Annotated in this window: 31 protein-coding genes (2 of these 31 cut by a window edge); 24 read left to right on the forward strand and 7 right to left on the reverse strand. The window is 40.7% G+C overall.

The window, feature by feature from the left end; translation table 11 throughout:
• From QWY93_RS09150 to QWY93_RS09185, 8 genes are all read left to right on the forward strand, one after another.
• On the forward strand, positions 1–1,065 hold the 3' portion of the coding sequence (locus QWY93_RS09150) for a glycoside hydrolase family 2 TIM barrel-domain containing protein (protein WP_290247910.1). Its footprint begins 1,305 nt before the window's first position; 1,065 of the gene's 2,370 nt are visible here — the last part of the coding sequence; its start codon lies off the left edge, out of view; its stop codon occupies positions 1,063–1,065.
• A 217-nt stretch (positions 1,066–1,282) separates the two neighbouring features.
• Positions 1,283–1,681 (forward strand): hypothetical protein, encoded by a 399-nt coding sequence (locus QWY93_RS09155; protein WP_290247912.1) that lies wholly within the window; start codon positions 1,283–1,285, stop codon positions 1,679–1,681.
• An 844-nt stretch (positions 1,682–2,525) separates the two neighbouring features.
• Positions 2,526–3,941: a TolB-like translocation protein gene (locus tag QWY93_RS09160; protein ID WP_290247913.1), complete on the forward strand. Its 1,416-nt coding sequence runs from the start codon at positions 2,526–2,528 to the stop codon at positions 3,939–3,941.
• Positions 3,942–3,944: 3 nt separating this feature from the next.
• Positions 3,945–5,021 carry a PKD domain-containing protein gene (locus tag QWY93_RS09165; protein ID WP_290247915.1) on the forward strand — a complete coding sequence of 359 codons (1,077 nt, stop codon included), beginning with the start codon at positions 3,945–3,947 and terminating at the stop codon, positions 5,019–5,021.
• 36 nt (positions 5,022–5,057) lie between these two features.
• Positions 5,058–6,725: a GH35 family beta-galactosidase gene (locus tag QWY93_RS09170; protein WP_290247916.1), complete on the forward strand. Its 1,668-nt coding sequence runs from the start codon at positions 5,058–5,060 to the stop codon at positions 6,723–6,725.
• A 35-nt stretch (positions 6,726–6,760) separates the two neighbouring features.
• Positions 6,761–8,014: a glycoside hydrolase family 28 protein gene (locus tag QWY93_RS09175; RefSeq protein WP_290247919.1), complete on the forward strand. Its 1,254-nt coding sequence runs from the start codon at positions 6,761–6,763 to the stop codon at positions 8,012–8,014.
• 29 nt (positions 8,015–8,043) lie between these two features.
• Positions 8,044–10,281 (forward strand): glycosyl hydrolase, encoded by a 2,238-nt coding sequence (locus QWY93_RS09180; protein WP_290247920.1) that lies wholly within the window; start codon positions 8,044–8,046, stop codon positions 10,279–10,281.
• Positions 10,282–10,389: 108 nt separating this feature from the next.
• Positions 10,390–11,514, forward strand: coding sequence for a glycosyl hydrolase 53 family protein (locus QWY93_RS09185; protein WP_290247921.1), 1,125 nt, complete (start codon positions 10,390–10,392; stop codon positions 11,512–11,514).
• Between the two features lie 543 nt (positions 11,515–12,057).
• Here the strand turns inward: QWY93_RS09185 and QWY93_RS09190 are convergent.
• From QWY93_RS09190 to QWY93_RS09200, 3 genes are all read right to left on the reverse strand, one after another.
• Positions 12,058–12,969 carry a dienelactone hydrolase family protein gene (locus QWY93_RS09190; protein ID WP_290247922.1) on the reverse strand — a complete coding sequence of 304 codons (912 nt, stop codon included), beginning with the start codon at positions 12,967–12,969 and terminating at the stop codon, positions 12,058–12,060.
• A 212-nt stretch (positions 12,970–13,181) separates the two neighbouring features.
• A complete protein-coding gene (locus QWY93_RS09195; protein WP_290247923.1) occupies positions 13,182–13,967 on the reverse strand; it encodes a polysaccharide deacetylase family protein in 786 nt (261 codons plus the stop codon).
• 365 nt (positions 13,968–14,332) lie between these two features.
• Positions 14,333–15,631 carry an acetylxylan esterase gene (locus QWY93_RS09200; RefSeq protein WP_290247924.1) on the reverse strand — a complete coding sequence of 433 codons (1,299 nt, stop codon included), beginning with the start codon at positions 15,629–15,631 and terminating at the stop codon, positions 14,333–14,335.
• A 929-nt stretch (positions 15,632–16,560) separates the two neighbouring features.
• Here QWY93_RS09200 and QWY93_RS09205 point away from each other — a divergent pair.
• Both QWY93_RS09205 and QWY93_RS09210 read left to right on the forward strand, forming a co-directional pair.
• Complete coding sequence (locus QWY93_RS09205) at positions 16,561–19,524, forward strand: glycoside hydrolase family 2 protein (RefSeq protein WP_290247925.1); 2,964 nt, start codon at positions 16,561–16,563, stop codon at positions 19,522–19,524.
• A 68-nt stretch (positions 19,525–19,592) separates the two neighbouring features.
• Positions 19,593–19,787: a hypothetical protein gene (locus QWY93_RS09210; protein WP_290247926.1), complete on the forward strand. Its 195-nt coding sequence runs from the start codon at positions 19,593–19,595 to the stop codon at positions 19,785–19,787.
• 222 nt (positions 19,788–20,009) lie between these two features.
• On the opposite strand, the gene QWY93_RS09215 is transcribed toward QWY93_RS09210, so the two are convergent.
• From QWY93_RS09215 to QWY93_RS09225, 3 genes are all read right to left on the reverse strand, one after another.
• Entirely contained in the window at positions 20,010–21,140 is a 1,131-nt protein-coding gene (locus QWY93_RS09215) for a glycoside hydrolase family 88/105 protein (RefSeq protein WP_290247927.1), read from the reverse strand.
• Positions 21,141–21,220: 80 nt separating this feature from the next.
• A complete protein-coding gene (locus tag QWY93_RS09220; RefSeq protein WP_290247928.1) occupies positions 21,221–22,552 on the reverse strand; it encodes a rhamnogalacturonidase in 1,332 nt (443 codons plus the stop codon).
• Positions 22,553–23,321: 769 nt separating this feature from the next.
• On the reverse strand, positions 23,322–23,828 hold the full coding sequence (locus QWY93_RS09225) for a family 43 glycosylhydrolase (RefSeq protein ID WP_290247929.1): 507 nt from the start codon (positions 23,826–23,828) through the stop codon (positions 23,322–23,324).
• 1,942 nt (positions 23,829–25,770) lie between these two features.
• Here QWY93_RS09225 and QWY93_RS09230 point away from each other — a divergent pair.
• Together QWY93_RS09230 and QWY93_RS09235 are read left to right on the forward strand one after the other, a co-directional pair.
• Positions 25,771–27,255 carry a PKD domain-containing protein gene (locus QWY93_RS09230; protein WP_290247930.1) on the forward strand — a complete coding sequence of 495 codons (1,485 nt, stop codon included), beginning with the start codon at positions 25,771–25,773 and terminating at the stop codon, positions 27,253–27,255.
• 404 nt (positions 27,256–27,659) lie between these two features.
• Positions 27,660–28,831, forward strand: a protein-coding gene (locus QWY93_RS09235; protein ID WP_435380184.1) for an IS3 family transposase whose coding sequence is annotated in 2 segments (ribosomal slippage) — positions 27,660–27,921 and positions 27,921–28,831 — 1,173 coding nt in all. Because the reading frame shifts where the segments join, the coding sequence is not laid out codon by codon here.
• A gap of 967 nt (positions 28,832–29,798) precedes the next feature.
• Here the strand turns inward: QWY93_RS09235 and QWY93_RS09240 are convergent.
• Positions 29,799–33,452, reverse strand: coding sequence for a hybrid sensor histidine kinase/response regulator transcription factor (locus QWY93_RS09240; RefSeq protein ID WP_290247931.1), 3,654 nt, complete (start codon positions 33,450–33,452; stop codon positions 29,799–29,801).
• A 687-nt stretch (positions 33,453–34,139) separates the two neighbouring features.
• Between QWY93_RS09240 and QWY93_RS09245 the strand changes: the two genes are divergently transcribed.
• The 12 genes from QWY93_RS09245 to QWY93_RS09300 form a co-directional block, all read left to right on the forward strand.
• Positions 34,140–36,368 (forward strand): fasciclin domain-containing protein, encoded by a 2,229-nt coding sequence (locus QWY93_RS09245; protein WP_290247932.1) that lies wholly within the window; start codon positions 34,140–34,142, stop codon positions 36,366–36,368.
• A 45-nt stretch (positions 36,369–36,413) separates the two neighbouring features.
• A complete protein-coding gene (locus QWY93_RS09250; protein WP_290247933.1) occupies positions 36,414–39,689 on the forward strand; it encodes a SusC/RagA family TonB-linked outer membrane protein in 3,276 nt (1,091 codons plus the stop codon).
• A 24-nt stretch (positions 39,690–39,713) separates the two neighbouring features.
• Positions 39,714–41,201: a RagB/SusD family nutrient uptake outer membrane protein gene (locus QWY93_RS09255; protein WP_290247934.1), complete on the forward strand. Its 1,488-nt coding sequence runs from the start codon at positions 39,714–39,716 to the stop codon at positions 41,199–41,201.
• Positions 41,202–41,218: 17 nt separating this feature from the next.
• Positions 41,219–42,919, forward strand: a complete 1,701-nt coding sequence (locus tag QWY93_RS09260; RefSeq protein ID WP_290247935.1) for a fasciclin domain-containing protein — start codon at positions 41,219–41,221, stop codon at positions 42,917–42,919.
• 49 nt (positions 42,920–42,968) lie between these two features.
• The gene (locus tag QWY93_RS09265) at positions 42,969–44,333 is read left to right on the forward strand and encodes a fasciclin domain-containing protein (protein WP_290247936.1); all 1,365 of its coding nucleotides are present in this window, start codon (positions 42,969–42,971) and stop codon (positions 44,331–44,333) included.
• Positions 44,334–44,351: 18 nt separating this feature from the next.
• Positions 44,352–47,540, forward strand: a complete 3,189-nt coding sequence (locus QWY93_RS09270; RefSeq protein WP_290247937.1) for a SusC/RagA family TonB-linked outer membrane protein — start codon at positions 44,352–44,354, stop codon at positions 47,538–47,540.
• Positions 47,541–47,578: 38 nt separating this feature from the next.
• A complete protein-coding gene (locus tag QWY93_RS09275; RefSeq protein ID WP_290247938.1) occupies positions 47,579–49,360 on the forward strand; it encodes a RagB/SusD family nutrient uptake outer membrane protein in 1,782 nt (593 codons plus the stop codon).
• A 145-nt stretch (positions 49,361–49,505) separates the two neighbouring features.
• Positions 49,506–49,679, forward strand: coding sequence for a hypothetical protein (locus tag QWY93_RS09280; RefSeq protein ID WP_290247939.1), 174 nt, complete (start codon positions 49,506–49,508; stop codon positions 49,677–49,679).
• 368 nt (positions 49,680–50,047) lie between these two features.
• The gene (locus QWY93_RS09285) at positions 50,048–52,366 is read left to right on the forward strand and encodes a glycoside hydrolase family 2 TIM barrel-domain containing protein (RefSeq protein ID WP_290247940.1); all 2,319 of its coding nucleotides are present in this window, start codon (positions 50,048–50,050) and stop codon (positions 52,364–52,366) included.
• Between the two features lie 225 nt (positions 52,367–52,591).
• Positions 52,592–54,460, forward strand: a complete 1,869-nt coding sequence (locus QWY93_RS09290; protein ID WP_290247941.1) for a rhamnogalacturonan lyase — start codon at positions 52,592–52,594, stop codon at positions 54,458–54,460.
• Complete coding sequence (locus tag QWY93_RS09295; RefSeq protein ID WP_290247942.1) at positions 54,460–56,322, forward strand: rhamnogalacturonan lyase; 1,863 nt, start codon at positions 54,460–54,462, stop codon at positions 56,320–56,322. Before QWY93_RS09290 ends, QWY93_RS09295 begins: the two co-directional genes overlap by 1 nt.
• A 55-nt stretch (positions 56,323–56,377) precedes the next feature.
• Positions 56,378–57,671, forward strand: partial view of a rhamnogalacturonidase gene (locus tag QWY93_RS09300; RefSeq protein WP_290247943.1) — the 5' portion only. The gene runs 272 nt beyond the window's last position; 1,294 of the gene's 1,566 nt are visible here — the first part of the coding sequence; its start codon is at positions 56,378–56,380; its stop codon lies off the right edge, out of view.

The following is a 57,671-nucleotide window of genomic DNA, read 5'->3' on the forward strand; positions in this document are numbered from 1 at the left end:
GAATATGTAAAGAAACAGGAACCTACCCGTCCGGTCACAGCAGCTCTGAGACCCGTCATTGACCGTCCATATAACAAAAATGGCTTTGCCGAAGCCATGGATATAGTAGGTTACAATTACCAGGAACAATGGTTGGAAGAGGATAAAGCGCAATTCCCTGACAGGATAATGTATATTTCAGAGGCTTACCCCTATTTCAGGGGGAGAAGCAATACTTACAAAGATTTTTATCCTTCAAATCCTTGGTACGATGTTGCAGAAAACGACTATGTTTTTGGACAATTTATTTGGGCAGGTGTAGATTACCTTGGGGAGAGCAGTGGTTGGCCAAGTACAGGTTGGCCAACGGGATTTTTCGATATTTGTATGTTCGAAAAGCCCAGTGCTGCTTTTCATCGATCTGTGTGGAATGAAAAACCTATGGTTAGGATTGCTGTAGCAGACCAATCTCTTGATATAGATCCGGGAAAACCACATTGGAGCTGGCCGTTTTTGGCTTCACATTGGAATTTTCCCCAATATAAAGGACATATTGTTGAAGTACATACCACCACCAATTGTGATAAGGTGGAACTTTTGCTTAACGGAGAATCCCTGGGAAAGAGAAAAACCTCGGACTATAGCAACAACACCATTAAGTGGCATGTACCCTATGATGCAGGTAAGATAGAAGCAAAAGGGTATAATGGAGAAAAACAAGTGGCGGTTTATAGCCTCCAAACTTCAGATGAACCCGCTCAGGTTAAATTTAAATTGGATAGGGAAAGTATTACCGCTGATGGCCTTGATCTTGCCCATTTGGAAGTTAGCCTGCTAGATGAAAACGGTGTTTTAGTTCAAACTGATGAAAGGGAAATTACAATAGAGGTCTCAGGAAAAGGAAAATTGTTAGGCCTAGACACAGGTGATATTAGAAGGGATTCATTTTCAGGGAATTCGATTCAGTCCTATTTCGGTAAAGCCTTAGTTACCTTTCAATCTACTCGTGAAGAGGGAAATATCATTGTGAAAGTAAAAGTGGATGGGTTGCCCGAGGAAATTATATCTATCCCGACTTATAAATAATCTAAAATTATAAAAGGTTGAATTTCAAAATTTTCAATTAGGAGTTTGTTTTATAAGCTCCACCCCAGTGCTTTGCGCTGGGGTGGAGCTTCTTTTCTTAAATACAATATAGAATTATTATGATAATGAGAATTTGCATTTACGGCCTACTGGTTTTTTCTACTTTTATTTATTGCAATACTAAAAATCAAAACAGGTAACAATTGAAATAGAAGAGGTGGGGGTCGATGCAACCTTTGAAATCCCCGCAATCAAGGTTCCTGACCTTTCACAAGCTGAGTGCTACCTTATTACCGATTTTGGTGCAGACCAAAGTGACCAATTTGCAAACTCCAATGCAATCAAACTAGCTATTGATAAAGGCGTTTTGGGATTAGAAACGGACGTGCTTTACCAATGGGGGGATTTGGTGCCTACTTATGAACCTCGTTTGACCCCGATTAAAGATATTAATATGACCAATGTTAATTCAGGGGATGTAGAGTTTGTTTCCAGAATCATGGCGGAGGAAGAAAAGCCTGTAGAAAATGTTCAACTTAAAAATATCCAGGTGGATGAAATCAGAGGAGAAGAATTGATTTATAAAAATGTAATTAAGATGAATCTTATGGAGTAGAAAGGTTGCTTCAATCTTTTTACAAAATATTTAATGAATTTTAATTAGGAGTTCATTAATCCCACTAAGCCAGTTCTATATTTAGGAACGGCCTTTTTTAATTTCCATACCCCCTTTTCACTCCAAACCTCTTCTTCAAAAATCAATCGTTCTTTTCGAGGCCAGATTATCAGCCTCTTTGTCATATCTGATTGATATCTGAAGTGATTAAACCGACGTCAACTTTTACCCTACAATACAGAACAGTATTAAATAAAACAATCAATATATTGTTTTTTAAACTGGTCTGTTGACTTGTGAAACATACTTGAGTAATAAAGTTTAAACTTAAAATGGTGGGTTTATTCTTTATATAATGTTGACTGTTATTATTCCTCTTTCAAGATCAGCTTCATCATTTAATAAAACAAAAGACGGTGGTGCAGAGGACGATGGTGTAACTGTTGACATAGAATCAATCAAAAATGCTAGCTCCCAGACTTGTAACGGCAACAGAATATCACACATAGAAAAAATAGATATAGGTAGATTATAAATAGGATCGGTTTAACCTAATTAGAGAAGCTAAGGATTAAACCGGAAGCTGCGCCTGCCTGGAACCATTATTTCTAAGGGGTTTGATGAAGATATCTATGAGGAACGTTTTTATAAAAGTCCTATGGGGCAGGGCTAACCTTGCGCCCTCAATGCACCCGGTCACATCGTACTTTGAATTTTGTAATGAATGAAGGATACCGGAAGCACACTGGAACCTGGCAGGAATGCGCACATAAAAAATGATTCAGCTTTTGCAAAGCTGCGAATACCGACAACACAATAAGATGAAAAAATGCAAAATCTAACCATGAAAGTTACAAAATCAATAAGTACACAAAAGGTAGGTAGGCGACAGGGAAAGGTGTTTATGCATCCCTTTTTCATGAGATGCAGCATCCTTATTTTTTTGTTAATGTTCACCCTTGATTCCTTTGCACAAATCGGAACCCGTTTCCCTTCAGAAAGAAAGGTGGTAACGGATCCGGAAACGGGTATTGAACTGGTTTTTTTAACTAGTAAACCAGCAGGAGACAGTAAAATTTATCCAACCCATAACCAATGGACCTCTGATGGCAAATGGATCATTTTCCGCTCCCACCGAGTGGAGGGAGAGGCCATGGCAGTCAACGAAAAAACTGGTGATATCGTGCAGGTTACGGAAGGTGGTTATTCAGGAATGCTGAATATTGCGAGAAATTCAATGAAACTCTATTTCATGAGAAAACCGAAGAATGAGCCTCTTGAAAAGGGAGCTGTTCAGGTAGTTGAAGTTGATTTGAAAAAACTATTTGCCGATAGTGAATCTGGTAATCTGAAATCAAAAGATGCTTATGAACGAATTTGTGGAGTTACTCCACCAGAAATAGAAGCCGGAGGAGATATGGTCCTTGATGGAAGTGAGGAATGGGTATGGTTTCGTGTTGGGAGGGATGAAGCTATGAAGCACCTGCCTAAAGGAGTGGAAATGAAAGGGGATTTTGGCCCCAGAAATATGGGGGCAGGTCCGGGGGGAATAGCCGGGATGAATATTAAAACAGGTGAGACAAAACATGTGATATCAGTTCCTTTTCAGGTGGGTCACATTCAAAACAACCCATGGGTGCCAGGTCAGATTGTTTTTTGCTGGGAAACCGGTGGAAAATCACCTCAACGCACATGGATAGTAAATTCCGATGGGACAGGACTAAGGCCTCTTTATCCTGAATCTGAGTATGAATGGGTTACCCATGAGGCTGTTATTAGTCCTGATGAAGTAGCCTTTGCAATAATGGGACATAGGGAAATACCAAATACCAACAAGGAGGATAGTGAGGAAGGTACTGGGGTATACGGTGCCAACCCAGGGCAGGAATCAGAATGGGGACCCTCGGGTACCCGTGAAAAACCCACCGGCTTGGGAATAGTAAATATTTATTCAAGGGAAATGACCATTGCAGGACAGATCCCTTATGGAAGCGGTTTTTGGCATGTGAGTGGCTCACCGGATAAACGCTTTGTAGTTGGAGATAATTTTGCACGCGAAATTTACCTTATCAACCGTGAAACCAGTGAAATGATGCTTCTTTCGGCAGGCCATAAACAAACTGCAAGAGACCATTGTCATCCTACATTCAGCCCGGATGGAACAAAAATCCAAATACAATCGGCTATGCTTTCTGAAAATGGAAGGGAGATGAATATCTGTATTATTCCAGTTCCGGATAAATGGCTGAAAAAGCACTAAATTATGCGTGTAAAATTCAATATCATTCTTTTTCTGGGAATGCTAATGGTTATGAATTTGCAGGCCCAGGAAGATCGTGGGTACAAAATTTACCAGTTTCCTCCAGACATGATCCCAAGGATAGATGGTAAGACCGAGGATTGGGACGAATTTCCGGACGAATACGTGGTTGGTACTGATCAATTATGGGATGATTCCCAAACCTATACTGAAATCGATCCTCAAAATTTGGATGTAAAAGTGAAAGTAGCTTGGGTGAAAGGATTAAACCGTCTTTATTTTCTATATGAAGCTTACGATAATTACTGGGATTTCTCCCTGCCTGGTTTGCATAACGACACTTTTGAAATCGTAGTAGATGGCGATCTTTCCGGAGGCCCTTTGATAGACGAACAACATCCCAATCAGGATTTGGATTGGGGTGCCAGGTACTTTGAATTTCATGGCGTCCATGCACAAAATTACCACATATTCACTCCTGCCGAAGGAAAAGACTGGGCACTGGCATGGGGGAGCCAACCCTGGATAAAAGAACTTCCCTATTCAAATATTACGTACTCTTATGATTTTGAACCGGGTGAACCGGGTGAACTAATTGCCGAGTTTTGGATAACCCCCTTTGATTATGCTGGACATGAAGGACCTGAACGGGCGGTTAAATCTATATTAAAAGACCATAAAAAAATAGGTTTGACATGGGCAGTAATTGATTATGATGATGTGAACGATACGAGTAAAAAGGGTTTTTGGAATTTATCCAAGCACCATAAGATGTATGGGAATTCAAGTTTGGGCACAATTTTCACCCTAATGCCTTTAGATGAAAAATACTTGAAGAGCTTAGTGGCAGATTGGTCCTTTGTTATTGTCGACAAATCTGAAAGACTGGTCGCATTCCGTGACCAAAGCAGAGGTGAAATTACTGAATGGCAATGGGACTTCGGTGATGGATCTACTTCCACTGAGCAAAACCCATTCCATCAGTATAAAAACCCAGGTAAATATACCGTGATCTTAAACATCAAAGGCCCTGAAGGCAAGGCCAGAATGGCCAATGTTTGGGATGTAGCGCTGGAATAAAATAACCTAATGCTAACCTATCAATTATTTAAAAGCATGAAATATCATTGGAAAACCTATGCTCTGGTAATCCTTGTGCTCACATTATCCCTTATTTCTAAACCTATCGTGGCTCAAGAATTACCTCATTTACAAAATAATAAGCATGCAACACAACTCATGGTGGATGGGGAACCCTATATAATTCTGGGTGGTGAGCTTCATAATTCAAGCACCTCGAATATGGAATACATGTCTCCAAAATGGAAAAAGCTAAAAGACATGAATCTTAACACCCTCCTCGCAGTTGTTTCCTGGCAACAGGTCGAACCCGAAGAAGGTGAATTTGACTTTTCCCTTGTGGATAGGATGTTGGAGAGTGCACGTGAGCATGATTTGAAATTAATCCTTTTATGGTTTGGTAGTTGGAAAAACGGACTTTCGCACTATGTCCCCGAATGGGTGAAGAAAGATCAGGAGCGTTTTCCCCGGATCAGGTTAAATAGTGGAAAACCTACCGAAACCATCACGGCCTTAAGCAAGGAAGCAAGAAATGCAGATGCCAAAGCCTACGCTGCTTTTCTGGAACACCTGGCAAAAGTTGATTCCAAAGATAAAACCGTCATTATGATTCAGTTGGAAAATGAAGTGGGCGTGCTGGGAGCTCCTAGGGATATGTCAGAGCTTGCCAATACAGCATTTTCAGCACAGGTTCCTACCGCATTAATTAATGGGCTTAAAAAATACCATGATGAACTTCAACCGGAACTGAAAGCAAGTTGGGCAAAAAGCGGAAATAAAGAAAATGGGAGCTGGAAAGCTATCTTTGGAGGAGAAAATTTTGCCCAGGAAGCATTTATGGCCTGGAATTATGCAAGCTATATGAATACCATTGCAGCAGCCGGAAAAGCTAAATATGACCTGCCGGTTTTTGTAAATGCATGGATTGTCCAGCCTGAAGACATCAAACCCGGGGATTACCCTGCTGGTGGACCACAATCACATGTGCATGACATTTGGCGTATTGCTTCGCCCAATATAGATTTATATTGCCCGGACATTTACCTACCTGATTTTTCAGGGATTACCGGAATGTACACCCACTCCTGGAACCCCTTATTTGTACCCGAATCATTTTCTGGTTACACGGGGGCATCAAATGCGTTTTTTGTGGTTGGAGCCAGAAAAGGAATCGGATATTCCCCCTTTGGTATTGATGGAAAAATTGAAGCTCCTTCCGAATCTGACCTCGCTAAAGCCTATGACATTTTGGAGCAATTAACTCCTGAAATCACCAAGGCACAGGCAGAAGATAGGATCACTGCTTTTTCCCTTGACCTTGAAAATAAGGTTCAAACCATGGAATTAGGCGGTTATACAATTGAAGCCTCACTTCCCAAAAACCTAAGAAGCGGAAAACTTAAGGCTGAAAACGGATATGGACTCATCATATGGAAGGGGGAAGATGAATTTACCATTGCCGGATCTAACGCAACGGTCTATTTTGTTCCTAAATCTCCAGGACCTAAAATGGCTGGTTTTGTATCGATTTTCGAAGGAGAATATATTAATGGAAAATGGAAAGCCGGCAGACTTTTAAATGGGGATAAAATAATGGTGAACTACGACCTGGCCAATGAGGCCATCATTAACAGGACGGGTACAGCAGTTCAACTGGCCAATGATCCTGTTATTCTTCGGGCTAAACTGTATCGTTTTGAGTAAGGGGTTGGATAATTGTTAAAGCAGATAATAGGAAAATGATAACAAAAATCATTTATAACCAAATCATTATAGTCCATTTATTGATCTTAAGCTTATTAGGCTGTCAGGAAAACCGAACCTACAACATCCGCGATTTCGGCGCCACCCCTGATTCTACCTTTGTCAACACTAAAACCATACAAAGGGTTATAGATAAATGTGCTGCCAATGGTGGAGGGACGGTTATTGTCCCTGAAGGGATTTTTAGAAGCGGGGCTTTGTTCTTTAAACAAGGGGTTAACCTGCACATTGAGAAAGGAGGTGTTTTAAAGGGGGTGGTTGATGAAAATGCTTACCCTACTGTAAATACCCGCTGGGAAGGGATTGAAAGGGAGTGGATTTCCGCTTTCATTAATGCTTTTGATATCGATGGTTTTTCAATTAGCGGAAAGGGTACCATTGATGGTTCCGGTGTTGATTGGCTAAATTATAAAAGCTGGCAAGAACTTGAATCCGGCCGCCCCAGGTTAATTGCCATCCAAAACTGTAAAAATGTGTCCATTTCTGGGATAAAGATTAAAAACCAGGCCTGTTGGGGCGTTTTTGTTTTGTATTCCCAACATGTGGTTATTAAAGACCTTGTTATACGTGCTGAACATCATATTCCGATGTCTGATGGTATCGATATTGATTCTAGCAAAGATGTCCTCATATCAAATTGCGATATTGATGTCAATGATGACTGTATCGCTATAAAATCAGGTAAAGACGAAGATGGCAGAAGGGTAAATAAGCCAGCTGAAAATATAATTGTAGAGAAATGCATATTTAATTATGGCCATGGAGGAGTTTCCATGGGAAGCGAAATGTCCGGCGGTATCCGGAATGTTGAAATTCGTGATTGTATTATGAGTACCGGTAATTGGGCCCCGATAAGGTTCAAATCCCAACCAAGTAGAGGTGGTGTTGTGGAAAACATTACTTACCGGAATTTGGAATTAAGGAACACCCGCCAGGCCTTCGAATTTAATATGGAATGGCGTATGGTACCACCCGTTAAACCTCCTTCCGATCCATTGCCTATTGTGCGTAATGTCCAAATTATTAATGTTTCCGGTACAGTTGAAAATGCAGGAATTGTGCATGGCCTAAAAGAGAGCCCCATCTATGGTGTTGTTTTTGAAAATTGTCATATAAAAGCAAAAAAGGGATTGGTTTTAGAGAACACTGAAAATATAGACCTGTCAGGGCTAACCATTGAAGTTGAAGAAGGCAAACCAATTATGCAACGAAATGTTACCGGCGAATAAATTTTTGATGGAAAAGCTTTGAAAAAAACATGAATCATAAAATACTTTGTAAAAAGTACTTCTTTCGGAAAGAAAGAGAAAAGGGTGAAATCTGTTCAGCTCAAAACAACTTGAAAGCTATTCCGAAAAATTTATGCTCTAGGTTGCTGTTTACACTTTTAATAATGCTTTCCTTTTCATCATGTAATTCCAATTCAGGTGAACCTATATCCAGGATAAGCTATCCCAGTGCGGATGAGGTGGCAAAACGCTTTAATAATCCACCTCCCGAATATTCCATTTCATTCTATTGGGGATGGAATGGCGATGTTACCGAAGAAGTAATAAAACGGGACTTGGACAATTTCAAATCAAGTAATGTTCAGGTGGTGACTCTGGAACCGGGTTATCACATGCCCAATGCCTACCTTTCTGAGGGGTGGTTTGAAGATGTTAAAACTGCAGTTCAACTGGCCAAAGAACGTGATATGAAGGTTTACCTGGTGGATGAAGGGAAGTATCCAAGTGGTTTTGCAGGAGGGAAAATTGTGGAAGAGGCTCCCGAATTATGTATGAAAATTTTAACCGTTGATACCACATTTGCATTAGGTGGAGGGGAAAAAGTGTCCTTACCCTTAACTGATAATATTGTTAGCGCTGCAGCTTTCAACCAAACCAATGGTAAAACTCAAATAGTGGAATTAAATGGCCATGAATTAAATTGGTCGGCCCCGGATGGAGATTGGCAGCTATTTCTTGTTAAACATATAATGCGGTCATCACCAACTCGGTCTGTAAACAATCCCTCAGGTGGAAAAGATCGACGCCATGCCCTAATTGACTATATGGATCCAAGAGCCACGGGCAAATTTATGGAAGTTACCCATGAGAAATACAGATACCATATGGGCGAAGAATTTGGTGAAACTATTCTCGGCTTCCGTGGGGATGAGCCCGATTATTCTATCAGTGGGGTGCCTTACACCCCTGGTATTTTTGGTGAATTCAAGAAACACAAAGGATATGACGTGAAACCTTATATCGCGACACTTTTTTCACCCAATCCAACTGAAGAACAAAAACGTGTAAAAGCTGATTATTGGGAGGTATGGTCCTCCCTATTTGCCAATAACTTTTTTAAAATCCAGGCCGACTGGTGCGAAAGTCATGATTTGGACTACCTGGTGCATCTAAACCACGAAGAAAATATGACAGGTTTGATACGTTCGGAAGGTGATTACTTCAAAAATATGAGGACCGTGCAGATGCCAGGAATCGATGCCATATGGCACCAGATTTGGCCTGGTGATGCCAATCCGGTTTTTCCAAAATATGCATCTTCTTCAGCGCACATGAATGGAAAATTAAGGTCGTTTACAGAGAGTTTCGCTGCCTACGATCCCAGACCGGGTTTTGATGAGGCAAAGTGGATACTTAACCAGCAACTGGTGCGGGGCATCAATATGGTCGAAGTGATGTTTGTACCTGCTTCAAGCAAAGGTGAATCAGGCATGAGAGGCTGGCTTGCTCGTGAGGATTTTCCAGCAGTAGCCAAGTATATCCAACGTTGTTGTTACCTGCTCTCACATGGCGTTCCGGCCGCCCAGCTTGCCGTCTTATTCCCTACGACCAGTATTTGGTTGGGTGACAATGAAACTGACAAAATAGCAGTGGAAATGATGCAGGGGTTGTTGAAAACACAAAATGATTTCGATGTTATTGACGAGTATTCGCTGGATTCACTGTTGGAAATTCAAAATGGTAGTTTTATCAACAAAAGCGGGCAGGAATACGCTGCTATTATTATCCCGCCAATCAGGGCAATGTCAGCAAAAGCATTATCCCGTTTAAAAGAATTTGAAAAAGCGGGAGGAATAGTTATTTCTATTGGGAATGAATCAGTATTGTCAATTGGGAAAACATTTTTGGATGCTCCTGAGGTTGATATAAGTTTTGAAGTAAATGAACCATCAAATAGACTAACTAACAGGGTGATAGCGGCTCTTCCTAAATCTGATTTTATTTTGGAAAAACCATGTGAGTATATCAAATACACACACCGAAAATGGAAAGGTGCCGATTTATATTTCATTTTCAATGAAGGAGAGGACAGTCAGGATCTGAATGTTACCCTATCGGGAAAAGGGAAAGTTCAGGTTTGGGATGCAATGAGCGGGAAAATCAAAGAAATACCCTATAAAGAAGTTGATGGGAAGAGCGTTATGGTCAATTTAAAAATTGATGCCTGGCAAACGGCGTTTATTGTTGTGGATAAATTGAAGAAATAACAGAATAATGAAAATTAATTTTAATTCAGATTTACAGAATCCAGTTGCTAAAGTGGTTTTAACAATTGTAAATTTTAATACCCCCTCCTTATCTAATTACTTTGATATATGAAAAACAGAATAACCCTACCCAAAACCTTATTGTTCTTCTGGATTCTGATGATGTGGTTTAATTCAGCAGTTATTGCACAGTCCTTGCCTTATCATAATGATTATGCATTTGGCCTTGATTTGTCTTTTGTGAAACAACGCGAAGACAATGGCGAAAAATATTTTGATATAGACGGGGCCGAAAAGCCGGTTCTGAAAATCTTTAATGATCATGGGTATAACTGGGCAAGGTTGATGATATGCAATGAACCTGTGAGTGATGGGCTTGTCCAAGATTTGGAGTATGTGGTAAACGGAGCCAAAGATTTACAAAAATATAACTACCATTTTGCTTTGGACATGATGTTTTCAAATGGCTGGGCAAACCCGATGAAACAACCAACTCCATCCTCATGGGTCGATATGACGCATGAGGAGCGAATTGTTGCAGTTTATGAGTTTGTTTTAAATACGCTAACTACATTGAAAAATGAGGATGTGTTGCCTGAAATGGTTCAAATTGGGAATGAAATCGGCAATGGTTTTTTATGGCCCGATGGACGGATTAATTATGCTACACCGCAGGAAAGCAAATGGAAAAATGTTGCAGATTACCTAAAAGCAGGAGTGAAAGCCATAAGGGAGGTTGAAGGAAACGGTAATAAAATTGAAATCATGGTCCATGTAGACCATGGGGGTGACATAGCATTTTCCCAAACATTCTTTGATAAAATGGAAGTATATAATGTTGATTATGATGTAATTGGATATTCTTTTTATCCCTGGTCCCATGGGACTTTACTTGATCTAAGGGATAATCTCAGAATGACAGCTTTACGGTATGGAAAAGAAATTATTGTAATCGAAACAGGTTACTATTGGAGAGAAAATACCTACCATGAAAATGCACCTTACCCATTTCCAGAAACACCAGAAGGCCAAAAACAATGGTTTCAAGCTGTTAATGAAATTGTTCTTGATACGCCAAACGGACTTGGAAGAGGCGTGTTTTGGTGGGAACCCATGGCCAGAGGAAGAGGTTTCTTTGATGATGAAACAAAGGTAGCCCAGCCTATTGTTAGGGCATTTGAAAAATATTCTTTGCCTGAAAATAGAACAGATTGGCAAAACCGAATCCAGTAAGTTTATATGTTGAAACTATACCCCCATTTCCTTGGTTTGGGAATTTTAATTACCATGTTTTGAAGGATACCTCTCTTCCATTGGAACGGGGAGGCCAAAGAAGGGTAAATATTTCCGGAATTGAACTATTCAATTGGTGATACAGGAATACCTATGATAAAACCCGTGTAAAAATACCTAATGCGGTTCAGCTTTTTCCCTGGATTATTAATGTAAAGATAAGTTCACCAAAGTTAAAAAATGCTGCTTTAAATCTGAATTTCAAATTATTCAGAGAACAATTTGATCAATAATAAATGAAGGTAATTTTTTTCCCTTTTACCGGGCTTTCTGTGATTTCATTTGCCTTTCTTACAGCTCAGAAATACAACCAGTGTACCTTCCGAAACAGGGGCAAAGAAAAAGTTGAATGGGTTTTATGTGTTTTTAAGGTAATATTTCGGGTACCTGGAAAAAGAATGGAAAGAAAGGAGCCTACTCACGGAATTTTAGGATTCCATAAGCTTAATATTCCACAAGGGTCATAATGTTGGTTGTGAATATTTATATTTTATGGAAATTCTTTGAATCCTTAAGCTTCTCATTAAAAAACTCCATAGTCCTTTTCCAAGCCAACTTTGCCGCTTCCTCATCATACCTGGGGGTGGTGTCATTATGGAAACCGTGGTTGGCATTGGGATAGATATAAGCCTGATATTCTTTGCCGTTTTCTTTGAGTGCTTCCTCATAAGCCGACCATCCGACATTGACCCGCTCGTCCAGTTCGGCATAATGGAGAAGTAGTGAGGCTTGGATCTGAGGAACCATTTCCAGTGGGGGTTGTCCTCCGTAAAACGGTACAGCAGCTTTGAGATCTGGTACTTTTGCAGCCATCATATTGGAAATCCATCCCCCAAAGCAAAATCCTACTACCCCCACCTTACCAGTACATTCTTCATGACCTTTCAGGTAGTCAAATGCAGCAATGAAATCTTCCAGCATTTCATCTCGATCACGTTTCCTTTGCATGGCCCTCCCGTCATCGTCATTGCCTGGATAGCCTCCAAGTGGAGAAAGGGCATCTGGAGAAAGGGTGATAAAACCCTCTAAAGCTGCTCTTCTTCCTACATCTGCAATATGAGGATTGAGTCCCCGGTTTTCATGGACCACCACAATACCCGGTAACTTCCCTTGGGCATCCTTGGGACGGGAAAGCTGGGCTTTGATCTCTCCGCCTCCTTTTGGGGAAGCGTAGCTAATGGTTTCCGTTTTGAGCTGATCATGATCCAAGGACACTTGAATGTTATCCGGGTAATTGGGCATTATAAAACCCATCAAACTGGGAAGGGTAATGCCTCCCACAGCAAAAAAGGATAGCTTCTCCATGAATTCCCTTCGCTCCAGTTTGTTATGTGCATAGGCATCGTAGAGGTCAAATACTTCCTGTTTGATGTCTTTTTTAGTTAGTTTTTTCATGTGGGCAACGTTTGGTTGTAAACAGGCAGTATATTAGGAAAATTGAAATTAGCCATTAAATCTCAACAATTTACATAAAAAATTGAATTGGGTGGGCAAGGAAATGAGAATTGTGTCCAAGAACAAGACTGTCGTCAACCAAGTTTGCACGAATTTTCGCAAATTTTTTGATAAAGAATGAAGGCCTTAATAATAACTTACTAACCAATAACTCAATTTTTAAAAGATTTGCTCATGTCCATCGTAATGGTGTGTCTGGCTGCTAGGGGATCGATATACTCCTTTAAATCCTTAATGGAAATGACTTTATAATCATTGGCAGATAGATAATCCAGGTATTCTTCAAACAAAGCTGGGGGTGTATTGACCCAGGGATGTTCGATATCGGGAACGCCATGAATGGTCAGGACCACTATTTTGCCATTTTTGGCTTTTTTCAGGGCTTCCATGATTTCATCCTTATTGTCCTCCTCCATTGCCCAACTGGGAATGAGGTAGGGGTGGTCTTTGAGAGGGGCATAGGCCCGTTTTCCACCTGCCCGGGCAAAATCGTATCCTTTTTCATCTAACACTTCAAAGCAGGATTCGCTTATATCATAGGCCGGGTAAGCAAAGCTGGAGGGTTTGGGAATTCCAAGGGAATCGCATTTGGCTTCAATATAGCCCAGCTGTGCTTGGATTTCCTCTTTATCCAAAGCGTTCACGTGGGCATGAGTGCGGGTGTGATTTGCCACATCGAAGCCCATTTTGTCCAAAGCTTGGATTTGTCTCCAATTCATGTATTTGCTGCTATCCGAGAAATTGGGAGGGAATTCACAAACATAAAAAGTGCCATTAAAGCCATGCTCCTGTAACAATGGAGCTACAACCGAATAATGGCTGGCCGGGGCATCGTCAAATGTAAGTACTACCAGTTTGTCCGGAACGGGCTTTTTTAGGATTTGCGAAATTACGGAAAAGGGAAGGCAGAAAAGGAGAAGGAAAAATATCTTTTTCATGGGTATTTCGGGTTTGGGTGGTTGTTGGTTCAAGTTAATTTGATTGTTTCTTTCATCTTAGATATCAAATGGTCTTTGGTTGGCTTTTTAATTCCTTTAATCCGAATATTTACATAAACAAACTTAATTGCAAATTCCGGCCAGCCTTAAGGGTGGTTGGTGAGTATACCAACCACCGGATTTTTGATTCCCCATTCTTTTCAAATGAGTCAGAGACTCAAAGCTGGAAAAGTGCCAAGTCCCCGACTTGGCACAACTCTGCAAGACTTAGGTCATTGCCATTTCTTTTCCACTTTTGGCTTTAGGCTTTCGGCCTTGGACATTAACCTAAATCTTAAGTCTATTGTCTTGCATCTAACTACTTGCTACTTAACATTCGACTTGATCCAGTCCAAAATCACCCTTCTGGTCTTTTCTGATACCCAGTGTTCATTAATGGGCGTGATATAGGAGTCCTTTTCCGTGTTCAGGGAATTGTAAACGACATAACTGGTGGTGGGAGGGCAGGTATTGTCGTTATATCCCCAAGTCATGAAAACCGGCACATCTATCAGCTTGGCAAAGTTGACCACGTCAAAATATTGCAGGGTGTTGACCTTTTCTGGTGTTAACATATCGTTGAACCTGTTCAAGTGAGGGTAACCTCCAGCTCTGTTACCTAAGTATCCAGCCATATCACTTAGGGCAGGGTGGTTGGCAGAACAGGCAGTGACTCTTTCGTCCAGCCCAGTGGTGATCAAAGCCAAAGCACCTCCCTGGCTTCCGCCCTGGGCGATCAGGTTTTTGCCATCCCATTCCGGTAGTGTGGTCAGGAAATCCAAAGCGCGTACGCAGGACATATACACCTTTTTCATATAATAATTGTCCCGGTTGTCCAGGCCATTGACCAAGTAGCTGTTTTCTCCATTGCCGAAAGACCTGCTGATTTCTTTATATGTTTCCCTGTCAAGGGTGGGACGGATGCCATGGATTTCCATATCAAAACGGATGACACCGCTTTCAGCATAAAATACATGTTTCATGGGATCCATGGGCTTGATTCCGGCCCCTGGAGGGGCGAAAACTACCGGAAACTTTCCCTCTTTTTTAGGAATAGTTAGATAGCCGTAAACCTGTTGGCCCTCTTCATAAGCTTGAATTTTGACTAAATAACAATCCACTTTATTACTGGAATATTCCGGAACAAATTCTTTTTCAACTACCATGGGGCATTCCGCAGCTTTTGCTTTGGCATCTTCCCAAAAGCTGACAAAATCATCAGGAAACTGGGTGTAGGGTTCCAGTTTATCCGGTTCAAACCCCACTTTGACATGATGTTTGTAAGTTTGGCCATTGAGTTCAGCCTTAAACCAACAATCCCTAAATCCAGGTTCATTGGCGGTGCCCAGGGATACTTCTGCTTTTCCGTTTTTTAATTTGACCGTTCCTTCCGTATCGGCCAGTAACATTTCCGGTCCAACTGCATAACTTATTTCCAAATCATCCACCGGAATACCAAATTCATAAAGTGAAATAGCCACTTTGGCTTCATCTCCAAGTTCGTAAAGCCAGTCTTGATGATCGGGTTCGGTAACCCATAAAACATTACTGCGATGAGGATAATTTTGGGCATGGGTTGTGAAAATGGCCAAAAAGCCAATAGCCATTAATACGATTTTTTTCATGAGGTATTTTCAGTTAATATGTTAATAAGAATAAAAACAAACTTTAAGATAGATCAGAGTTAATTGAAGAGGGCCTAACGATGGATTAAATATAAATAAATGATAATTGACCACAATTAGGTTTCTGGGAAAATACTCAAAGGGTGCAGTGATCATAGTAACTTTTACCCTACTTTTTAAAGGGAAAATTGATGAATTACATTAAGATAATATTTGCTGAAAATTATGTATATATTACTAAATATTAATTTAGGATTTGTTTAAATATGAGGTGTAATTTATTGAATTTACAGTAAATGTATAGGGTTGTTTGTATAAAATATAAACATGAATGGAAGATCTTGTTTGCCTTTCCTTATCCGTCAAAGTACAGTACAGTATAGATTTGTAGTAAATGTTTTTTATATTACATTTATGTACCATTTTTAATTGTATTATTTATTGATATATCGAAATTAATATCGGGATATTAGTTTTGATAATGGGTATATAAAATAATATAAGTCAAGCCATGATAAGGTTGATTTTTTTGTTTTAAGTAGCTGAAAAGAGGTTTTAGTGGTTTGTGTTGGTTGTATTCCTTTTTTTGTGGGGGTATATATTGTCTAAGAAATTTAAAATTCCATTAATAATATTTTTATTAACCTGATTTTTTTTGGATGACAAATGATTTTGTTGATTTAAAATTTATACAATTGTTTTTTTATTAGTGATTAATAATGTTTTGTTTAGAGGGTTTTACGAAAACGATTCCGTTAATTAAATTATTGAATTCCATATAAAATTCATCAGTTTCTCTTAATATTGTTTTTAACAAGTTGTTGTTAAGTAGTATTAAATAATATTGTTTGGGTTAATTTTAGAAACTTCATTTTCTTTTTTGTCGGAAGTTATGAATAGATTGATGATAGAATAATAAAATAGGATATATGATGTATAAAATTTCAAAATTAATTTTGGCTGTACTGATGATTTTGGTAGGCTTTTACCAACCTTCGAAAGCACAAAGGTCTGAATATAATTTTAACCCCGACTGGAAAGTAAGGGTTGGGGATCCCAAAGGGGCCGAGGCGATGGATTTTGAGGATAAGGGTTGGAAAGAAGTGACCCTTCCTTATGCCTGGAATGAGGATCAGGCCTTTAAAGTGGAGATTTATGATTTAAATACCGGGATAGCCTGGTACCGGAAAGACTTTGTATTGCCTGAACGTTCAGAAAACAAAAAAGTATTTTTGGAATTTGAGGGCATCCGTCAAGGTGGGGAGTTTTACCTAAATGGCCGGCATATTGGCAGGCATGAAAATGGGGCCATTGCTGTGGGCTTTGATATTTCTGACCTGATTAAACCCTACCCGCAGACCAATGTGGTGGCCGTAAGGGTAGATAATGATTGGGATTACAGAAAAGTGTCCACCAATTCAAAATTCCAATGGAGCGACCGGAATTTTAATGTTAATTATGGGGGAATTCCAAAGAATGTTTCTCTTCACATCACAGATAAGCTTTACCAGACCCTTCCGCTTTATTCCAATTTGGGCACGAAAGGGGTTTATGTGTATGCACAGGATATCGATATTGAAGATAAATCTGCATTGATCAATGCGGAAGCTCAGGTAAGAAATGAATATGCAGATTCCAAAACCTTTCAATACAAAGTAGCCATAGAAGATATGGAAGGGAAGGTGATCAAGGAATTTGAAGGATATAAAACCACCCTGTCACCAGGTCAAACGGCCATTGTCAAAGCAAGTAGTCAGTTAAAGGACCTTAACTTCTGGAGTTGGGGCTATGGTTACCTGTACGATGTGTACACCACCTTGCTTGTAAATGGCGAGCCGGTGGATGAGGTGAAAACCAGGACGGGTTTCCGCAAGACAGCATTTAAGGATGGTATGATCTATCTGAACGATAGGGTGATCCAAGTGAAAGGCTACGCCCAGCGGACCAGTAATGAATGGCCGGGCGTTGGTATGTCAGTACCTGCATGGATAAGTGATTTCAGCAATAAAATGATGGTGGATGGCAATGCCAACCTGGTGAGATGGATGCACATCACCCCCTGGAAGCAGGATGTTGAATCCTGTGACAGAGTAGGGCTAATCCAGGCCATGCCAGCCGGTGATGCAGAAGGAGATGTGCAGGGAGAAAGGTGGGAGCACAGGAAGCATCTGATGAGAGATGCCATCATCTATAACCGGAACAATCCAAGTATCCTTTTTTATGAATGCGGAAATGATAATATCAGTGAGCCGCATATGAGTGAGATGAAGGCCATCTGTGATACATATGATCCTAATGGAGGCCGTGCCATTGGTTCCAGGGAAATGCTGGAGAGTGAGGTCGCTGAATATGGTGGTGAGATGCTGTATATCAACAAAAGCGCAGATCAACCCATGTGGGCTACCGAATACTCCAGAGATGAAGGCTTGCGGAAATATTGGGATGAATATACCCCTCCTTATCACAAAGAAGGAGAGGGACCCCTCTATAAAGGCAATGATGCCAGTGCCTATAATCATAACCAGGATGCCCATGCCATTGAGGATGTGATACGTTGGTACGATTACTACAGAGAAAGACCTGGAACCGGTAAAAGGGTAAGTTCAGGAGGTGTAAATATCATCTTCTCAGATACCCAGACGCATTTTAGAGGGGCAGAAAATTATAGAAGAAGTGGTGAAACGGACCCTATGAGAACTCCTAAGGATGGCTACTTTGCCCATCAGGTGATGTGGGATGGATGGGTAGATTCCGAAAACCCAGGTACCCATTTAATTGGCCACTGGAATTATGAAAAAGGTGTTCAAAAAGATATTTATGTGGTTTCCAATGGCCAGGAAGTAGAATTGTTTATTAATGGGAAATCACAAGGGAAAGGAAAACAGGATTATCGCTTCCTATTTATTTTTAAAGATATCCGATGGGAGCCTGGAACCATTAAGGCAGTAAGCTACGATGAAGATGGTCAAAAAGTAAGTGAGGATCAAATTCAAACAGCAGGAGAGCCATATGGATTGAAATTGACAAAGTGGATACATCCTGAAGGAATGAAGGCCGATGGTCATGATTTGGCTTTGGTACAGATAGAGGTAGTAGATGAAGAAGGAAACCGATGTCCCACTGCCCTCAATATGATTGACTTTTCTTTGAAAGGTCCAGCAGAATGGCGTGGGGGTATTGCCCAGGGACCAGAAGATAATTATGTCTTGTCTAAAAGCCTGCCTGTTGAAGGAGGTGTAAACCGGGTTTTTGTAAGGTCAACCGAGGAAGCCGGAGAAATCAAGCTAAAAGCAAAAGCCAAAGGTCTGAAAAACACTTCCATTGAATGGGAAACCAAGTCATTTGAAGTAAAAAATGGCTTAGCTAAAAAGCTTCCGGGGGAAGGTCTGCCCTCCAACCTTGAAAGAGGTCCCACTCCAGAAGGACCATCTTATAAGGTTTCAAGAATTGCTGTAGCGGTGGAAAATGCCAAAGCGGGTGCCAATCAAGATGATGTAAGCCAATCCTATGATGATAATGAAGAAACAAGTTGGTCAAATGAAGATCTTCTGTCAAATGGATGGATTCATTATGAACTGGAAAGAGAGGCTGAAATCAGTGAAATCGCCATGAAGTTAAATGGCTGGAGAACCAGAAGTTATCCCATTGAAATCAGCATAGATGGAAAGGTGGTCTTCAGTGAAAGGACTAAAAGGAACCTTGGTTACTATACTATAGAATTTCCACCAACCAAAGGAAAAAATGTCTTGGTTAAATTGATCGGTGCCAATATCGATGAGGATGCTTTTGGGATAATAGAAATTACAGGAAAAAAAGAACCCGCTGGGGATGAGAAAGGGGCAGAAGGATCTCTCAATATTGTGGAAATAGAATTTTATGAAGATGCTGAGTAAATAAAGCAGGTCCAGTATTAAGTGATTTGTTTGGATTAACATTAAAAAAACTAATAACCCTTTTTGCCATGATAACCAATAATATTGCCCTGCCAGGTATTGGCAGGGCAAAAAAAAGAAACAACAATTTCCAATTTAAGATATATAACCTTATGGGAGTGATGATGAAAGTAGGAGATGAGAATTTCCATTTAAGGCTTGGGGAATATTTTATGTTAATAGAAGAGACGCAGGAATATTGGGGAAAAAGAATAGTTGTTTGATATACCGCTAGAGACGCAAAGAATTCACTAGGTATGCAAAGGGAAGATTTTTTAGCAAATAAGTGGAGACCTGAATTCGAATTCACCTAAAGTGCAATGAGTTTTGTTCCAATCGAAAATGATTTCTGGCTTTCATTGGGAAACCCCTTCCGCACTTGGGGATAAAAAAATCCGTGAAAGTATTTACTCCCACGGATTAAATAAATGAATGATTTTTTGGATCTATTCTTTACCTACCAATTTATACATCTCAGTTCCTGCCAAAAGGAAGCATCCCAAGCCATAATCCTCAAAGTCAGGCTTACTGGTATAAGTTACAGGTTGACCATCCTTGGGCTCTTTTCCGGTGCCTTGTAGGTAACCTAAGAAACCATTGTCATGAATAGCTTCGGTGGAAATAGCATTCCAAGCCTTGGTGATAGCTGGCATATACACTTCTTTTTCCAGTAGACCATTGTTTACTCCCCAGGCCATTCCATACAAGAATAAGGCGGTTCCGGAAGTTTCTTTACCTTCAAAGTGTGTTGGATCATGTAAACTTACATTCCAAAATCCATCCGTTCTTTGAACAGTCAAAACTGATTTCAACATTCTCTGAAGCATTTGTACATATTCAAAGCGGTGTGGATCATCTTGGGGCAAAAATTCTAGGGTTCGTACCATGGCGGCCACAACCCATCCGTTACCTCTGGACCAGTTACAGTCGTTGCCATTGGGCTCCTCGTAGGGAGGTAAAAAGTCCTTGTCTCTCCACCAAAGGTCATCTTCCTCATTGAAAAGGCCTTGGGTCACTTTGGTATCCATGTACATTTCATACATTCTTTCTGAATACTTTGCATCCCCGGTTAAGCTGGTTAGTTGAGCAAATACGGGCATAGCCATTTGCAATGCATCAATCCAGTCCCAATCATTAATCTTGTAAGTTTCCAGCATGGCGTCAATGGAAGCCTGGATATGTTCTATTCGTTCTGGTTTCGGATCAATTTGGTAAAGCTGAATATAGGTCTGCCCGGCACAATGGTTATCTGCATGGCGGGTTTGGGTGCCATTTCTTAAATCCCAATTATGGGATTCTCCCCATTTCACTGCATAATCATAATAAGCTTTGTCCTTTTTGAGCCCATATAATGCCATCAACCCTTCATAATAGACCGCACGGGTCCAAAGGTTACTGGAACGCTCTCTATTGGTGATGACATTTACCCCTGGGTCAGGCCATTTCTCCATTAAGTGCTTATTGGTTAGTACCATTTGATCCATGATTTCTTCTTGGGAAGGCAGTTCTTGGGCAATTGAAATGCTTGCAGACAAAATTAGCATGGCAAGCAACACTATTGGTTTTTTTAAATTCATGGTTAGATGTTTATGCTATGGTTTATTGATTTCTAAAATATTACGGTTAGAGAGCAGTATCTTTTCAGCTTGGTTCCTTCTTAATCTTCCACCTTCTCTCCGTTAACGACTACACCCTTTAACTGTAAATTGTCGATATAGTCCAAATGGATGTCCTGATCCGGTGAAGTAGTAAGGTTTACGTTTTCCAGGGTGACATCAGATACATTGTATTGTTCAGATGATTGGGTGTTGAAAACCCGGTCACATTCCAGGTCAATATTGCGGAAAGTAATATTGTTGGTTGCGGAATGTTTCATGCCCTTTTCTCCTTTCAGATCAAAAAACTGGGTCCAGGGTTTGATATATAACATGTTGGCCACATTTCCACTGATATCATTAAGCTGGATATATTCATAATGTTGCGGGGTGTCTGGACGCATTTTTAGCCAAAGAAGACGTGTAGCATGGGAAACCTTTGTTCTCCGTAGTATGATATTCCTGTTATGAATCGATTCGCTTCCACAAGTCAATGCACTGTGACAGTATCCAAACTCACAATCTTCTACAATAATATTATAATTTCCCCCATTGTTTGGGTCTTTGTCTGCATTGGGGCCCTTACCACCTTTTAAAGCAATGGCATCATCATTGACAGACATGTAACAATTCTTGACCAATACATTCTTGCAGACATCCAGATCAATGGCATCAGAACTTGGGGCCTTTTCATCTTCCGGTTTGTGGGGAGCGTATATGTAAAGATCCAATATTTTTACATTTTCGCATTTGTAATAATGGGAAGTCCAAAAGGGAGAATTGATCAGGTTGATGCCAGATACCTGAACATTTTTACTATTGGAAATAATCATAAGCCTTGGGCGCATCTCATCCAAGTTGGTACAATCAGGGTTCCATTTTCTTCGCAGCCAAAATGATCGCCAGTAGCGGCGCCCATTTCCATTGAGTGTGCCCTTTCCTGAAATGGTAAATCCATCCAAGCCATCTGCATTTACCAGCCCGGCAAAGTACTTCCGGTTTTGCCCTTCTATGCGGGTGTCGATCAATTTGAAATGGCTGATATCATCGCTGCCCTTGAGAACAGCTCCCTCTTCCAAATGGAGGTGTGTGCCCTGTTTGAAAAATATGGAACCGCTCAGGAAGGTGCCTTCAGGAATGATGATAACCCCACCGCCCTCATTATGGGCTTTGTCAATTACCTCCTGAATTTTCTCTGTCTGCAAAATGGTGCTGTCATTTTCAACACCAAAATCTGTGATCCGGTAATGTTTTCCCAGTTGATTGATATCCGTAGGGTCTGTTTCTCTGAACCATTCCGGAACGGGTGTCCCATCTGGAAATACGTCTGTTTGAGCAAATCCTGAACCGAAACTTAGGACGAGTATAAGGAATAAAATAAGGTAGTTTTTCATGAATTAATTTTGATTATTATTGGCTTTATTTTCAAGTGATTTCTATTTGGAATAAAGTACGTAAAAGCTGAAACAGGGCTTAATTTTTTTATTATTTATTGGGTGAACTATTTATCCATCTTTTTTCGATAGTTACAATTAACCAATAATTTTCGACCCAAAAACTAAACCATCAGCAATCAAAATACCTACTTCAAATCAAATTGAACGGTTTATTGAAACTTTTATAGGCAGAAAATTAAGCAATGCAATCAACATATCAATCCTGTATCGTTATGGAATCTATAGAAATATATCTCCGCTACTGCCAGACTTTCTTCCTGATTTTTCTGTCCAGTACCAATGTTTACCCCTAACTGTTACAATTAGGTTATTGGTGCCTTTTTTAATTCAGGAATGAGAAATGTCAGAGATGTTTCGGGGTATTGGCATTACATATCGATAATAGCGGAAACAATAACCTTTCCCATATTGTCCTTCAATTTTACCCGTGCAGAACCACCATTAGGAGGGGCAGTACTCCTTATTCCAATGCGGGTTCCCGTAAAAGTGAAAGAAAAAGAAGCTCCTTTTTCATCGGTTCGGCTATCTGTAAATTCCTCCTCAATGACATGGTGCTCCCAATCTCCTAAATAAGAAATGACTTTATCCTTGTTCTCAATGACCTTCCCTTCAATGCAGGTTGTCGTCCATTTCCGGTTTCGGGGTCGATATCCCAGCTTTCTTTGTATCTGGGAAGGGAAATGGATGTCCCGTTTATTTCAAGGGGTTACCAAAAATAAGTGGCGGCAGAATATTGTTTTGGGTGCGACCAACGATCTCCCATGTACATAAAAGTGGTGCCTTTAGAACCTGCGATTGGAAGGGCAAAAGTTGACTGGGAATTCCAGGTTAAAGTCCGTTCAGGGGCAAAATGTTCATGGGAAGTCCAAGACCCTTTAAGTGATTTTGCAGTAAAATAATAATTGTCATTACGATCCCAGCCAGTGAGGCCTGAATCCATCCAGTAATATAAACCGTCTTTTTTAAAAATCATCGGGGATTCCCAATGGGAGGTGATATCCTTGATTACCAGGTTTTCTATACTTTTATAATCAGCACTTAACTGATATAAATCTCCCCCATGCATGATTAAATAACTTTTACCATCAGTATCCTGGAAAACACCCATGTCCCATCTGTTGATCTCTTTTTCATCAAAAAGGAGCGGGCCCTGAAAAGTGTATTCTCCATCAAATTTATCACTGGTGGAATAACTAAAAAAGGATCCCTGCAACCCATCTCATCGGTATGCATAAACCTCACCTACTCTCCGGTCCTTGGACTTTTCAACACCTTTACCCTTTCACTAACCCGTTTTGGACCCCAATTTTCCGGATTTCTGAACCGGCAAGGCCACATTTTAAAATTCTTTTCAACCAGGTTTTTGGAAGAGTAACAGCTAAATCACCTAAAAGGATTGGTGGTATAGCTTTTGAACTCCCCAAAGAAATAGTAAGTGTCGCTTTCTTTGGTAATTCCAGCCCCATGGGCACTCACAATATCCTCTTTATTATCGTACCAATCGATGCCCGATACGATTTTGTTTTACATTTGGGCAAATACAATTGAATATTGTAATACATATACAATTGAAAGGAAAAATAGAAATCTCAAGGGATTAGTTATTTTAGGTACGTACCATGTTGTTAGGTAAAAATTTGGTTTCTAGGAATTTTTATTTTCGAATTATTAGAGGAGTCCTTTTTCGGTTTTCCAAATGCTTTGGATTTCAATTCCAATTGAGTGGGTATAAAAAAATAAAGTCCCCATGACTTTTAGACCCTGATTAATTTCATTTAATGAATACATCAAAGAAATTAATCCTGATCTTTCGCTTTCGCGACCATGGAGACCTTACTAATATTTATTAACCCTAAGCTTATCAATTTAAACTTGAATTAAAGTTGGGCAATTTGAGTTTTTTTTTGCTATCAATACTGTTCAAGAAACTATCATTTTTAATCAAAATCACCGATAGGGGATATTTTGACATGAAAATTGGATAGGTTAAGTTTTTTTAATTCCCCGAATTGAAATTTTTGTTTTTGGTTGGTTTTCCTTTTTACATTTGCAATTCCTAGGAATAAAAATGAAATCAGTTTGCCCTCTTTAGTCCAGAATTAATAGAGCAGGGCTTTACCGGAAAAACGTGGGCAGCATTGGTTTGTAAAAGGTAAAGTGTGGGAATTAGAATAATTTAAGTTGAGGGGCTAAATCTCTGATTAACTTAATTAGACCGTTTGAGCCTGATCTAATCTGTGGATAATGCCCTTTAGCCAACAGATATTTTTATTTAATTTTTCAAAAAATTGGAATTGCATCCTAAAGTTCCATTCTGGTTACTATAAACACCAATTGCGCTACTATCTGCAGTTTCCTGTTGTCCTTATGTATTTACCACAAAAAATAAAATCTCCATGGCTTTAGGCTCAAGATTGAATTCATTTTATGAGTGCATAGAACAAATTCATTCCTGATCTAATCTATTGACCATGGAGACCTTACTAATGTAATTAACCCTAAGCTATGTTTAGAAAATCTAAACTTTATAAAGGTGAAAAGTTTCAGTCTTTTGGAGCTATCCAAAGCGTTCATAAATCTATCAATTTTGATCAAAATTGGTATTGAGAATTGTTTAAAAATAGGTTTAGTGGTGAAATGGAAGCGTTTATTGAGATTATTGAAAAATTTAGGGCATTAATGAAAGTTATCTTATAATCTTTGTTTCTGACTCCTATTGAGTAATGAATATCCTATCAAGGTATTACAGTAGGAATAATTCTTCAATAAATATGGGGTAGGATTTTAGCAGTGGGAGGGAGAAGGGAGTTCGAAACTGGGTAATAATGGAGAGAACGTGAGCAGAAAATTATTATCGACCATACAAATTCAGCGGGCCAGGAATATCAATTAATTATTCTTTAATGAAGAGTTTAAATGGGCTAAAATTCATATTATAGGTTTTATTTTTGAATAAAAATGTAAGTATAAGGATTAATTTGTCGATCAGTTTCATAACAGTGCATAACGGATTTGACTTTTTTTTACCATAATTTGGTTAGGCATTCAGCATTCGATTAGAAATTAAAAAGATATTCCTTTGGTTATAGATAGTATTCCATTGCCATTGGTATGTTTTTAAATTAACTCTCAATTCAAACCCAAAAAAATCAATTATGGAAAAAATTTATCGAAATTTAAGGTTTTTAATGATCCTTGCTTTGTCGGCCATGTTTTTCATTTCATGTAGTGAAGATGAAATGGAACCGGTTGAACCTTCTGCAGGGTTTACATATACTGCAGATCAGTTGGATATAAACTTTGCCAATAATTCTGAAAATGTTTCTTCTTATTCCTGGAATTTTGGAGATGGCAATACCTCCACTGAAGAGAGTCCAAGTCATACTTATGGAGCAGCGGGAACATACACCGTGGTTCTAACTGCAAAGGGGATAAATGGAAAAACTGTTGAAGCCGACCAAGATATAACCATCGTTGAAGATCTGACAGCTGATTATACGGTGGAAAAGGAATACTTGGATGTTGCCTTTACCAATACTTCTGAAAATGCTGTTTCTTTTACTTGGAATTTTGGTGATGGAAATACTTCCACTGAAGAAAATCCAAGTCATACTTATGCAGAAGCGGGAACATATACCGTAGTTTTGACCGCCACTGCCCAAGGCGGAACTGAGGTGGAAACCAGCAAAGAGGTAACCGTTGTACCGCCACCAGCTGCTGATTATACTTTTGACGATGAAGGATTGACAGTAAACTTTACCAATGCTTCTGAAAATGTTGTTACCTATTCCTGGGATTTTGGAGATGGCAATACCTCAACTGAGGAGAATCCAACTCATACCTATGCGGAAGAGGGAACTTATACCGTAACTTTAACTGCAACCAGTGAGGATGGAACAGAAGTAGTAACCAGCAAAGAGGTAACCGTTGAAGTGCCGGTGGATACCTCACTTTATTCGATTGTATTTATTACGGATGATTCCAATGACGATGAACAAATTGCATGGTTACAAGAAAAGGGCTTTAATGTTACCATCTATTATAATTCCACCCTTAGCACTGCTCCCCAAGAGGATATTGATATGCTAAATGCTGCGGATTTGATTGTCATTGGACGTAGTGGCAGCTCTTCTCACTTTGATGGAGATGATAAAACAGCCTGGAATGCGTTAACAGCTCCTATTATATTAAATTCCCAGTGGGCAGCGAGAAATAACCGTTTGAACTGGTTTGATAATAATGGGAACCCAGTAAGGTATAACCCTGGGGGGGGAGAACTGATTAATGCTCAAATTCAGCAACCCGATGATGAAGCTTTTGAAGAGGTGGCAATTGGTGAGGAAAATTTGCTTCCATGGATAAATACACCTGTAAACCTGCTTTATGTCAATACAACTCCAAATGGTGAAGTATTGGCAGAGAGTGCAGTGGCTGCTGGAGGCGATCCAGGGGCTGGAGCTATGCTGTTTGTTAGATTTGAGGCCAATACCGAGTTTTATGCTGGATCAGGGGATACACCTGCCGGACCAAGAACCTACTTTGGTTTTGGTGCTGATGAGGATGGTTCTTATTACTGGCAGCTAACGGAGGAGGCCAAAGCAGTTTACTTTGAGGAAATCATCAGATTGGTTTTATTATAATAGGATATCTGATCTTTCAATTAGGATCAGTTTTTTCCGATAGACTTTGAATTTAGAAACCAGCTGTACAAATTTTGTACAGCTGGTTTCGTTTTTTCCAAGTGCCAATTTTGAATTAGTCTGCGGAGAAAGTAATATGATATTAATCCAGGAGCTAATTCCACTGGTTATTCTATTTCGCCCTTCAGGGCAGGTCTCAACCGGGGAGGGATTTGGGTTCTAGTTACCTGTATTTTCTTTTAGAATTTTTTGTTTTAGTTTAACCCCGTTAGGGTTTGTAAGACTACATATGTTTTGCCTCCCTGGGTGAAACTCAGGGTTAAGTAGTTGGAGCCTTAACAGGCTCCTGGAGTGTATACCTTTGACTGGACAATAAGTTAAGCTCTTTTCTTAAATTTGAAACAATGAGTAATAGAGAAAGGAGAACATTTGACAAGGCCTTTAAAACGATGGCCGTAGAGCTTCATTTGAATGGAAAAACAAGTACTGAAGTTGGAAGAGAACTTGGGATTGGACCAGACCTGGTCAGGCGTTGGGCCAGGGAATTTAAAGCAAGTGAATCCAGCAGCTTTCCCGGAAACGGGAAACAGCATCTAACAGAAGAAGAGAAAGAAATCCTTGCCTTGAAAAAAGCCCTGAAAGAAGCCGAACTGGAGCGTGATATTCTAAAAAAGGCAGTAAGCATCTTTTCCAAGGGGGACAACAAATATTCCGGTTCATAAGGGCTCACAGGCACGAGTTTGCTGTTGAAAAGATGTGCAGGGTTTTTAAAGTAAGCAGAAGCGGTTTTTATGGCTGGCTTAACCGAAAACCATCCAAATGTGCTGAGGAGCGAGAAGAAGTATCCAGGGAAATCCATAAAATCTATGCTGAAAGCAAGTGCCGGTATGGAAGTCCGAAGATAACCATTGAGCTTAGGGACAGGGGCTTTTCGGTGTCCAGGCCAAGGGTTGCCAGGATAATGAAAGCAAATGGGCTCAGGAGTGTGATATCGGGGAAGTTCAGTGTCTGTACCACTGAATCTAACCACAGTTTCAGAATCAGTCCGAACCTGCTTAACAGGAACTTCAGCCCTGATGGCCCTGCAAAATCATGGGTATCGGACATTACCTACATCTGGACAGAAGAGGGATGGCTTTACCTGACCATGATCATGGACCTGTATGACCGTAAGATAATCGGATGGTCGATGTCCACCACCATGCATGCCGGGGCAACAGTTATACCGGCATGGCGAATGGCACAGATCAACAGGCCTTTTTTCAGAGACCTGGTTTTCCATTCAGACAGGGGCGTACAATATGCCTGCGGTGAATTCAAGAATGAACTCGATTCTGAAAAGGTGAGGCAGAGCATGAGCAGAAAAGGAAACTGCTGGGACAATGCAGTAGCTGAAAACTTCTTCAAAATCCTGAAATCGGAAACAGGATACCGTAAATACGGATCAGTAATGCAAGCAAAACAGGAAATTTTCGAATTTATTGAAATCTGGTACAATAGGAACAGGAGACACTCCTCACTTGGGTACCTATCACCTGATCAGTTCGGAAAAACCAACAAAAAAATTACCGTATAAAGACTGACCTCGAAATTGTCAGGGTGATTTTTTTTTCAATATCGCACTGACAATTTGAGGAGCCCGCGGCAGGCGTTATTATATTAACATAGAGCTTAATCATTTGTCCAGTTTTTTGTTGCAAATCCACTCCTGTATATCTCTTTAATTCTGATTTAAATTATTTAATTGTTCCTCCATTAATGCCTGTGGCATTGTTTGGCGGGCTCATAGGCTTATTTCAATTAAATGCACTAACAATTGTGGCAGTTGTTGAAAGCTTGTAGGGAGGGTCGGATTAGTGGCTATCTATTATGATGTACTGTTCATTTAAAAAAATGTGTAAAAACATATTATAGATTTCCAAAAAAAGCATAGCATCCTGAAATGTCATTTTGTCGAATCCAATTACCTTATAGCATCGTAGCCCATTGTTATCTATTGTTTCTATGTGTTTAATAAAAAAATAAAATCTCCCTGGCTTTAGACTCAAGGCTGAATTCATTTTGTGAGCACATAGAACAAATTCACGCCTGATCTAACCTATTGACCACGGAGACCTTACTAATATTTATTAACCCTAAGCTTATCAATTTAAACTTGTCATAAAGGTGGCTATTCCTTGCTTTTTCCAACTATCCAAACCGTTCAAAAACCTATCATTTTTAATCAAATTTGCTGAATGTTTCATTTTTGAGATAAATATTGATATTAAATTTCAGAAAGGATACTTTTTAGAATTGAGTCCAGTGGATTGAGCTATCAATATTTAAAAATCTACCTTTCTCATTTATAATTTCATCAAGGATTAAAAGTACCACCCAGGTAATTTCCCTTCTTTCCCATTGGATATTCAAAATTTACACAATGAAATTCCCGTTCAACCTATTTACTAAAGAATACATTTATTCTCCCCCATTTCAATATAGACTTCATGCCCAATGTGCCTAGTTACCCTATGTGGTCCAACAAGCCCCAATAGGAAAGCTTATTTTTCTTCCTTTCCGGTATATTGTGAGGGAGAGGTTCCGAAATGTTTGATAAATGCTCGTGTGAAATTGTTAGGAAGGCTATAACCCACTTTATAGGCTGTTTCGGTAACATTGAATTGACCGCTCAATAAAAATTCAGTGGCCTTATTCATGCGGAAAGTGGTGACAAAATCCGAGGCAGACTTATTGGTAAGGGCTTTTATTTTACGATAAAATTGGGAACGACTCATGTTAAGCTGCATGGCCAATGAGTCAATATCAAAAGTTTCGGAATCCAGGTTGGATTCAATTAGCTTCCTGGCTTTTTCCAAAAATGCCTCATCAGCAGCATTTACCGCAATCTTTTTAAATTCCATTGCAGAACCTTTGGAAAACAGTTCCCTTAACTGCCTTCGTTGTTCCAAAAGGTTATTTACCTGCGCCCGAAGTACGGTTGTATTAAAAGGTTTGGTTACATAGGCATCAGCCCCCGTCTCATAGCCCTCCATTTTCGAATCATCCGATTGGCGGGCAGTAAGCAAAATGACAGGAATATGACTGGTCCGCTCATCGGACTTCAATTTACTGCATAGTTGCAGGCCATTCAAATCCGGCATCATGATGTCACTGATGACCAGATCAGGAATGCGGTCGATGGCCTTTTCCAAGCCTTCATTTCCATTGGTGGCCAAAATGACACGGTAGTCAGAGTTAAAATTAATTTCTATATATGCCCTGATATCTGCATTATCATCCACTACCAAAATCAAGGGAACGTTTTTATTATTTGTTTTTTTTGGGCCCGGTTCATGGGAAAGAGTTTCTGCCCTATCAGGTTCTGTAGGGAATTCAGGGATTGCTTGGGAAGGTTCCTTGTTTTCGAGTACGGGCAGGAAAATGGAAAAACAAGTACCTTCCCCAAGGGAACTTTCCATTTTGATTTCCCCACCATGGAGGTTTACCAATTCCTTGCTTAAGCTAAGGCCTATTCCTGACCCTTTGTTTTGTTCCTTGTTGGTGCTTGCCTGGTAAAATATCCCAAATACTTTCTCTTGTTCTTCCTTGGATATACCATGGCCAGAATCTTCCACTTTTATAAGAATCCCGCTTTTGGTTTTTTTTGCAGGTTCAAGAGTCAAGCTAATTTGTCCATGATCAGGGGTGAATTTGAAGGCATTGGACAGCAGGTTGTTCAGAACCATTGTAAGTTTAGCATCATCAAATGGCATGAAAAACTGATCCAAATGGGTTTCTACCTTAAATCTAATTTGTCTCTTTTTGGCCATTTCTTCGAAGGAAGAAGCTAATCCACGCGAAAATGCCACAATATCAGATTTCTGTAGGTTCAATTTTAAATGCCCTGATTCCAATTTACGGAAATCCAATAATTGGTTGATAAGCATTAATAACTGCTTGGCATTTCTGTGCATTAACTGGTAATAATGTTCTGCTATTTTCCCTTTGGGTTTTTCAGCCATAAGCCTCTCCAACGGATCAATGATCAAGGTTAGAGGAGTTCTAAATTCATGGGATATTTGTGTGAAAAAGTGAAGTTTGGCCTGGTGGATGGCTTCCTTTTTTCGAAGTTGAATTTTGGAATTTAGATAGCGATAGACAAACAAGGCCAAGATGCAGGCTGCCAGAATATACAAAATGTAGGCCCACCAGCTTAGCCACCAGGGTGGGAGGACTTCAACCTGCAATGTGGCAGGATTTTCGCTCCATACCCCATCACTGTTGGCCCCATAAACCTTAAATGTATAATTCCCAGAAGGGAGATTTGAATAGGATGCCAAACGTCTTGAAGCATCCGTATAAATCCAATCTTCATCATATCCCTCCAGTTTATATTTGTATTTATTGCTTAGTGGATTGGCATAATGCAAAGCTGCAAATTCCAAGCGGAATGTCTTATCCCACCAAGTAAGGGTGATTTTTTTTGAAGTGAGCAATGACTGGTCCAATATGACATGATCATTGACTTGATCACCTGGCTCAAGGTCCCGGTGCATGACATTCAAATTGGTCAAGGCAACCTTGGGAGGATAGGGGTTAATTTTGATTTTATCTGGATCAAAAGAAGTGAGACCATTAGATCCGCCAAAAAATAACTTTCCATCTTCTGGATGGTAATAAACAGCATTTTGCGTAAAATCATTTCCCTGCAATCCGTCCTTTAAATTAAAGTTTTGCATTTCTCCGTTATGGATATCCACTTTTGTCAGGCCTTTGGTATGGCTGACCCATATCGATTGATCACCATCATATACCACCGCCATGGTAAGCTCATTGGTGAGGCCAGTTTCGTTGGTGAAATTTTGGAAGGTATTGTTTTCGGGATTGAACTTGCTTAAGCCTGCAGTAGTAGCAATCCAAATATTGCCTTGGTTGTCTTCTGTAAGTGAATAGGTTCTATTGTTGGGAATGCTTTTTTTTGTGTTTTTCTGATGGGTATAATTGATGACTTTATATTCCTTTTCTATGTCTGGAGTCGGAACAAGCCTGCTTAGTCCTCCATCTTCAGTGGCTATCCAAAGTTGATTTTCTTGCCCTACATGGATGTCCATGATTTGCTTTCCGGCAAGTTCAAATTCAGTATTTAGACAATGAAATTGATCCTTTTCTTTATCATAGCGTGCTAAACCATCAAAAGTGGCTACCCAAATATTTCCTTGTTGATCCTCAATAACGTCAAATACATTTGGGTGACACATGTTCTGTAATGAACAGTTGGTAAATGTATCATCGGAGGGATCGTAATAGGTCAAACCTCTTTTTGTACCTATCCAGATGATCCCCTGTCGGTCGCAGTATAGGTTTCTGATTTGGGGGTCAATAAGTTTGTCCCTACGAATATAGGTGTAAAGCGGCCCATTTTTGGATTGTTCAATGATAGTGATTCCCTGGTTTTCTGATCCCACCCATAAGCGACCTTCCTGGTCCATGCAAACTGCCCTAACAACATTATCGATTAGGCCTTTGCCAGGTTGGTCTTTATAGTAATTAAAAAATGGTTTGATGTTCAGGTCGGCATGGCTGATACCCCTCGATTGGGTGCCCACCCAGAGATGCCCAGTATTATCCAAAAATAAATCTTTGACTAAATCATCAGAAAGGGAATTGGGGTCACTTGGATCGGCGTGGTAGGTAATCGTATCGCCAGTGTTCCGGTTGATTTGTAACAATCCATTGTCATAGGTAGTTAACCAGGTGTAATTCTTGTTTGCTGTTTTTTTTCTCCAATAACCATAACGTTCCTTTATTTTTTTGACGACAGGTGCAGGAACCTGTCCTGAAGGATAGTATTTGAAGGTTTCACTTTCATAGTCATATTTAAAAACAAAATCATTGGGCTCCACTGCAACCCAAATGTTTTGCAAGGAATCGGTTACAATGGCATTGATCCGGTTGTCGGAAAGTGTAGTACTGTCTTTTTCGTGAGCCCGGAAAACCCTAATGTTATACCCATCGTAACGTACCGCTCCTCCCCAGGTACCAAACCACATAAATCCGTATTTATCCTTTGCAATAGCATAAATAGAGTTTTGGGGCAGGCCATCTTGTACGGAAAAATGGTTGAACTTTAAATGTTTGTCCTGTGCGTCAACCTTCCCTATCCCAATCAGGAACAATAGGCATAGCAAAATAAGGTGACTTATATTCAAGTTCATAATAAGCTTTCTTAGGGCAATTTCATGGGTGAAATTAGCATAATTTTTAAAGGGAAATAGATTTTACCCAATTGATTTTGGAAGTAACTAAAAATCAGTCCAGAAGACTTTGTGTTTTTGAAGTGTAATTTTGAATCAAAAAAAATTAGATTAGGGAAGTTCTTTTCCCAAATAATAAATAATCCTGACGATAATTTGTTTTTTAAGTGTAGATTACCAGAATCTTTCTTAAAAAGCGATAAATAGATAAAAATTAATAGTTGAATCCGGTTCATTATTTTAATTTTCATAAAAGTTAAATTTTTTTTTAAAGGAAATGAGGTGAAAAAAGTATTTAATACCACCCAAAAGGGGAGAAATTAAGTTTTGTTTAAAGAAGGAATGAAAAACCGATTTAGCTAAGGTGTTAGTGTGGTTTTTTAGGGGGGATGGAAACGATTACAAAACGGTAAATAACCTTGTAAAACCTTGCTAGAACTGGTGAAATTTTTGCTTAAAACCTTTGGGTATATGGGATGCAAACCAGTATAAACCATAACACTTTCAAGGAACCTATTTTATAAATTTCGAATAAGTCTTGATGGAAAAAAGATATTGAAAGTCCTTTTTACTTTCTCCAAATAAGTAAAAGAAGCATTTAAGTCTTTCTCCGTAAAAAATTGTTGATTAACAAAACCTCAATAATCTATGAACAAATTTACAAAACAGCTTTTTGCGTGTTTTTGCTTGGCCAGTTCATTCCTTGTGGGTTGTAAGGAAGAATTTGACGAGTACTACGCAAGACCCGAAAACTTAGAGGGACCGATTTACCAAGTACTTTCGGACTCTTCTAGGCACAAGGGGAATTTTGACCATTATCTGGCCTTGGTAGAAAAGGCGGGTTATAAGGAAACCCTCAGCAGGGCTGGGTATTGGACTGCTTTCGCGCCAACTGATGAGGCCTTCGAACAATACTTTCAGGAAAATAATCTGAGCGGCGTAGAAGATATCGATGAAGATAAGGCCTACGAAATTGTCACCTATTCCTTGGTTTATAATGGTTATAGCCATACCGACCTTGGGTACTATCAAAATGGTCCAGGCAGGGACACTCTCTCTGCAGCTTTCCGCCGTAAGACTGCCTATTATAGGGGAGTCTACAAGGAAAATGTGGGGGGAGAGGAAATTGATGTTGTTGCTGCAAACAGAAATGGTTTCGATTCCTACAACCTTGAGGATAATAACAATAAGTACATTCCTTATTTTATGCAGCATTACCTGGATATTAATGATCTCACCTCTGAGGACATTGAATATTTTTATAATCGGCCTTATACAGGAGCTCAAGTAGCAGAGGCGAATATTGTAACGTCCAATATTGCTGCAGAAAATGGATATGTCCATTCCATTGACAAGGTAATAGAGCCTATGCCCAATATTGCCGATTATATAGATGACAATCCCCAGTATAGTTTGTTTAAATCCATTTTGGAAATGGAGTTCAGGGATTTACAAACAAACACTGCTATCTCTTACAATTCCTCAGCTTATCCTGAACTTACAGAAAGATATGGTCCAGTATATGACTTGTCAGGACCTGTACATGTGAAAGCTTACACCGGGAATTATACATTTTCTCCAAATAACGAAAACTTTATTGGTGGAAACCTGGCACAATCTGATAGTTGGTCCATGTTTGTTCCCGAAAATGATGCTTTGCAGCAGTTTTTGGATGATGTTTTATTAGTGTATTACGGGAGCATTGAGAATGTCCCCGACCAAATCATTTATGATTTTGTAAATATGCATATGTGGCAGGCAGCTCTTTGGCCAAGTCAGTTTCAGCTGGTAACCAATAACTTGAATGAGGAAGCCCGTTTTGACCCTAATGCAAATATTACAGATAAGAAGATCCTAAGTAATGGGATTTTTTATGGAACCAATAAGGTTCAGGAGGGAAACTTCTTCTTTACCGTGTATAGCCGTCCTTATTTGGATCCACAATACAGTATCATGCGGGAATTGTTGAATAGTTACCGTATCACCATTTCCGATCCGGATCAAACTTATGGATTGATATTGATGTCCAATCAACAGTTGCGTGATGCTGGATTCGAATATGACCCAGGGGCAAGGAATCCTTGGACCTATAATGGAGAACCAGGTCAAGCTTATGAAAGGCTGATTAGAATGCTGGAAATGTGCATTATAAAACTGGGTAGTGAAGATGAATTGGATGACCTTTCTACTGGATCTGGAATTTTGGAGACTTATGGCGGTGAATACATTCGTTATGAGGATGGAGAGTTCTTTGCCTCCGGAAATATGGAAAGTGGCGAAAATGTTCAAGTGAAAATGGACGAGACCTACGAATCCACAAATGGTCCCGCTTTTTATACAGAAGGTTTGTTGACATATAGTGAGAAGTTGCTTTCAGAGAAAATCTTTGAATTCCCTCAGTTTTCAAGATTTGCAGAGTATTTGGAAAATTCCTCAATATATGATGCCAACTCCTTACAAATTGAAGGGGTGGCTATAGGACAATTCTTTACCGTATTAATCCCCTCTAATGAGGCCATTAATACTGCAGTTGCTGATGGAGTGTTACCTGCCGATCCCCAGACAAATGATCCTGAAGAAATAGAGCAGATTACCAATTTCCTAAAGTATCATTTTGTGCCTAGAAATACCATCGTACCGGATGGTAAAAAGATTGTAAGTGCAAACGGGTCTGATTTCCCAACGCTCTATACAACTGTAGATGGTGAAACCAAAGAAGTGGTGATTGATAACAGCGCCGATGGGTTCCAGGAGCCTTACACTATGACCGTAACTGACCTTAATGGGAATGTAGCCAATGTGAACATTGAAAATAGCAATGTTTTGGCAAGTTATGCGGTGCTTCATGAAATCGATCGCGTTTTAGAATCTAATTAACCCAAACGCCGTAGGCATGCCTTCGGCATAACCAAAATATTTCTTATGCAAAATTTTACAAAGAAACTGTTGTGGTTTGTCATGGGGCTGACCTTGATAAGCACAGGTGTGATGGGCCAGCAAAAAGCCCAATCCCTGGAAATTGTCAAAGGGCAGGTGATTGACAAAGAAGAAGGTACCACCATCATTGGTGCCACTGTGGTGGAAGTGGATCAAGATGAAAGGACTTTAGGTGGTGTGGCCACAGACGTAAATGGTAATTTTACTCTTAGGGTAAGAAGTAAACAAAATATGCTTCGGGTTTCCGTGATCGGATACAAGACCCAAACCATTCCAATCAATGGCCGTTCTGAGATCAATGTTCAAATGGAATTTGATGTCAGTGAACTGGATATGGCCGAGGTGACCGCTGAAAGGCCTATCGACCAAGGCTTGGTAAAAATTGACGAAAGGGATCTGACTTCTTCTGCCACAAGGGTGGATGCTGAGATGTTGGAAGAAATGTCCGCCTTATCCATTGACCAGGCACTGCAAGGAAGAATGGCCGGGGTGGATATCGTATCCAATTCCGGTGACCCGGGTGCAGGGATGTCTATCCGGATCAGGGGTACATCTTCCATCAATGGTAGATCAGAGCCTTTGATCGTGGTGGATGGAATTCCATTCCAAACAGAGACTTCTAATTTTGACTTTGCTAATGCCAACCAACAGGAATATGCCCAATTGTTGAATGTGGCCCCTTCAGACATTGAGTCCATTACCGTTTTAAGGGATGCTGCTGCAACTGCCCTTTGGGGTACCCGGGGTTCCAATGGGGTATTGGTGATTACCACAAAAAGAGGCTCAAAAGGAAAGCCAACAATTACCTATAGCTTTAGAGGTGCTGTGACTAAGCAGCCTGAACAAATCCCAATGTTAAATGGGGACCAATATTCTACCCTTATAGCCGAAGGTTATATGAATAGTTTTGGGGTCCCACTGAATATTAATGCCAATAAGGAGTTTTCTTATGATCCCAGGGATCCGTACTATTTTCATAACTACAGTAATAATACGGACTGGATCAATGAAATCACCCAATTGGGACATATGACTGACCATAACATCGCCATTTCCGGTGGTGGTGAGAAAACCAGGTATAGGGTTTCGGTTAATAAAAATGGGTCTGTTGGTACAACTAAGGGAACCGGTTTTGACCGTTTGGCCACTAGGATGAGTTTGGATTATTTGGTTTCCAAAAAGATCAAAATTCAAACCGATCTGGCCTATACTAATTCAAAAACTATAAGAAACTGGGTAGATGGTAATAGCAATAGGGACAATGTAAGAGGGGTAGCTTATGTGAAGATGCCCAATATGGCTGTTTATGAACATGATATTTTCGGTAATCAAACACCAAATTATTTCTCTCCGGAATCGAATATTCAAGGAGCTTTTTCTGGAACTTACAATCCTCTTGCAATGGCTGAAGAAGCCACTAATACTACTGTAAGTAACAGGATTATTCCAAAATTTACTTTACAATATCATATCCGTCCGGATTTGATGTTCCAGTCTGATGTGGCTTTTGATATCATTAATACTGATCAGGAAACATTCCTGCCTCAGGTGGCCACTGGTTTGCCTTTGAACAATACCAATGTCAATAGGGCTTCCAATACTTATTCAGATCGATTGATTACTCAAACTTTCAGTAAGTTGTATTATACCCCAGATTTGGGTGAAGACCATAGCTTAATGGGATTACTGATGTTTACAACCTATGAAACCAGGGGGGACGGGTTTGGAGTGACTACAACCAATGCTCCTTCCAGTAATTTGCAGGATCCATCAGGCATATCCCGGACAGACAATATCGGTCTTGGTTCCTCTACTGATCAATCCAGATCTATTGGAATGTTGGCCAATGCACAATATGGTTATTTAGACCGCTATATTATCAATGCCTCTATCCGTAGGGATGGGAGCTCGAAATTTGGTAAAAATCATCGGTTTGGGGTTTTCCCAAGTATTTCCGGTAGATGGAGGATTTCCGGAGAACCTTTTATGCAGGATGTCAATTGGGTCAATGAATTAAGTTTAAGGGCCAGTTATGGATCCAGTGGCAATACACCAAGATCCAATTATGCCCACTTCAGTACCTTCTCCTCCCTCAACTGGAATTATTTGGGTGAAACCGGTGTAGTGCCCAATAACCTTGAGCTAACCAATTATAAATGGGAGGAAGTCCATCAGACCAACTTTGGTTTGAACTTGGAAATGTTTGAAAACCGCGTAATTATAGGGGTGGATGTATATCGCAAGCGGACCAAGGACTTGTTCCTTGATAACCTCCGCATACCTAGTACCTCGGGTTTTAATGCCGTGGACATGAACATTGGTACCATGGATAACCGTGGATTTGAATTGTCAGTATTTACCACACCTTATCAAACCAAGGACCTTAGGGTTGATTTTGATTTCAATGTGGCCAGAAATGAAAATATAGTTCAATCCATTTCTGATCTTTATCAAACTGATAACCTGGAAGGGATGCAATCCAATGGAAATTATTTTGTAACCATACAGGAAGGTAACCCTCTAGGCTCTTTTTATGGATATAAATATAAAGGTGTTTATACCGATGGAGAGGCTACCATAGCCAGGGATGCCAATGGAAATGTTATCACTGGGCCTAATGGCGATGTCGTTCCTATGATGTTTAATTACCCTATCACCTCTTATGAGTTCCAGGCAGGTGACGCCATGTATGAGGACATTAATCATGATGGAAATATTGATTACAGAGATATTGTTTGGTTGGGGGATGCCAATCCAAAATTGACCGGTGGATTTGGTCCAAGAGTTACCTATAAGAATCTTCAAGTTTCCGGTTATTTCAACTTTCGTTTAGGAGTGGACATTGTCAATAGTACCAAAATGGGTACTGAAAACATGTACAGTTATGATAATCAGAACGCCGCGGTGTTGAACAGATGGAGAAAACCCGGTGATGAAACGGATATGCCAAGGGCAATGCTTTTCAGAGGGTATAATTGGCTAGGTTCTGACCGCTATGTTGAGGATGGTTCCTTCTTAAGGTTTAGGACCCTTACGGTAAGGTACAATATGCCAGAGCCATTTCTTGACAAGGCCAATTTGAAGGATTTGAGTTTTTATGTGACCACGGAAAACCTCTTTACCTGGACCCAATATACCGGACAGGATCCAGAGGTAGGTCTGACGAGCTCCAATGCCAATCGATTGTTCCAAATTGGTTATGACAATGCAAGAACGCCACCTACAAGCACGGTTACTTTGGGTATCAACGCGAGGTTCTAATTTGATCATTAAAAAAAGAATACGATGTTAAAAAAATATATATCATACACTTTGCTGGTCCTGATGACCCTGGGAGCTTCGGCTTGTGATTCCTGGCTGGATTTGCGGCCAGTGAATGGGGTGGTCAAACAGGATTTCTGGAAAACCAAAGAGCAGGTAAGATCAGCTTTAATGGGAGCATATGCTTCCTTGAATGGAAATTATAGAGGGGACCAAATCACTGAACAAATGTTCCTTTGGGGAGAACTCCGGGGATATATGGTGGCTCCCAATACTGGAGCTGGTTTCAGCGATATCCAGGTTGTTTATGGTAATATCCAGCCTACCAATCCCATTGCAGATTGGAGTGGGTTTTATGGAACCATCAACCTTTGTAATAATTTGATAGAAAATGGTCCGGCGGCTTTGGATACCGATGAGACTTTTCAAATCGAGGATTTGGAAAATTATGTGGCCGAAGCCAGAACCCTCAGAGCCCTAATGTACTTCTATTTGGTTCGGACTTTTGGGGATGTACCATTGGTCACCGAAGCGATTGATAGTGATGAGGATGAATTAACCCATCCTAAGTCTCCGCGAGAAGAAGTGCTGGCTCAAATCCTTGAAGATTTGGAATTAGCAGAAATGGACATTTACGAGGAGCATGAAACTGAAATTGCCTCTAAGGGTAGGCTGACCAAATATGCAGTAAACGCCATTCAGGCAGATGTTCATCTTTGGATGGGAAATTTTGAGGAGGCCGTTGAGGCAGCCGATAAGGTAATGGCTGGACCCTTTGAATTGGTACAGCAGGAAAACTGGTTAAGGGAATTGTTTGTGGAAGGAAATTCAATGGAAAGTATCTTTGAAATTCAGTATGAAGCCCCACAGAATAACCCTTTCTATAATATGTTCAGCACTGTACAAGGAAGAAGGTTTTTGGCTTATCCATCGGTACTTGAAGATATCTATGGCTTTGATATTCAGTTTCCTGATGAAATAGATGCCCGAAGTGTTGATGCATCGCTAAAAAGTAGTGGTGAAATCTGGAAATACATTGGGTTAGGAGAAACTTCCAGAAGAGCGGCTACAGATTCTTATGCCAACTGGATTGTTTACCGTTTGGCGGATGTGATGTTGATGAAAGCTGAAGCACTTTCCCAAATTGGAAGGGGAGAAGAGGCCCTTGAAATTGTTGCTGAAATACGAGAAAGAGGGGGAGCCATCGATGCAACAGAAGAAGATCCTCTACCTTCTGATGGGAATGATGTTGTGCGATATATCCTTAGCGAAAGGGCCAGGGAATTGGCTTTTGAAGGGAAGCGTTGGTTTGATTTACTCAGGGTATCCAAAATGAACAATTATGAAAACTTGGATTTGATGTTACAGGCGGCTATTATCAATGCCCCTGAAACCAATTTGAATTCCATTTTGAACCAATTGAGGGATACCAGAAGTCATTATTTGCCTGTTTATAACAGAGAATTGGATTCTAACCCTGAATTGGTACAAAATCCCTATTACCTGAAATAAACCTAAATTAATTCGAGATGAAAAATTTTAATATAAAATCGATCTGGAGCAGAGGAGCAGCCTATATGCTGGTCGCCTTGTTCCTGGGCTTAATCAGTTGCGATTTTGAACCACCCTCCAATATTAATATTACGGAGGATACCAATATCAGTGGTTACTTTAGGCAAAATCCAGATGAATTTTCCAGCCTTTCCAAAATCCTTGAGATTTCCAATACGGAAGGCTATTTAGGGGCATATGGGCTTTATACCTTTTTTGCTCCTAATAATGAAGCTGTTGATGCTTATTTAAGTGATAATAACCTGAGCCTTGAAAACTTAGGCCAAGAGGAAGCCAAAGATATCGTTCGCTACCACTTATTAAAAGATACGATTTCTACGGCCAACTTTACGGATGGTAAACTTCCGATAGTTACCGAGTATGGTAAGTATTTGGTTACTGGTGCCGAATTCATGGAAGGGCAGACCAGCATCCGTGTCAACCGTCAAGCTAATCTAATTGAGAGTAATATTAAATTGGGCAATGGAATTGTTCATAAGATAGACGGGGTGCTAAGTCCCCCTACCAAAACCGCATCAGCTTGGTTAGAGGCGGAACAACAGTATTCCATCTTCACCCAAGCTCTGAAATCTACCGGTTGGTATGATACCTTAAACAAAGAAGAGGAAGGAGTTTGGTATACCGTGATGGCCCAATCCGATGAAACTTTTGGGGAAGCTGGTTTTGAAAGTTATCAGGATTTGGAGGATAGGTATTCTCATTTGGATGATCCTACCAATCCATCTGATAGTTTGAATCTCTTTATGGCCTACCATATTTTGCCCAATATCAAATACATCGCAGATTTGGTAACAGCCACCGCTCATGAGACAGAAGCTCCCCAGGAAGTGGTTACAATAAAACTTCAAGGAGAACAGGCTTTGGTCAATGATGATGTTTTCTTTGGAGTTCATGAACCTGGTTCTCCCATTATCAGGCAGGAAAGTGATAATTCTGTAACCAATGGAGTGGTTCATAGTGTGGAAAATCACTTTGCAATCAAATTAAGATCTCCAACTGCTGTTTATTATGATGTATGTGCTCAAAATGAAATCAGGCAATTGACCAATATTTTCAGGGTTCCTGGTGCTCCTACCTATACCTTTAAACTCGGAGAACTTTCCAAAATGGATTGGGGAGGCAACTTTGTAGATTTCTTGGTAACCTATTTCCCTCCAGGTCTGAATGAATTGTTCTTTTACCATGGTGATTTCCTTAAAGTTCAATTGCAAGGAAACCGCTTGACCTGGGCAGAATTTGATACACCTGTTTTAGTAAAAGGAAGGTATAAAGTTTGGGTTTGCTATAGAACTGGCCTATCAAGTAATGGTTGTGAATTGAAAATGACTTTTAACGGCGAAAGCGTTCCAGGTTCAAGGCTTCTTGATACCAAGGTTTGGCCGCCAAATTTACCGGAAGCTGAACTGGAATCCAGAGGTTGGAAAGAATATTTATCCGCAGGTTCCAATGGTGGAAGGCACATGGGTAGATTGATCGGAACCATTGATGTTAAAACCACCGGTGAACACATTTTAAGATTTGATCGGGTTACCGGTCAGGGTCGAAGTAATGGGGGCCTTTGGTTGGATATGATTCACTTTATTCCTGAAGACCAAGATCAATTATGGCCCAAGTTTGGCAGGAATGGTGATCTGGTTTATCCTGAGGACCTGGAGTAGCAGGGGCCATTAATGAATTCATAATCATTAAAATTCAAATAGAAATAAGATGATAAGAAAATATAAATTTTGTATGCTTATTATGCTTTCCCTTGGTCTGTTCTCCTGTTCAGACCAATGGGCCGAGCATAATGATGCGCAGGGAAATTTGAATAATAACCTGGTGCAATTAATCCGCTCTGATGCGGATCTCAGCACCTTTGCCGGACTTTTGGAGCAATCCGGTTTGGAAAAACAATTGGCTTCGGGCTCCTATACCGTTTGGGCCCCCACCAATGATGCCCTTCAAAACCTTCCGCAAAGCATTACCGGAGATGAAAAGGCTTTACGTTTGTTTGTGGGTAATCATATTGGTTATCAGGAAAGATTAAGCTATCAGGCTGAAGAGGAACCTCTAAGGGTGAAAATGATCAATGGAAAAGTCAGTGTTATGACCGAAACCAGTATCACCTCTGTTGATGAAACCGCTAATTTTTCCGCAGCTGATCAATTGACTAAAAACGGAATATTGTATAAAGTGGACAATTATATGACTCCCAAAAAGAATATTTGGGAAATTGTTCAGGAACAAAGTGGCAATCCTGTATCTGAATTGATCCAATCCATGTTTGTGGTAACGGATTCCGCTACAATGGAAACTATCAATTACTTTCAACAGGATGTCGCAGATCTGAGCAATGAGGATTCCACTTACACTTTCTTTATGCTAAATGAAGATGCATACTCCACCTTTAAAATGGAAATGGAGCCTTATTTTAAGGATACCATGCCGGATGATTTTATGTCCAGGGCACTTAAACTAGGTCTTGCCAAAGATTTGGTGGCCACTACCTCTTATTATGAAAATGTACCCGACACTGTGCTTTCAGTGGACAGTGTGAAGGTCGCTTTTCATCCTGAAAATGTGGTCGAAAAAATCAATGGTTCCAATGGAGTGGTTTATGTCCTGAACCAGTTTGATTTTAAATGGTCAGATAAAATCCCTGAAATCAAAATAGAAGGTGAATATTACGATGCCATTTCCGGTAGCTCTGACCCTGTAAATGTTAGGGTGAAAAGCTGGGCTTCCAATGAGAGGGATTTATTGGTAATCAATCACAGTACGCCTTCATACCATATTACCTACAATGTTCCTCAAGCCCATTCCACCAAATATAAAATCTATTGGCTGGCCAACAATGATAATTATTGGCCAAGGAATAACTGGCAGAGTATTGCGATAGACTCTGTTAGTAACCTTCCTTATGGAAATAAAATGGTGGAGTTCAATAACCTTGAAGAGGTGTTTATTGGAGAACATGAAGTTCAAAACTATGGCCAATTGAAGCTTATCTTAAAAGCCGAGGCCACTTCAAATAATGACTGGAACACTTTGGTTCTGGATTATTTAAGATTGGTACCTGTATTTGAATAAACCCAAAATTAGAAATCGATGAAGCGAAAAAATATACATAAAATTTGTACAGCTGCCCTGGCTATACAATTGGGATTTGCAGGTTCGCTATTTGCCCAAGAAGTAGAGGAAGTAAAGGTTCAGTCGAACCCACAGGGCATGTTCCAGGCAGAAAAGGTGATCGGTAAAATCACTTCAAAAAGAACTGGACAGCCCCTTGAGGGAATCGGTATTGCCTATAAGGACATCTCGGCAACTTTTTCTAATTCCGATGGCAAGTTTGAACTCATGGTTCCCGCTTATACCACTACTATTCAAATCAGTTTTGGAGATAAGTTGGTAAAAGAAGTCCCTCTTAAAGGCAGAAGCAGCCTGAGTATCCAACTATCCGATTTTGAATTGGAGGAAGCTGGGGAAGTAAGTGTAAAACTACCCTATGAAAACAGATTGCAGGATCATTTGACAGGGGCAGTGTCTTCGGTGGACTTGACCGATGCTTGGAAAGGAAAAGCCAATTCCCCTGAAACTGCTATGCAGGGACAGGCCGCAGGTGTTAATATGATCAGAAGGTCAGGAACACCCGGTATAGGTGCAAATACTTTCATTCGTGGTTTGGCTTCTATAAATGCGGAAAGCCAGCCTCTTGTAGTGGTGGATGGAATGATCTATGATATGAACGATTATCAAGGTTCCATTATCAATGGATTTACCTCCAACCCCTTGTCTTTTATTGATGTAAAGGATGTAGACAAAGTGAGTTATATCAAGGATGGTGGTTCTTTATATGGTATCAAGGGGGCAAATGGGGTGATCTTGATCACCACTTCCCGGGCAAAAGACCTGACTACCAGAATTGATTTTTATACTTACGGTGGGGTTAATATGCGACCTGATAACCTTCCGGTAATGGAGGCAGATGAGTACAGACCTTATTTTGCTGAAATGTTGGCCAGCAGTGGTCTGACCACCAATGAGGTGTTGAGTCACCGGTATATGAATGAAACCCCTGATACTTTGGGGTATTACAATTACCACAACAATACCAACTGGCAAAATCAGGTAATGAACCGGACTTATGATCAAAATTATTTTATCAAAGTATCCGGTGGGGACAATATCGCTAAATACGCCCTTTCTATGGGACACTTGAAAAGCAGGACCATTATGGAAGGTGAGCAGTTTTCCCGCTCTAATATGCGTTTCAATGCGGATTTCCAGATTACTCCTAAATTAACTGCAGGTACCAATATGGCTTTCTCTTATGCGGTAAATGATCTTTACCAATACGGGACTGAGGTTCAGGATATCAGCCCTTTAAACTTAGGCTTGGTGAAATCCCCTTTTCTGGCACCCAATATCTTTGATGAAAATGGGGAAAGGTCTCCCAACTTGTATGATTCTGATTCCCTGGGAATCAGTAACCCAAGGTCTATCATTGAGAACATGCAAGCTCAGAACAGAAGGTTCCGCTTCTTTGGGGCTTATAATGCCAAATACCAATTTAATGACAAGTTTAGTGTGCAGAGTCTATTTGGCTTGACCATTGACCAGAACAGGGAGACCTTCTTTGTCCCAGGCCTTGGGGTAGAAGAAGAAGTTGGATCCAATGCGATCATCCAAAACAGGATCGGGGGACAGATTCAAAAGCTATTCACCACTTACAGTGATACGCGTTTTAATTATTCCAATACCTTTGGCTATGCCCATAACTTGGACCTCGGCTTAGGCTTTAGGTATAACGAAAACAGCTTAGAGGAAGACGGTGGTTTTGCCTTTAATTCCGGTACCGATGATTTTATCACCTTGGGATCAGGAGTTACTTCTCTTAATCAAAACTTTGGTAGGGTAGCCGATTCGAAATGGATGAGTTATTATGCTGATGCAAGCTATAATTACTTAAATAAATACTTCCTTGATTTCAACATTGCTTTGGATGGATCTTCCAGGGTTGGTGAGGAAGCAAAAGATGGAATTTCCCTTTTTGATCATCAATTTGGGGTATTCCCTTCCATTAAGGGAGCTTGGTTGATCTCCTCTGAAGATTTTATGGCCACTAGTTCTTTGGATCTTTTGAAATTGAGATTGAGCTATAGCCAAACTGGTAATGACGGTATTGGAAACTTCCACAACTATCAGTTGTACAAAGGAAGCAATGTGATTGCCGTTCAAGGTTTGGTAAGGGCTAACCTGGCCAATCCGGAAATCCAGTGGGAAACCAATAATAAAATCAATGCTGGTATTGATGTAGCTACTTCAAATAAGGCCCTAGCCTTTAGCGTAGACCTTTATCAAAATACCATCAGCAATATGTTGACTTACCGTCCTTTAAGAACGGTGACCGGTTTTGATTACTATGTCACCAATGAAGGTGAAATGGTGAACAGAGGTGTTGATCTGGGCATTAACGCAAGGGTTCTGGACAAAGAAGTTAAGTTGGATCTTGGTCTGCAAGTTGGTAAGTATATTAATGAAGTCGAGCAATTGCCTTATGATCAACGTATAACTCCAGTAGCCGGTGGGGAAATGATCACCAAAACCGGGGAAGCAGCTGCCATGTTCTATGGATATGAAACCGATGGGGTTTACTCCACTTCTGAGGCTGCCGCTTCTGCAGGTTTGAAAACCTATAATGAAAGTGACCAGTTAATTCCTTTCCGGGCTGGTGACGTGAAATTTGTGGATAAGAATGGCGATAGTATCATTGATGAAAATGACAAAACCATTATTGGTAATCCTAACCCAGATTTCTACGGAGGATTTACAGCTCATGCGACTTATAAGCGATTTACTTTTGATGCAGCCTTTAATTTCTCATCAGGAAATGATGTTTACAATTACGTAAGGCAGCAAATGGAGAGCATGTCAGGGTATGAAAACCAGTTCCTAAGTGTAAGAAACAGATGGAGAGCAGAAGGTCAGCAAACGGATATGCCAAGATTGGCTTATGGGGACCCAATGGGGAACAGCAGATTCTCTGACAGGTGGATAGAGGATGGCTCTTACCTAAGGTTAAAAACTATCAACATCAGTTATGATATCCCCGTAGATGGTGACATTATCAAAAATGTAAATGTATATGCTGCGGGTCAGAACATCTTGACCTTTACCAACTACCTGGGTTATGACCCTGAGTTCAGTTCCTCCAGAAGTGTGTTTGGACAGGGAGTGGATGTAGGCATGATGCCACAATTTGCTAGTGTGTTGTTAGGACTGAAAATCGGATTGTAATCATGCAAAAGTTATTGAGAATTTTAAAAGCTGAAAATATGAAGCTTAAGCCTAATCATATCAAAAAATATATTGCAGCAGCTTTGCTGGGAGCAGGACTTTCTTCCTGCTCCGGCATGCTGGATGTGGAACCTACCGGAGAATTGGAAAAGGAAGATTATTACCAAACTGAGCTTGATGCTGATGTGGCGGTAATGGGTGTGTATGGAGAACTAATGAAGTTGGCCGAACATTATGTTGTTCTCAATGAGGTACGTGCTGACCTTATAGAGCCAACCATGATGGCAGATCAGGATTTGATAGATTTAAGTAACCATAGTGTGGTTGCCTCTGATGATAATAAATATGCTGATCCCAAACCTTTTTACAGGGTGATTTTGAATTGTAATGAAGTACTGGAAGGTCTTCAAAAGATGCGGGAAGAAAACCGTATCACTGAAGACCAATTTAATCAGAGATATTCAGATGTGGGGGCTGTCCGTTCCTGGGTTTATTTACAATTGGGGATTCATTTTGGCGCAGTCCCCTATGTGACCCAAAATTTGGAGAGTATCGATGATGTTAATAACCATGTACTTTTCCCTAAGCTGAACCTCCCTGATTTAATTGATGAATTGGTGGAGTTTATGGAGAGCCTTCCTTATTTGGATCGTTACCCTGGTAATATCGGTCTGGTAGGAACATCCAATGGCTATGGAATTGATCGTTATTTTGTTCCTAAAAGAGGCTTGCTAGGAGACCTTTATCTTTGGCAAGGTAACTATACAAAAGCTTCTGAAATGTATCGGTATATCATGGAAACTGCCACCCGTGATTTTTCATCAGGTGGAGAATATTATAATAACCTTAGAATTGGTTGGGGAGGAAATGGAGATTTTGATGTAAGATATGATAAAGTAAATGATATTCGGTCTTTGATTACTTCTCCCAATTCTGGATGGAAGCATATATTTGGTATTGGGTCAAACGAAAGGTATGAAAAGCAGGTTTGGGTTTGGGCCATGCATTATGACAGTGATTTTGCACCCAAATATCCATTTATCAAGTTATTTGCCAATGAAGGAGCAGGTGAATATCAGTTGAAACCATCAAAAGCGATTGTTGATATTTGGAACTCTGAAACTCAATGGAATGATTTTGAATTTGATGCCAGGGCCATGCTTTCTACTGAAAATTGGGATGCGGAAGGTGAGGACCTCCAAGTCGGTAAATACACTGTGAATTACGATCCACTTACCTCACCCCTTCAGGAAGAAGGAAAATGGATGTTGGAGAGAGCTGCCTCAGTTCATTTGAAATTTGCTGAAGCTGCAAATAGGGATAACCTGGAGGATATCAGTAAACTATCCAGAGCTATTGTAAACCAGGGGATTCCAGGTGCTTATAGACCTGAAGGATTTTCAGGGGATGATGTTACAGACATTATGAATACGCTATTTTATCCTTACCCTTATGATTTTGATGGCCGTCAAGGTGATTTTCCTTTCTATAGAGGGCCTTGGTACAGGCATATTGGAATTAGGGGAAGAGCTTATCTTCCACCAAAGGAGTTGCCGGAGGATATTGGCTTTGTGCAAGAAGAAAAAGATTGGACCGAAGATCTGATCATCGATGAGATGGGAAAAGAATTGGCTTTTGAAGGCCATAGATGGCAGCAATTACTTAGGGTTGCCATGAGAAGGAATCCATCTGTATTGGCTGACAGGGTCTATGAAAAACTGTCTAAATCCAATAATCCGGAAGCCGTATCCAGAGCAGCAGGAGTAAGGGCAAAATTAATGGCCGGAGACTGGTTCCTCCCTTTTCATTGGGAGGAGTAATAACCCTGATATTTTGGGTTTTAATTATTGGGGTTTTCTGTGAACTACAAATAATAGCGTATAACCCGATTTTTAATCGGGTTATACGTTTTGAATACTATGAGATTTGTTTAACTTAATAGTAAGTTAACAATTGCCCAAAGCCATGAAGTATTTAAGAAAACAAAGGCCTTCCAAGATAAGCTGGAAGGAAAAGTTATTAGTTTATATCACAACATTGCTCATTTGTATTCTGGCCGCCAATTTTAAAGTTGCCATTCAAAAGGTTACAGGAAATGCTCACACTCAAGATGTAAATATTTCAACCTTATCAGATTAACCATGTTAAAACAATTAGGTAAAGGCAAGGCAAATTGCCTTGCCTTTACCTAATTGTTTCATCTTTATTTTTTTGCCTAAAATCCAAAATGCTTTACTCATAACTATGGCCCTTGTTACTATGGGAATGGGCATAGGTTAAATGATCTTAAATTTTTGACATTTCTGATGGAGGAAAAAAACAGTACTAACATCCGTATTTAAATTTTACATTTTCACCTTTTCTCCTCAATATCTTGGAAGCTGGCTGCTTATTTATCAATCGGAAATGACTAGGCCAATAATAAAAATTGCTGACCTTAACCATAACCTTTAATTCCCGATTAAATAAGAAAAAAAAATACTATACAGAATTAACAAATGACTACCATGACAATCCTCAAATATCATTTTTCATTTTTTATGTGTTTTATTTCCTTGGCGCTTTTGGCGCAAACCGGAAAAAGGAACACCCTTAATTTCGACAAGGACTGGAAATTTATTCAGGATGATGCAGGTGGCGCCGAAATGCCGGAATTTGATGACCGCAGGTGGCAATATCTGGACCTTCCCCACGATTGGAGTATCGAAGGGTCAGTTGACCGAGATAACCCCACTGAGAGAGGAGGTGGGTATATGCCTGCTGGGGTAGGATGGTACCGGAAAAGTTTTGAAGTACCGGCATCAGCCCAGGGAAAAAAGATTTTTATTGATTTTGATGGCATCATGGCCAACAGTGATGTTTGGATCAATGGAGAACACCTAGGGAAACGCCCTTTTGGTTATGTGAGTTTCAGATATGAACTTACCCCATACCTTAAATTCGGAAAGGAAAATGTGATCGCAGTACGGGTGGACAATTCCGACCAACCTGCTTCCCGTTGGTACACTGGGGCAGGGATCTACCGCCACGTAAGGCTGGTGTCCACAGATCCAACCCATATTGGTCATTGGGGTATATTTGTAAGTACCCCAAAAGTTTCAGCAAAAAAAGCTGACGTAAAAATACGAACCAAAGTGGTCAACGAGGCAGGGGAAACCAGGAAAATCAAATTGCTGACGGAAATTGTTGATGAGGGCGGAAAAGTTCTTCAAAAAATCGAAAGTACCCAGCAAATACCTGCCGGAGAAAGTTATGATTTTGAACAAAACGCCACTGTGAAAGACCCTAAACTTTGGGATATTGCGCAGGGGAACCTGTATCAGGCCGTCAGTAAAGTAATGGATGGCTATAAGGTAATTGATGAGGAAACCAATACTTTTGGAATCCGCGAATTCCGTTTTGAGCCGGCCACTGGATTCTATATCAATGACAGGAATGTGAAGCTGAAAGGTGTTTGTTTGCACCACGATGCGGGTGGAGTTGGAGCAGCTGTGCCCTTGAAGGTATGGGAAAGACGCTTAAATCTGCTCAGAGATTTGGGTGTAAATGCCATCCGTTTGGCGCACAATCCTTTTGCCCCTGAGTTTTATGAACTTTGTGACCGTATGGGATTTTTGGTCATGGATGAGACTTTTGATACCTGGAATGCCCAAAAAAACCATGCAGACTACGGGTACAATATGCATTTCGATGATTGGTGGGAACAGGATACCCGGGATGTGATCATGCGGGACCGCAACTATGCCAGTATCTTTATGTACAGCATAGGAAATGAAATCAGAGACAATTTGGACAGCCCTGAAGGGTTCAAAAAATACAAGGACCAGCAGGATTTGGTACATGAACTGGATCCTACTCGCCCAGTGACGATGGGGCTTTTCCGTCCTAACAGCCAAAATGTATATGATAATGGTTTTGTAGAAATGATGGATGTAGTGGGTCAGAACTATCGTGAAAATGAATTGGTGGCCGCTTATCATCAAAAACCTGAAAGAAAAGTCATTGGTACTGAAAATGGACACAGCAGGGGAGCTTGGTTGGCTTTGCGAGACAATGATTTTATGGCAGGGCAGTTCCTGTGGACAGGGATTGATTATTTAGGCGAAGCTGACTGGCCAGCCATTTCCCATGATTTTGGCTTATTGGACAGAACTGGAGGGATCAAGGCCAAGGCCTTGCAACGAAAAAGCTGGTGGGTTGAAGAGCCTGTGGCCTACGTAGTAAGAAAGGAAACCAATGCCGGTGGAGGAGATTGGGTTCCAGATTGGACTCCTAGTGATTATGATACCTATGATGTTGCCCATTTGGAAGTGTATAGTAATTGCGAAGAAGTGGAGCTTTTTCTCAATGGTGAATCACTTGGTACTCAGAAAATGCCTGAAAATGCAGCACCCGTCTCCTACAAAACTACCTTCAAAAAAGGCACTTTAAAAGTGGTTGGCCGAAATGAAGGAAAGCTGGTTGCCGAACAAATATTGGAAACCGCGGGGGAGCCGGTAGCCCTTAAAATGGAAGTGGACCAAAATACTATCACCAGGGATTTTGATGATGTAGCACATGTAAAAATCTATGCCCTGGATGAAAATGGTATTGTTAATCCCAATGCGGACAATTTGGTTTACTATAATATTTCAAGCCTTGGTGTGCTAAGGGCATTGGACAATGGCGACCGAATGGATCACAGTTCCTCTAAAGGAAAGCGCCGGAGAGTATATCGAGGAGAGGGCCTTGCTATCGTGGGAGCCGAGAGGAAAGCTGGCAAGATTGTACTTGAAGCATCTTCTAAAGGGCTGGAATCTGCGAAAATTGCAATAAATGTGAAGTGATATAATAGACACGAGATGTGAGTATTGAGACGTGAAATGGTTCGGGCTTTTGTCTTCCTGTTTTAGACCAAAAACCACAATTGTTATCCAGTGTCAGAGACAGTAAGAGGAACGCGAGTTTAACTATCTACAATTAGTCTCTGACTCAAATAAAGGGAATGCTGGTTCAAGGACAGCGGTATCTAAAGTCTCCTATCTCGCATCTCTAATATTAACCAATCCAAAATGATCAGAATAAATACCTTTTTATTAGCTATTCTTTTGATGGGTTTGACCTTATTGCAAAGCCATGCACAAAGACAGATGGAATCCCTGGACAGAGGATTAGTTGCCGTTCCCAGAGAGGATGGCAGTGTGTTATTAAGCTGGCGTATTCTGGGAACCGAGGCACATGAGCTAGGATTTAATGTTTTTCATATTAAAGGGGATAATTCCCCTAAAAAAATCAATTTGCACCCTATTACTGCCTCCACCAATTTTGTGGTAGAAAACCCAGTCCCTGATGCAAAATACCTGGTAAAGCCAATTAGCGATAAGCCAAAGGAAGTAAAAGGACAAGAAGTCAAAGCCTGGTCAAAAAAATACTTGTCGATTCCTTTAAAAACCCCCGATGGTTATACGCCCAATGATGCTTCTGTGGGGGACTTGAATGGAGATGGCCAATATGAAATTGTAATCCACCAAAGAGGGAGAGCACATGATAATTCCCATCGTGGTTATACTGATGAACCCATTTTACAAGCATATACCTTGGAAGGAGAATTTCTTTGGGAAATAAATCTTGGGAAAAATATCCGCGAGGGAGCCCATTATACCCAGTTTATGGTGTATGACCTGGATGGGGATGGCAGGGCAGAATTGGCTTGCAAAACCGCTGATGGCACCACCGATGCACTTGGAAATGTAATTGGGGATGCCGATGCTGATTATAGAAATGATGATGGGTATATATTAAGTGGTCCAGAATTCCTGACCATATTTGATGGAGAAACAGGTGAGGCACTAGCTACCGCTGATTATATCCCACCAAGACATCCCGAAAAGTTAAACCCTACTTCTGAGGAGTTAGATGCCATTTGGGGCGATGGGTATGGAAATCGTATGGACAGGTTTTTGGCTGGGATAGCCTATTTGGATGGGGAACAGCCCAGCTTGATTATGACCAGGGGTTATTATACCCGTACAGTCATTGCTGCCTGGAATTGGCGGGATGGAAATTTGTCTGAAGTTTGGACCTTTGATAGCCATGATGGAAATCCCGAACACCGGAAATTTGCAGGTCAGGGATATCATAGCCTTCATGTAGCTGATGTTGATAAGGACCATAAAGATGAAGTCGTTTTTGGAGCCATGGTCATTGATGATGACGGAACAGGTGTTTACAGCACCGGCTTGGGCCATGGGGATGCATTGCACCTAACAGACCTGGATCCTGAAAGACCTGGTATGGAAATTTTTGGTATTCATGAGCATGTCCGTCATGAGCATGGTGCCAATCTAAGGGATGCTGAAACGGGGGAAGTTATTTGGTCCCATCCCTCACCGGATGTGGGCCGAGGAGTGGCTCTGGATATTGATCCCAGGCACCCCGGCCATGAAGCCTGGGCATCAGGAAAAGGGCTGCACGGGCTTTGGAATATCAAAGGGGAAGTGATTTCAGAAAAGAAGCCGAGTTCCTGCAATATGGGGATTTGGTGGGATGGAGACTTGTTAAGGGAAATCCTCAATGGAGTGGACATTGATAAATGGGATTATGAAAATGAAAAATCAGTAAGAATCTTTACAGGGGATAAATACAATGTTGCCAAAAACAATGGCACTAAATCCAACCCTGCCCTTTGTGCGGATATTTTTGGTGATTGGCGGGAAGAGCTGATTGGCCGCACGGAAGATGGAAAGGAACTTAGGATTTTTACTACCCCAATCCCATCAGAACATCGTTTTTATACTTTGATGCATGACCCGGTTTACAGGTTGAGCGTAGCTTGGCAAAATGTGGCGTATAACCAGCCGCCCCATACGGGATTTTTCTTAGGACATGGGATGGAAAAACCACCCCGGCCTCATATCACGCTTATTAAATCAACGAAATAATGAAACGAATACACCTGATTGCCTCAAAAGGGCTGATGCTTGTTATGGCCATACTGATGGCTTGCCAGGTCACAGCCCAAAAACAAATGGAATACCTTGACAGGGGCCTGGTGGCCGCTAACAATGAAATTGGACAGGTTTTTATAAGTTGGCGCTTGTTGGGAACTGAACCCGACGACTTGGCTTTTAATGTCTACCGACAAAAAGGAGAGCAAGAAGCCCAAAAACTGAACAGTGCCCCCATCATTTCCAGTACCAACTATACCGATAAGACGCCATCAAGTGGGGATGATATCAGGTACTTTGTTAAGGCTGTTGAAAATGGGAAAGAAATAGAAGCTTCAAAAGCTGTAAGTGTTTGGAAAGAAAATTTCCTGTCTGTTCCATTAAATACGCCTGAAGGCTATTCTCCCAATGATCTCTCTGTAGGAGATTTGAATGGAGATGGTCAATACGAGCTAATTGTCCACATGACAGGCCGAGGCCATGACAATTCCCATGACGGCTATACGGACGATCCCATTTTTCATGCCTATACATTGGAAGGGGAATTTCTTTGGGAAATCAATTTGGGGAAAAATATCCGTGAAGGAGCCCATTATACCCAGTTTATTGTGGTGGATATGGATGGGGATGGCCGATCTGAATTTGCCTGCAAAACGGCTGATGGGACCGTGGATGGTAAAGGAAATGTCATTGGGGATGCTTCCAAAGATTGGAGAAATGAACAAGGCAGAATTTTGGATGGCCCTGAATTCTTTACAGTATTCGATGGAATGACAGGAGAAGCATTGGCGACGAAGGACTTTATAGCTGGAAGAGGAGATATTTGTGGCTGGGGCGGTGAAGGCGGAAATGGCGGAAATGATTGCAAAGGCAACCGGGTGGATCGTTTTTTGGCTGGTGCAGCTTACCTGGATGGAAAATTGCCAAGTGTACTTATGTGCCGTGGTTATTATGGCAGGACAGTAATTGCTGCATGGGATTATCGTGAGGGTAAGCTGAGCAGTCGGTGGGTGTTTGATTCGGAGGGAAGAGAAAATCCATTTTCGGGTCAGGGTAACCACAGTCTAAGTATTAATGATGTGGATAAGGACGGAAAGGATGAAATCGTCTATGGTTCCATGACCGTGGATGATGATGGTACCGGGATGTATTCAACTGGCCTGAGGCATGGAGATGCTGGACACATCACCCATTTTAATCCCCAATATCCAGACCAGTTGGTTTGGAGTATCCATGAAAATGAAACCAATGAAGAGGGATATGGCGTGGCCCTCTTCAATGCCCGAACTGGAGAAATCCTTTGGGGAGGAGAAGAAGGTAAAGATGTGGGTAGGGGTTTGGCCATAGACATTGACCCTACCAATACTGGAATGGAAATGTGGTGGAATGGCCAAAATGGTCTGTATAATATCAAAGGAGAGCGAATCGGAAAGAATCCTAGATCAACCAACTTTGCTATTTGGTGGGACGGCGATCTTCTGCGGGAAATCCTGGACCGTAATTTTATCGATAAATGGGACCATGAAAGGGAAGAACAGGTAAGGCTCTTTACTGCGGAAGGCTGTGTGTCCAATAATGGCTCCAAAGCCAATCCCGGATTATCGGCAGACCTTTTTGGTGATTGGAGAGAAGAAGTAATCTTCAGAACCGAGGACAACCAGTCTTTAAGGATTTTCACAACCACTATTCCAACTGAAAACAGGCTTTATACTCTAATGCACAATCCACAGTACCGGATGAGCATTGCCTGGCAAAATGTGGGCTATAATCAGCCACCACATACAGATTACTATTTGGGAGAAGGAATGGAAATGCCACATAAACCAAATATTAAAGTCCAAAAGCCAGTCCAATAAATCGGTTTTTGAGCTTTGGTGCTATTAAGTCATTTTGCGATTTAAATATGATTCTATGAAAATACCTAGCGGCTATATTATCCCAGTATTCATGACGGTATTAATGGGTGCAATTGGGGGACAGGCCAATGGAGCAGTCCATCCTAAATTGGAAAGCTGGTTCAATATTCAAGATTTTGGTGCAATCCCTGATGATGGACAACTGGATACCGAAGCCATCAATCAAACCATAATTACAGCTTCCAAATCCGGTGGGGGGACGGTTTATTTTCCTGCAGGAAAATATTTAAGCTTTTCAATAGAATTAAAGAATAACATTACCCTTCATCTTGAAAATGGGACAATTCTGGAAGCTGCTGATCCTGCAGATTGGGGAATAGGTTACAATCCTCCGGAGGACAATCCGCATGATGATTACCAGGATTATGGCCATAGTCACTGGAAAAATAGTTTGATCTGGGGAATTGGCCTAAAAGGGGTACATATTGAAGGCAAAGGTTTGATCTATGGACAAGGGCTTGAAAAATGGGCCCATAATGAAAGTGGGATGGAAGGGAATAAAAGCATTGCCCTGAAAAACTGTAGAAATGTTTCCATCAAGGATATCAGCATCCTCCAGGGCGGGCATTTTGGAATATTGGCCACAGGAGTTGATAACTTCACCATTGATAACCTGAAAATAGATTCCAACCGGGATGGCATCAACATCGATGCTTGCAAAAATGTCCGAATCTCTAATTGCACCGTAAATACACCCAATGATGATGCTATTGTCCTGAAAAGCTCCTATGCTCTGGGATATCCAAGGTTTACAGAAAACCTGACCCTTACCAATTGTCAGGTGAGTGGTTTTGATCTTGGTACCATGTTGGATGGAACTTACCAAACGACTCAAAAACAAGCCCCGGACAAAGGAGGAGTTACTGGAAGGATCAAGATGGGAACAGAATCCAACGGCGGATTCCGGAATATTACCATTTCCAATTGCGTTTTTGTGCATTGCCGGGGACTTGCATTAGAAACCGTTGATGGAGGAATTCTGGAAGATGTGAGCATTTCCAATATCACCATGCGGGACATCGTCAACGCTCCCTTTTTCCTTCGTCTTGGAAGCAGAATGAGAGGCCCAGAAGGCACCCCTGTGGGCAAATTACGACGGGTACAAATCAGTAATGTGGTGGTGTCAGGAGCAGATCCAAAATATGCAGCCATGGTAATGGGGATTCCAGACCATCCGGTGGAAGATATCGTTTTTGATAACATTCGTATTCTGGCAAAAGGAGGGGCTCCAGCAAGTCAGGCTTTGGTTGAAGTCCCTGAACTGGAAGATGGGTATCCGGATCCAAGAA

Source organism: Echinicola jeungdonensis, assembly GCF_030409905.1.
Lineage (GTDB): Bacteria > Bacteroidota > Bacteroidia > Cytophagales > Cyclobacteriaceae > Echinicola > Echinicola jeungdonensis.

Bases quoted from the DNA above. Each gene is read 5' to 3' on its own strand.
- QWY93_RS09210 (WP_290247926.1), top strand. From the start codon at position 19,593: ATGATAACCAATAATATTGCCCTGCCAGGTATTGGCAGGGCAAAAAAA.
- QWY93_RS09280 (WP_290247939.1), top strand. From the start codon at position 49,506: ATGAAGTATTTAAGAAAACAAAGGCCTTCCAAGATAAGCTGGAAGGAA.
- QWY93_RS09265 (WP_290247936.1), top strand. From the start codon at position 42,969: ATGATAAGAAAATATAAATTTTGTATGCTTATTATGCTTTCCCTTGGT.
- QWY93_RS09275 (WP_290247938.1), top strand. From the start codon at position 47,579: ATGAAGCTTAAGCCTAATCATATCAAAAAATATATTGCAGCAGCTTTG.
- QWY93_RS09175 (WP_290247919.1), top strand. From the start codon at position 6,761: ATGATAACAAAAATCATTTATAACCAAATCATTATAGTCCATTTATTG.
- QWY93_RS09180 (WP_290247920.1), top strand. From the start codon at position 8,044: ATGAATCATAAAATACTTTGTAAAAAGTACTTCTTTCGGAAAGAAAGA.
- QWY93_RS09285 (WP_290247940.1), top strand. From the start codon at position 50,048: ATGACAATCCTCAAATATCATTTTTCATTTTTTATGTGTTTTATTTCC.
- QWY93_RS09170 (WP_290247916.1), top strand. From the start codon at position 5,058: ATGAAATATCATTGGAAAACCTATGCTCTGGTAATCCTTGTGCTCACA.
- QWY93_RS09290 (WP_290247941.1), top strand. From the start codon at position 52,592: ATGATCAGAATAAATACCTTTTTATTAGCTATTCTTTTGATGGGTTTG.
- QWY93_RS09240 (WP_290247931.1), bottom strand. From the start codon at position 33,452: ATGAACTTGAATATAAGTCACCTTATTTTGCTATGCCTATTGTTCCTG.
- QWY93_RS09215 (WP_290247927.1), bottom strand. From the start codon at position 21,140: ATGAATTTAAAAAAACCAATAGTGTTGCTTGCCATGCTAATTTTGTCT.
- QWY93_RS09255 (WP_290247934.1), top strand. From the start codon at position 39,714: ATGTTAAAAAAATATATATCATACACTTTGCTGGTCCTGATGACCCTG.
- QWY93_RS09195 (WP_290247923.1), bottom strand. From the start codon at position 13,967: ATGAAAAAGATATTTTTCCTTCTCCTTTTCTGCCTTCCCTTTTCCGTA.
- QWY93_RS09200 (WP_290247924.1), bottom strand. From the start codon at position 15,631: ATGAAAAAAATCGTATTAATGGCTATTGGCTTTTTGGCCATTTTCACA.
- QWY93_RS09160 (WP_290247913.1), top strand. From the start codon at position 2,526: ATGAAAGTTACAAAATCAATAAGTACACAAAAGGTAGGTAGGCGACAG.
- QWY93_RS09205 (WP_290247925.1), top strand. From the start codon at position 16,561: ATGATGTATAAAATTTCAAAATTAATTTTGGCTGTACTGATGATTTTG.
- QWY93_RS09245 (WP_290247932.1), top strand. From the start codon at position 34,140: ATGAACAAATTTACAAAACAGCTTTTTGCGTGTTTTTGCTTGGCCAGT.
- QWY93_RS09230 (WP_290247930.1), top strand. From the start codon at position 25,771: ATGGAAAAAATTTATCGAAATTTAAGGTTTTTAATGATCCTTGCTTTG.
- QWY93_RS09165 (WP_290247915.1), top strand. From the start codon at position 3,945: ATGCGTGTAAAATTCAATATCATTCTTTTTCTGGGAATGCTAATGGTT.
- QWY93_RS09220 (WP_290247928.1), bottom strand. From the start codon at position 22,552: ATGAAAAACTACCTTATTTTATTCCTTATACTCGTCCTAAGTTTCGGT.
- QWY93_RS09190 (WP_290247922.1), bottom strand. From the start codon at position 12,969: ATGAAAAAACTAACTAAAAAAGACATCAAACAGGAAGTATTTGACCTC.
- QWY93_RS09295 (WP_290247942.1), top strand. From the start codon at position 54,460: ATGAAACGAATACACCTGATTGCCTCAAAAGGGCTGATGCTTGTTATG.
- QWY93_RS09260 (WP_290247935.1), top strand. From the start codon at position 41,219: ATGAAAAATTTTAATATAAAATCGATCTGGAGCAGAGGAGCAGCCTAT.
- QWY93_RS09185 (WP_290247921.1), top strand. From the start codon at position 10,390: ATGAAAAACAGAATAACCCTACCCAAAACCTTATTGTTCTTCTGGATT.
- QWY93_RS09270 (WP_290247937.1), top strand. From the start codon at position 44,352: ATGAAGCGAAAAAATATACATAAAATTTGTACAGCTGCCCTGGCTATA.
- QWY93_RS09250 (WP_290247933.1), top strand. From the start codon at position 36,414: ATGCAAAATTTTACAAAGAAACTGTTGTGGTTTGTCATGGGGCTGACC.